The following is a 43,391-nucleotide window of genomic DNA, read 5'->3' on the forward strand; positions in this document are numbered from 1 at the left end:
AGAAGGGGGCCTGGGGGCGGAGCCCCCAGTTCGGGAAGGGGCGGGGTGGGGGACAAGGCCGTCACACGTCGCCGTACACCACCGCCCACGGCCGTGTCCTCCCCTCCTCCCCCGTCCGCAGGACGGACGACGTCAGGTCCCGCGCCAGCACATCCGCCGCGAGGCGGGCAAAACGCTCGGCCCCCGCATGCGCCCCCTGCACGGGCCACGCCCCCGTGAGCCGTTGCGTCACCGGACGCCCGGCCAGGGGACGCCACACCACCCGCGGCTCCTTGCGCGCCGCGGGCCCCCGCTCGAAGGCCACGCCCACCCCCGCCGCGACGAGCCCCAGCAGGAACTCGGAGTTGCGCGCGTGCCGCACGCGGGCGGGCACGAAACCGCCGGAGCGGCAGACGTCGAGCGTGGCGTCGTACCAGCCGGGCGCGGCGTCGCGCGGGCACAGGACCAGGTCGTGCCCGCGGAGGTCGGCGAGGTCGACCTCCGCGAGGCGGGCCAGGGGCGAGGTGCGCGGGAGCACCACGCCGAGGTCGACGGTGACCTCGGGACCGACGGCCAGGCCGGTGGCGTCCACGGGCTGGTGCAGGAGGCCCACGTCGAGACCGCCGGAGGCGAGCAGCCGCAGCTGTTCCTGCGTGGACACCTCCTGGAGGTCCACGCGCAGACCGGGCGCGTGCTCCGCACAGGCGGCGAGCAGCGCGTGCAGCACGGGCGCCGCCGTGTCCTCCGGCACGCCCGCGCGCAGCGTGCCGACGTCGCCGTCCACGGCCCGCCGTACGAGCGAGCGCAGCCGCTCCTCACGGACGAGCAGGTCCCGCGCCTCGTCGTACAGCACGGAACCGGCCGCGGTCAGCCTGACCTGCCGGTTCGAGCGGTCGAAGAGTTCGGCGCCGAGCTCCTTCTCCAGGCGGCGGACCGCCTGGCTGAGCGGCGGCTGCGCCATGCCGAGCACCTCCGCGGCCCGGCTGAAGTGCAGCTCTTCGGCCGTGACGACGAAAATACGCAGGTGCCGCAGGAGATCCACGCGGCGAGCGTAGGCGATACGGGAGTGAGGGGCGGGATGAGGGTCGAGGAGCGCATCCGGGAGGTCTTCGCGCGGGCGGGCGCGGAGGGGGCGGTGCACGCGGTGCGGATCGGGGGCGAGGGCGGGCCTCCTTCCGGGGGCGTCCGGGACGCCCCGGACGGTCCTGAGGTCGGCCTCGCCGCCGACGAGCCCGTCGCCATCTCCTCTGTCTTCAAGCTGCTCCTCGTCCTGGAGTTCGCGCGTCAGGTCGACGCCGGGCAGCTCGACCCGCGGGAGCGGGTCCTGGTGACGGACGACCACCGGCTCGGCGGCTGGGGCACCGCGGGCTGTGTCGACGACGTCGAGATCTCGCTGCGCGACCTCGCGTACTTCGCGCTGACCGTGAGCGACAACTCCGCCGCCGACATCCTGCTCGGCCGGGTCGGCCTGGACACGGTGCAGCTGCTCGCCCGGGAGCTCGGCCTCGCGGACACCCGGATCGTGGGCGGGCCCCGGGAGGCGCTCGCGTCGATGCTCACCGACGTCGGCGCGCGCGGCCCGGAGGAGTTCGCGGCGCTCTACCGGGCCCTGCCGGACGAGCGGAAGCGGCGCCTGAGCGTCCTCGACCCGCGGCGCGCGAACGCCAGCACGCCGCGCGACGTCACCCGGCTGCTCGGCCTCATCTGGCGGGACGCCGCCGGACCGGACCGCGCGTGCGCGTACGTGCGGGAGTTGATGGGGCGCCAGGTGTTCCGGCACCGGCTCACCTCGGGGTTCCCCGACGACGTACGCATTGCCGCGAAGACCGGGACGCTGCCGGGGCTGCACATCGAGGTGGGCGTCGTGCGCTTCCCCGAAGGGGACGAGTACGCCGTCGCGGTGTTCGCGCGGAGCCGCGCGCTGGTCCCCGACCTCACCCGGGTCGACGCCGCGATCGGTACGGCGGCCCGGCTCGCCGTGACGTATCTCCGCTCTGACCTGCACCGCTCTGACCTGCACCGCTCTGACCTGCGGTGATATGCGAACGCATATCGAGCATGCGCGGTTCTGATCTTGGACGTGGCCCCGTTGAGCCTGCTGTCCTTCCGCCATGAACCTCCCTGACGCACACCCCCGTACCGCCCGCCGCACCCTCCTGCGCGGCGCCGCCCTGGGCGCGGCCGCCCCGCTGCTGCCCGCCGCCGCGTCGGCCGACGCCCGCCCGGCCGGTGCCCCCGCGCGCCCCGTCTCGTACCGCTGGCTCGGCACGTCGGGCTGGCGGATCGACATACAGCGGCAGACCCGGACAACAACTGTCCTGGTCGACCCCTACGTCACCCGCTTCGACACCGGCCTGTTCACCGGCTCCTTCGACCTCGCGACCCGGCTGCGCACCGACAAGCCCCTGGTCCGCAAGCACGCGGGCACGCCCGAGGTCATCTGCGTCACGCACACCCACTGGGACCACCTCAACGACGTGCCCTACCTGGCCCGTTCGACGGGTGCCCGGGTCATCGGCACCGAGACGACGTACCACGTGCTGCGGTCCTTCGGGGTGGACGCGGGGCAGCTCTCCGTCGTCAAGGGCGGGGAGGTGCTCGACTTCGACGGGTTCGTGGTGGAGGTGGCGAGCTCGCGGCACAGCCGGAACGGCTCGTACTCCTACTTCGCGCCCGGCACCCTGCACGCCCCGCCCAGGACCGCGCCCCGGACGGTCTCCGATCTGCCCGAGGGCGACACTCTCGCGTTCAAGGTGACGCCGGACGGCGCGCCCTCGGCGCTGTTCATGGGGGCGAGCGACTTCGACGAGCGGTCCTTCGCCGGCCTTGAGCCGGACATCGCCATGGTCGCGTGCGCGTCGAGCCCGGCCACGCACCGCTATGTGCCGCGGCTGCTCGACGCGCTCGGCCACCCCGACGTGCTGGTGCCGGTGCACTGGGACGACTTCGAGAAGCCGCTGAGCCGGCCGCCCCGCAAGGACGGCACGGGCCTGGACGACTTCCTCGCCCAGGCCCGTGCGGCCGCCCCCGGCGCCCGGATCGTGGTGCCGGACTACACGACGGTGTACGGGGCGGACCTGCGGCCCGCCGCCGGCTAGCGCGGCGCCTTGCGCGCGGCCCGCAGCCACTCCTTGTTCATCGCCGCGATCGACGGCAGCGGGATGCCCTTCGGGCAGGCGGTGGCGCACTCGCCGGTGAGGGTGCAGCCGCCGAAGCCCTCCGCGTCCATCTGCGCGACCATGTCGAGGACGCGGGTCTCGCGCTCGGGCGCGCCCTGCGGCAGGACGTTCAGATGGTTGACCTTGGCCGAGGTGAACAGCATCGCCGAGCCGTTGGGGCAGGCGGCCACGCAGGCGCCGCAGCCGATGCACTCGGCGTGCTCGAAGGCAGAGTCGGCGTCCGGCTTCGGCACGGGAGTGGCGTGTGCCTCCGGTGCCGCGCCCGTCGGGGCGCTGATGTAGCCGCCGGCCTGGATGATGCGGTCGAAGGCGGAGCGGTCGACGACCAGGTCCTTGACGACCGGGAAGGCCGCCGCGCGCCACGGCTCGACGTCGATGGTGTCGCCGTCCTTGAAGGACCGCATGTGCAGCTGGCAGGAGGTGGTGCGCTCGGGCCCGTGCGCGTCGCCGTTGATGACGAGCGAGCAGGCGCCGCAGATGCCCTCGCGGCAGTCGTGGTCGAAGGCGACCGGGTCCTCGCCCTTGAGGATGAGCTCCTCGTTGAGGGTGTCGAGCATCTCCAGGAAGGACATGTCGGAGGAGATGTTGTCCACCTCGTACGTGGACATGGCGCCTTCGGCGTCGGTGGTGCGCTGGCGCCAGACGCGCAGGGTGAGCTTCATGCGTAGCTCCGCTGAGTGGGGTGGACGTACTCGAAGACCAGGTCTTCCTGGTGCAGGACGGGGGCGGTGCCGGTGCCGGTGAACTCCCAGGCGGCCGCGTACGAGAACTCCTCGTCCTTGCGGGCGGCCTCGCCGTCGGGCGTCTGGGACTCCTCGCGGAAGTGGCCGCCGCAGGACTCGGAGCGGTGCAGGGCGTCGAGGCACATGAGCTCGGCGAGCTCCAGGTAGTCGACGATCCGGTTGGCCTTCTCCAGGGACTGGTTGAACTCCTCGCCGGTGCCGGGCACCTTGATGCGGCGCCAGAACTCCTCGCGGATCTGCGGGATGCGTTCGAGGGCCTTGCGCAGTCCGGTGTCCGTGCGGGCCATGCCGCAGAACTCCCACATCAGCTCGCCGAGCTCGCGGTGGAAGGAGTCCGGGGTGCGGTCGCCGTCGACGGCGAGGAGCCGGGTCAGGCGGTCCTCGGTCTCGGCGACCACCTCGCGGACGGCGGGGTGGTCGGCGGTGACCTCGGCGTGGTGCGGGTTGCGGGCGAGGTAGTCGTTGATGGTCGAGGGCAGGACGAAGTAGCCGTCCGCGAGGCCCTGCATCAGGGCGGAGGCGCCGAGGCGGTTCGCGCCGTGGTCGGAGAAGTTGGCCTCGCCGATCGCGAACAGGCCGGGGACGGTGGTCTGGAGGTCGTAGTCGACCCACAGGCCGCCCATCGTGTAGTGCACGGCGGGGTAGATCCGCATCGGCACCTCGTACGGGTTCTCCGCGGTGATCCGCTCGTACATGTCGAAGAGGTTGCCGTACTTCGCCTCGACCGCCTTGCGGCCCATGCGCCGGATGGCGTCGGCGAAGTCGAGGTAGACGCCCTGGCCGCCGGGGCCGACGCCGCGGCCCTCGTCGCAGACGTTCTTGGCGGCGCGGGACGCGATGTCGCGCGGCACGAGGTTGCCGAAGGACGGGTAGATGCGCTCCAGGTAGTAGTCGCGCTCGTCCTCGGGGATCTCGTTCGCGGGCCGCGTGTCGCCCTTGGCCTTCGGCACCCAGATGCGGCCGTCGTTGCGCAGCGACTCGCTCATCAGGGTCAGCTTGGACTGGTGGTCGCCGGTGCGCGGGATGCAGGTGGGGTGGATCTGGGTGAAGCAGGGGTTGGCGAAGTACGCGCCGCGCCGGTGCGCCCGCCACACGGCGGTGGCGTTGGAGTTCATGGCGTTCGTCGACAGGTAGAAGACGTTGCCGTAGCCGCCGCTCGCCAGGACGACGGCGTCCGCGAAGTGGCTGGAGATCTCGCCGGTGATCAGGTCGCGGGCGACGATGCCGCGGGCCCGTCCGTCCACGACGATCAGGTCCAGCATCTCGGTGCGCGGGTGCAGCTCGACGTTCCCGGCGGCGATCTCCTTCGACAGCGCCTGGTACGCGCCGAGCAGCAGCTGCTGGCCCGTCTGGCCGCGGGCGTAGAAGGTGCGGGAGACCTGGACGCCGCCGAAAGACCGGGTGTCGAGCAGGCCGCCGTACTCGCGGGCGAACGGCACGCCCTGGGCCACGCACTGGTCGATGATCTCGACGGAGATCTGCGCGAGCCGGTGCACGTTGGACTCCCGGGCGCGGAAGTCGCCGCCCTTGACGGTGTCGTAGAAGAGCCGGTGGATGGAGTCGCCGTCGTTGCGGTAGTTCTTCGCGGCGTTGATGCCGCCCTGCGCGGCGATCGAGTGGGCGCGGCGCGGCGAGTCCTGGTAGCAGAACTGCACGACGTGGTAGCCCTGTTCGGCGAGCGTGGCGCCCGCGGAGCCGCCGGCGAGGCCGGTGCCGACGACGATGACGGTGTGCTTGCGGCGGTTGGCGGGGTTGACCAGCTTCGCCTCGAAGCGGCGGGTGTCCCAGCGCTCGGCGATCGGGCCCCCGGGGGCCTTGCTGTCGACGACCGGGTCCCCGGTCGCGTACTCGGCGTATTCACGGGAAGTCATCGGTCAGCTCACCACTCCGGTCATGACGCCCACGGGCACGGACACGAATCCGGCCGTGAGCAGCAGTGCGAGGCCATTGGCCGTGGCCTTGAGGACGCGGTCGCGGGTCGCGCTGCCCACGCCGAGGGTCTGTGCGGCGCTCCAGAAGCCGTGCCGGACGTGGAAGCCGACGGCGACCACGGCGACGATGTAGATCACGTTGCCGTACCAGGTGGAGAAGGTGTCGATGACGTTCTGGTACGGGTGCAGGTGCTCGTACTCGCCCGGGTGCACGGTGCCGGTCGTCAGGTCCAGGATGTGCCAGACGATGAACAGGGCGAGGATGATGCCGCCCCAGCGCATGGTGCGCGTCGCGTAGCTGGCGCGCGGCTTCTTGTGCACGTACTTGCTCGGGCGCGCCTTGATGTCGCGCCTGCTGAGCTGGTACGCGGACACGGCGTGCGCGAAGACCGCGGCGACGAGCACGACGCGGACGACCCACAGGGTCCACTCCCAGCGCATGACGGGCTCGCCGAGGGTGCGCAGCCAGTGCGCGTAGTGGTTGAAGTCGCCGGGCCCGAAGAAGATCTTGAGGTTCCCGATCATGTGGGCGACCAGGTAGAGCAGCATGATCAGGCCGCTCACCGCCATCACGGTCTTCTTGCCGACGGTGGAGTCCCACACCGTCCGGGGAAGTGACGGCCGTCGGTCCGTCCGCGTTGCCAGAGCCATGTCAGGCACGCTACGGCCGAAGGCCCCGATCAGTCCAAGAGATGGTTTGGCTCATCTCGATAGCCAGAGCCTATGTACGGGGTAGCGTGGGGGCATGCAGTTCCAGCAGCTGGTGTACTTCGTCGCCGTCGCCGAGACCCGGCACTTCACGCGCGCCGCCGAGCGCGTCCACGTCTCGCAGCCGTCCCTGTCGCAGCAGGTGCGCGCCCTGGAGAGCGAGCTGGGCGCCGAGCTGTTCAGCCGGGCCCGGGGCAACATCGCGCTCACCGACGCGGGCGAGGCGCTGCTCCCGCTGGCCCGCCGCATCCTCGCCGACGCCGACACGGCCCGCATCGAGGTGCAGGAGCTGGCCCAGCTGCGCCGCGGCCGGGTGCGCCTCGGCGCCACGCCCAGCGTCTGCACGGGACTGCTCCCGCAGGTCCTGCGCGCCTTCCACGACCAGCACCCCGGCATCCAGCTGCTCATCGAGGAGGGCGGCAGCCACGACCTCGTGCGCCATCTCGCGCGCGGCGCGCTCGACCTGGCGCTCGTGGTCCTTCCGCTGCCGAGCCCGTCGCCCGCCCTGACGACCGTGGAGCTGCTGCGCGAGGACCTGGTCGTGGTGGCGTCCCCGGACGCGCCGGACGCGCCGGACTTCGGTGCGACGGCGCGGATCGCCGATCTGCAGGGCGAGCGCCTCGTGATGTTCCGGCACGGGTACGACCTGCGGGAGCTCACGGTCGCCGCCTGCCGCGCGGAGGGCTTCGAGCCGGAATTCGCGGTCGAGGGCGGCGAGATGGACGCGGTCCTCGGCTTCGTCCGCGCCGGGCTCGGCGTGGCCGTGGTGCCCCGTATGGTCGCGGAGCGCTCCGGCGGCGACCTGCGCATGACGCCGCTCGCCCGGCCGCGCCTGCGCCGCACGATCGCGCTCGCGCACCGCAGCGACGTGGCACCGCCGCGCGCGGCGCGGGAGTTGCAGCGGATGCTGCTGGAGCAGTGACGCACCCCACGGTCGACACCGCGGGTACGGAGACGATTCAAGCCACTCCGGTGCGGGAGTGGGATCGCAGAAGGAGGCTGTTTCAGCCGCCCCGACTCAGCCGACTCGCCCCGTCGCCCGGCATGTCCCGTTCCGAATCACTTGCCAACAGCCGATTCAAGGTTCCGTCAAGGTCTGCGTCAAGCCCAGTTCGGGACGCTGCAGCGACGGAACCAGGCGGTGCTCGGCGATCGGGGAGGCACAGTGGAACTAGGGCGGCGTTCGGGGCTCGATTCCGGCCACAACTCATATGTGGCTGACTACAAGCGACTCCGTGACGAACTGGCTCCGCGGCATGGATGGCGACACGACGTCGGTGACATGTGGTGCTACGTCACCCCGCCGGGATCTCACCTGCGGACGCAGGGGTGGAAGATACATCTCTCCGCCACTCCACGATCTGCCGTGGACGTCCTGACCGCCGCCACCCGGGTCCTCTTCCAGCAGGCCGCGGCATTCAAATTCGCCCACGGAACCCGCCAATTGCGCTCGCTGCTCTCGATCCGGATGGACCGGGGGTCGGGCGGCAAGTTCATCACCGTGTACCCCGACAGCGACGAGCAGTTCGTCGAGCTGCTGGGACTCCTGGACGAGGCCACACGGGGCCTCGACGGGCCCGCGATCCTTTCGGACCGGCGGTACCGCGACGGCGGCCTCGTCCACTATCGGTACGGCGGCTTCAGCGGCAGCCAGCAGGTCCTCGACGTGGACGGATCGTATGTGCCCATGCTGGTGGCTCCGGACGGCGGCTGGGAACGCGACCAGCGCAACGGCTGGTTCTCACCGCCCTCCTGGGCACTCCTGCCCGCCGGTGTCCCGAGCCCCGCAGCCGACCGGGCCGCGGAGTCCGGCGACCGGTCGAAGGTGCTCCTCAACGACCGCTTCATGGTGTACGAGGCGATACGACACTCCAACCGGGGCGGCGTCTACCGAGCACTCGACTGCGGCGACGGTGACCGCAAGGTCGTGATCAAGGAGGCTCGTCCCTTCATCGGCGCCGAGCACGACGGGACGGACGCACGCGACTACCTGCGCAACGAGCACGCCACCCTCTCCGCCCTAGCACCCCTGGGTGTGGCGCCACGGCCCGTGGACCTCTTCGACTACCAGGGGCACCTCTTCCTCGCGGAGGAGGAAGTGCCGGGCACCACCCTGCGGACGTGGGTGGAGCAGCACGTCGTCGACGAGCCCACCCGCGCTCTGCCGCTGAGCACGGTGCTGCCGCTGGCCCGGCGCGTCCTGGACATCGTGCGCACCGTGCACGACAAGGGATTCGTCCTGCGTGACCTCACACCGAGCAACGTAATGGTCACTCCCGACAGTGAACTCATGCTGATCGACACCGAGTTCGCCGCGGTTCCCGGCGAGCTCGTCACCCGGGTGCAGACGCCGTCCTATGCCGCGCCCGAAGAGCTCACCGGCCCCACGCGCTATCCCGCGCCGACCGCGTCGGCCGACCTCTACGGCGTGGGAGCCACCCTGTTCTACCTCTGCACCGGCGCGCACCCGGTGATCGCCGCGGACGGTCTTGGCGAGGAGAACACGCCACAGCGTCCGTATGACGAGCGCGTACGGTGGCTCGTGCACGCGGTCGCGGTGAACAATCCGGCGCTTGCGGCGCTCTCGCCCCTCGTACGGGGGCTGATGCGGCGGGAGCCGGGCCGGCGGATCACGCTGGTCGAAGCCGGCGACCTGCTCGACGGGGTGAGGAACACCGCTGCGACAGCGCCGGACGCCCTCTCGTTGCGCACCGATGACCCTGAACGGTTGCTCACCGACGGCTGGCGTCAGCTGGTACGTGGCATGACCCCGGACGACAACCGCTCTCTGTGGCCCGCCCCGCCGATGGAAGGGCGCCTGTTCGACACGCTCGCGGTTCAAGCCGGGGCCGGCGGGACCCTTGAGGTCATGCGCCGGGGCTCGGGGACCCATGCGGGAGCGGCCGAACTCGGCGCGGCCCTGCGCACCGCCCTGAACTGGCTCGACCTGCGAGCCGACCGCGAACGTCGGCAGTTGCCGGGGCTGTACTTCGGCCGCGCGGGCACCTACTGGGCGATGTATGAGGCAGCCGACACTCTGGGAGACCACGAGGTGCGGCACCGCAGCGTCGAACGGGCGAAACACCTGCCGGTGGTCTGGGCCAACCCCGACATCACCCATGGGGTGGCAGGCAACGGCCTGGCTCAACTCCACTTGTGGCGCCGTACCGGCGACGCCGAGTTCCGTGAGCGGGCGGAGCTGTGCGTACGAGCCGTGCTCGCCAAGCGCACGCCGGACGGGCTGAAGTGGCCGGTCCCCGCGCAGATGAGCGGCGCCGACGCCGGGCTCGCGCACTACGGGTTCGCTCATGGTGTCGCCGGGATCAGCACCTTCCTGCTGGCGGCAGCGCGTGAGCTCAACCGGCCGGACCTCCTGGAATCCGCCGTCGCCAGTGGCGACTTCCTCCTGTCCGCCGCCGCGCGGGAGGGCGCCGGCCTCGCCTGGCCGGCCGCGCACCGGACCACGGACTCGGCCCCCTCATCACGGGTGTGCTGGTGGTGCAGCGGGGCCCCGGGGATCGGAGCGTTCCTCATCCGCCTGTGGCGGGCCACCGGCGAGGACCGCTTCCGCGAGGCGGCACACCGGGCCGCGATCGGCACCCGCAGCAACCGCTGGCTCCAGTCCGCCTCGCACTGCCACGGGCTCGCGGGCAACGGGGAGTTCCTGCTCGACATGGCCGCCGCGACCGGCGACGTCGTGTACCGCGCCTGGGCTGACGAACACGTGGCGTCGCTGTACCGTCTGGCCGCCCTGTACGAGGGCCGCCTGGTGATCCTGGACGAGACCAACGCCGGGATGACCTACAGCTACAACCTGGGCATGGCGGGCCCGATCGGCTTCCTGCACCGGTCCCTGCACGGCGGCGAACGCTGGTGGATGGTGGACGACTTCGCTCTGGCTCCCCGGGGAGGCGAGCGGTGAGCGTCGCCGGAACGCTGCCCGACGCGTTCACCCGCACCTGGTCCACGCTGACGACTCTGCGCTCCCGGATGAGCTTCCGGTTCTCTGCGGCCGGCCGTAGCGCCGCCGCTCTGGTCTCGGACGGACGCGGCTTCCTCTTCTGCGAGTACTGGGATCTGGTCGGCGGTACGAGCAAGAGTGGCACCCCTGGATGCCGTCCCGTTCCCGAATTCCGGATCAACGCGCTCCAGGACGGCGAACGCACAGCACCGCCCTACGACGCCGTACCCTTCGACGACAGCTCCGTCCTGGTTGTCGGGCCCGAGTCCGTCGTACAGGTGGCACCGACGGGAGTCGTCTCCCCCGCCGGAAGGCTCCCCTTCCGGCCGTCGGTCATCGCACCGGCCCCCGACGGCTCGCGGTCGGTCCTGTTCTTGGGCCGCGAGGACGGTGCCGCCTGGTCCGCGTGGCGGTGGGGCGAAGGAGCGGGACTCGTCGGCCCGCTGTACGTGCTGCCCGCACTGCACCCCCGCGGCGGCGGCTGGCTGGACCCGGGAGCACGCCGGTACGCACTGAACGTACGGTCGGCGGAGGGGCAGACCACATCCCCGGCAGTCCTCGACGTCGAGACGGGCGCCCTGTCGAGGCTGCCGCTCGTCGCCCCCAGTGACCACGACCTGGTGTGGCACACGGCACCCCGTGCCGGTGAGGTGCTCCTGGTGACGAACCGGGAAGGACGGCGCGAACTGTGCCTGCACGGACCCCACGGCTCCCGGGCCTTGAGGTCCCCGCACCAGATGGAGGGCACGGTGGTTCCGCTCGCGCTGCACCCGTGCGGCGACCTGGTCCTGCTCAACGAGAGCGACGGCCTGCGCCAGCGGCTGGCTGTTCTGGACACCCGTCAGGACACCGTGCTCCGGCTGCCGGACCCACCCGAGTGTGCCATCGGTGCGGCGGCCTGGGCGGAACAGTCCCCGGAATCCACCGCCGTATGGGCCCTGGCCGTCGGCCCTGGACTGCCACCACGGATGCTCGGCGCGACCGTCGCTCCTAGCGGGAGGGCCTCCGGATGGAGGGAACTCAGGGACGGCACCGAAGCGGGCGAGCACACCGGCTGGGCACCTGGCCGGTTGGAGAGGCTGCCGGGCAGCGACGGCGACATCGAGGTCGTGGTGTGCGGGCACGAGGACTGGCGCAGTGCTCCGCAGGTCGCCATCGCCCTGCACGGGGGCCCCGCGGACCAGTGGTCGTTGAAGTTCTCGCAGCTCTTCCAGCTCTTCGCCGCACACGGCATCACCGTGATCGCCCCCAACCCTCGCGGCAGCACGGGATACGGCGATCGGTTCCAGCGAGCGATCGTCGGCGCCTGGGGAGGCCCGGACCTGGCTGACGTCGTTGCTCTCTCCCGCCACGTACATGCCCAACGTGGCGCGGAGCGGCCGCTGCTGCTGTATGGGGCGAGCTACGGCGCCTTCCTGGCCCTGCTCGCGACCGCGGCGGTCCCCGCTCTGTGGGCCCGGACGTTGGCCGTGTCCCCCATGCTCAGCGCGGACCGGCTCTACCTGGAAGCCAAGGATTCGGTGCGCGCCATGATCGACCGGCTCGGCGGGCGTACCGTCCTGGCCGACGCCCACGGCCCACGCGACATGCTGAGCCGAGCATCACGCCTCACCACTCCACTCGCTCTGATCCACGGACAGAACGACACCGTGATCCCGCCGAGTCACTCCCGGCGGCTCGTCGCGGAACTCGAACGTCTCGGCCGTACGCGCGGCGTCGACTTCCACCACTTGGAGGTCGCAGGCGCCGGGCACAGTCCGCTCGACGGTTCGGCCGAGCTGCACCGAACCGCGGCCCAGTACCTGGCCTTCGGCATCTGGCCCGCGTGATCCGCCACCCATGGAACGGAAGGAGGTGAACACATGTCGATCTCGATCGAGGACCTCCAGGAGCTGGAGGCGACCGAGGAGGGTCTTGGCTGCCCGATCCTGGGTTCCTGCTGCAGCGGCGGCATTCCGACGATCTTCACGTGCTTCGGTTGCACATTCACTTGGTGACGGCACATCAGCCGCACTCATCCGCACACACCACTGAGGGGTACCCCTTGTCCCTATCCGTTCAGGACCTTCAGGAACTGCCCGCCACTGAAGAGACTGCGCTCGCGGGCGACTGCTGCTGGAACAGCGTGTTCGACGGCTGCCAGTTCTTCTCGCTCACCGTCTCCAGCTGCCACAGCTGCACCAACACCGGCAGCTGATCCACCAGAACTCACCTCGACTTCGAAGGAGAAGCAATGAGTACGGACGTCGCGGCCCTGCAGCGTATGCAGAGCACCGAGAACGAGCTGACGCCTCCGGGGTGCTGCGCCCTCGCGTCCCTCTTCACCTGCCCCTACCGCACCTTCGACTAGGGCGGTGAGACGGTGGCCGCCCCGGGCTCTTCCGAGGCGGCCACCCGTCCGCCACCACTACCACGGAAGGAATCAGCCCACGTGCCGTCCCACGAGCGCCTGCTGACCGACACTCTGCGAGCGACGCGCGGCTGGATCGCGTTGTACGCGGCCTCCTCAGTCGCTTCCGCAGCGACCGCCCTGCTGATTCCGGTCACCCTCGCCACCGCGGCCGACGCGGTCCTCACCCGGTCCTCGGGGGCCATGCCCCTGGTCCTCATGGCCGCTCTGACCGCCGCAGCGGCCCTGGCCACGGCCACGGGCGAGATCGCCGAGGTCAAGGCGTCGAGCGGGGCGACGGCCCACCTGCGACATCGGCTGCTGCGGCACGTACTCGCGTGGGATCTGCGCGGACAGCGCCTCTTCCCGACCGGGGACCTCCTCAGCAGGCTCCTCCAGAGCACCGCGGAAAGCGCCCGGCTCGTGCCCGCTGTCGGCGGCGGTCTCGTGTCCGCCCTGACCTCGCTGGGCGGGGTCGTGGCGCTCTTCCTGATCGATCCCGCCACCGGGCTGACCTTCCTGTGCGGCGCCCCGGCGATCTGGCTGATCGCCAAGGCCTTCTTCCGGCGCAGCACCGCGCTCACCGAGGACTACCAGCGCGTGCACGGGGAACTCGCCACACGCTTCCAAGGCGCAATCCGCGGCCACCTCACCATCCGTGCGGCGGCTTCGGCCGACCGAGAGGCGGCCCGGATCCTCGCGCCGATGCCCCGCCTCCGGGCGTGCGGCCTCGCGTTCTTCCACGCGCAGCGATCCGCCGGGTGGCAGGTGTCCCTGATCGCCCCGGTCCTCCAGGTCGGAGTGCTGGCCACCGCTGGATACGGAGTGTCGGCCGGTCGCGTGTCGCCTGGAGGACTCGTGGCTGTTTCGGGGTACCTCACCCTGGCCTACGGCCTCTTCCAGCAGATCAGCGTCCTCGCGAGCCTCGGACAGGTGCACGGATCCGCTCGCAGGCTGCACGAGGTGTTCGCGGTCCCTGCCGCTGCCCGCGCCAACGCCGGCGTCCCGCCCGGGCCGGCGGCTCTGCGCCTGAGCGGTGTCCATGTCAGCGACGGCGGACAGCCCGCACTCGACGGCGTCGACCTCGACGTTCCCGCCGGCGGCTGTGTGGCGGTGGTGGGGGCTTCCGGCGCCGGGAAGAGCACGCTGGCCGCTGTCGCCGGAGGCCTGTTGCGCCCCGATGCGGGGACCGTCGCCCTCAACGGCGTCGATATGGCCGAGGTCGCACCCGACGTCCTGGGCAGCGAGGTCGCGTACGCCTTCGAACATCCCGAACTCCTCGGCACCACCGTGCGTGACGCCATCGGCTACGGCGGTCGCCCGGTCGGTGAAGCGAGCATCGCCGCCGCGCTTCAGCACAGTGCCGCCGCCGATTTCGTGGCCAGGCTCCCGTTGCGCCTGGACACGCCGCTCGCCGGGCTGAGGCTTTCCGGTGGTGAGTTCCAACGGCTCGGTCTCGCACGCGCGTTCAGCCGGGACGCCCGGTTGCTCATCCTGGACGACGCCACCTCCAGCGTCGATACGATGACCGAACAGCTCATCGCCAAGGCCTTGCACACCCAGCGTGTGACGCGACTGGTCGTGACCCATCGGGAGGCTACGGCGGCACGCGCCGACCTCGTCCTCTGGCTTGAGCACGGCACTGTCGCGGGGTTCGGGCCCCATAGGGAGCTGCTGAAGCTGCCCGGCTACGCGGCGCTCTACGCACGCGAGGCCAACCGTTGCCAGACCGAGGCGGCGACTTCATGACGTCCACGCAACAGCTGACGGCGTGGAAACTCGTCCGTCCGGCCCTCACCGCCGAACGCGGGGCCCTGGCCCGCATCGTCGGCTGGTCGCTCCTGGAAGCCGTCCCCGTGCTGCTGTCCGGACACCTCATCGCCCAGGCGGTGGACCGCGGGTTCCTCGCCGACGCACCGGGGACCGGACTCCTGATCCTGTGCTGTTACGCGTTCGCCCTGATCTTGGGATCCCTCGGGACACGCCAGCTCATGCCGTCGCTGGCACGGGTCACCGAGTCCATCCGCGACCGCCTGGTCACCCATGTGGTGACAACGGCCATGCTCCAGTCGCAACACGGCATCGCGCCGGACTCCAGCGAGGTCGCCCGCACCACCCGCCAGACCGAGTCGGCGCGTCAGATCACGGCAGGCCTGCTGATGAGCGCCCGCACCGTGGTGTTCTCGTCGGCGGCTGTGGCCCTGGGACTGAGCACCATCGCTCCGCTGATCGCCGTCGTCTGCCTCGTCTGTCTGCTGCTCGCCGGGGCACTCCTCGTCAACGTCTCTCGCCGACTGCGAAGGCGGTACGGTCACTTCCTGGCCTGCGAGGAAGAGCTCGCCGAGCACAGTGGCCGGGTGCTTGAAGCACTGCGCGACATCGCCGCGTGCGGTGCCTCCGTCAGGGCCGCGCGGGACGTCGGCCGCGTCGTGGACAAGCAGGCCGCCGCCTCCGTGGCCACCGCCTGGGCGGGATCCGGACGTATCGCCGTCATCATCGTCGGCGCACGACTTCCGCTGCTGGTGACCCTGCTCCTGGCCCCCCGGCTCGTGGCATCGGGAAGTGCCACGCCGGGCACGATTCTGGGGGCGCTCACCTACCTGGTCACCGGCCTTGAACCAGCGCTGCGCTCGATCATCCTCACGGTGGGCAACATGGGCGTCCAACTGCACGTTCTCCTCCTCTCGTTGGCCAAGCGCGCGGTTCCTCCCCCACCACCGCCCGGCCGCTCCCACACCGTGGGTGCGACCAGCCTCAGCCTGCACCACGTCACGTTCTCTTACGGCCCACACGCCGCACCCGTGGTGGTGGACCTCAGCCTGCGCATCGAGGCCGGAGAGCATGTCGCGATCGCCGGTCCGAGCGGCGCCGGGAAGTCCACCCTCGCCCGCCTCCTGGCCGGTTTGGAGACACCTGACTCCGGTGAGGTCCGACTGGGCGAGCGCGGTCTGCCACAGTTCGCCCCGTCCGTTCTCCGGTCAACAATGGCTCTCATTCCGCAGGAGTCGTACGTGTTCGCCGGAACCGTGCGAGAGAACCTCTGCTACCTGCGACCGAGCTCCCAACCGGCCACCCCCGCCGAATTGGAGCACGCCATCACGCTGTTCGACCTGGAGGAAACCGTCACCCGTGCCGGAGGAGTCGACGGTGTCATCGAACAGCCCCTGTCCCTCCCTCAAGGGCAGCGGCAGCTGATCGTCCTCGCCCGGGCGTACCTCTCGGGGGCACGCGTGCTCATCCTCGACGAGGCGACCTGTCACCTGGACGCGTCCCACGAGGCCCGCGCCGAGGAGGCGCTGATGAACCGCCCGAACACCACGTTGATCGTGATAGCCCACAGAACCAGCTCCGTCGGACGAGCCCGGAAAGTCGTCGTGGTCGGTGCAGAAGACAGGCGGGCGGCACGGTGAGTGAGCGGGTGGGCGGCGGCCGAGGGAAAAGCCCGACCGGCGCGTGAGGACGAGGCCACAGGCCGATCACCCGCCCAGGACCCAGGACGCCCGCGTCAGGAAACGTCTGCGAGTGCCAGCTCGTGCAGCTGGTCCGGCGGCCCGGGCCGCGCGTAATACCAGCCCTGAGCGGTATCGCAGCCGAGCTCCCGCAACTGGTCGGCCTGCGTCCCGGTCTCCACGCCCTCCACCGTCACGGCCAGGTCCAGGCTGTGCGCGAGGGACACGATGCCCTCGACGATCTTCAGGTCGACCGGGTCGACGGGGTAGTGCTGCATGCCCTGCGTGAAGGCACGGTCGAGCTTCAGGACGCTGACGGGAAGGCGCCGCAGGTTCGCCAGGTTCGAGTACCCCGTGCCGAAGTCGTCGAGTGCGATGTCCACACCCATCTCGGCGAGCCGTCTCAGCGGCTTGAGCAGATCCTCGTCGGCACCGATCAGCGCGGACTCGGTGACTTCCAGGCACAGCGCGCCCGGCGCGAGGCCCGCGTTCTCCAGGATCTCGACGGTGTCGGCGACCAGGCGGGGGTGGGTGAGCTGGCACGGGGACAGGTTCACGTTCACGCGCAGCGGGCCCGCGTCGGCGTGCCGCGCCTCCCAGGTGCGGGCCTGGCGCACGGACTCCTCGAGGACCCAGCGCCCGAGCGGCACGATCAGACCGGTGTGCTCGGCGAGCGGAATGAAACGGTCCGGGCTGATCACGCCGTGCTGCGGGTGCAGCCAGCGCACCAGGGCCTCCGCGCCGCGCACGCTGCCGTCGCCGAGGTGCACGAGCGGCTGGTACTCGATGAAGAACTCGCCGCGCTCCAGGGCGAGGGGCAGCGCCGTGGTCAGGCCGTGCCGGGTGATCGCGCGGGCGTCGGCCTCCGGATCGGCCAGCTCGTAGCGGTTGCCGCCCGCGTGCTTGGCGCGGTACATCGTGATGTCGGCGCTGCGCAGCACCTCCGCTGCGCCGCGCTCGGCGGCCGGGCCCTCGACGATGCCGATGGAGCCGCGCACGGTCAGCTCGCGCCCTTCGACGCGGATCGGGGTGGCGAGCGCGTTCATGATGCGCCCGGCGAGCTCGTCGACCTCCCGCTCCGTGTCCGGTCCCGTGGTCAGGGCCACGAACTCGTCGCCGCCGAGCCGCGCGACCATCTCGCCGGGCGCCGTCGCGCACGCCTGGAGACGGTCGGCGACCTCCACGAGCAGCCGGTCGCCCGCCGCGTGCCCGAGGCTGTCGTTGACGGTCTTGAAGCCGTCGAGGTCCAGATAGCAGAGCCCGAACCGGGCGTTCGCGCCCGCCGAGAGGGCCTTCTCCAGGCGCTCGAAGAACAGCGTCCTGTTGGGCAGTCCGGTGAGCGCGTCGTGCGTCGCCTCGTAGCGCAGGCGCAGGTTCAGGAGTCTGCGCTCGGTGGTGTCCTCGATCAGGGCCAGCTGGTACTGCGGCACTCCGTCGGCGTCGCGCAGCAGGGACACCGTCAGATTGGTCCACAGCACGGTGCCGTCGGGGCGGTAGAAGGCCTTCTCCACGCGGTAGTGCTCGCGCTCGCCGCGCACCAGCTCCTCGTAGAGCTTCCACATGTGCGGCGAGTCGTCGGGGTGCGTCCAGTCCACCACGTTGTGCCCGCGCAGCTGCCGTTCGAGGCCGCCGAACATCCGCACCAGGGCGTCGTTGACCTCCAGGACGGTGCCTTCGAGGTCGGCGATGCCGATGCCGATCGCGGCGCCGTGGAACACCGCGCGGAAGCGTGCCTCGCTCGCGTGCAGGGCCTCGGCGACGGTGCCGCGCGCGTCGAGGGCCGCCCGCGATATGGCCTCCTGCTCGGCGAGGGTCCGCTCGCGCAGGGCCCGCGCGAAGCCCGCGGCGACCGCGTGCTGGATGCGGGCGCTGCGGGCCCGCAGCTCCTCGCGCTCCCCGGTCCCGCTGTCCGCCCCGCAGTACAGGACGAGGTAGGCGTCGACGACGTCGAGCGTGCGGCTGAGCGCCTCCGGCTCCGTGCAGTGCGTCTCGACCAGGGCGGCGCCGACCGCCTCACTGTCGGCCGCGCGGAAGGCCCGCTCCTCCAGGGCGTCCCGCAACCGCCGGGCGAGCGGCTCAAGTTGGCGCTCGAACTCGGGCCGGGTCAGCGACGTGGCGGTCACCGGGAACACCGCGCGGCTCCAGATCGTGGCGAACCTGCGCAGTCTGTCCTCCGGCCCGTCCGGTTCCGCGCTCAACGCTTGCGTCCCACGCCGGCCAACCCGGAGAAGGACCACGGGTCCTCCTCCAGGAGCTCCGTGTCGGCCCGCCACTGCGGCATCGGCACGAGGCCGGGTTCCACCATGTCGTATCCCTCGAAGAACCGCGCGATCTCTGCACGCGATCGCATGATCAATGGATTGCGGATGTCCTTGTACACGCCGACGGCCCCTTCGGCCTGCTCCTCGGGGACCGGTATCCCTTCGTACGAGACATGAGTCAGGGCGATCACGCTGCCGGGGGCACATGCGTCCCGCAGCACACCGACCGCCGCGTACGGATCGTACGCGTCCTCGACGAAGTGGAGTATGGCCACCAGCAAAAGCGCCACCGGCCGCTCGGTGTCGAACAGGCCCTTCGCCTCGGAACTGCCCAGGATGTCCCTTGGTTTGCGCAGGTCGGCGTAGACGACGGCGGCCCGCTCGTCGCCGTCGACGACCGTACGGGTGTGAGCCACGGCGACCGGGTCGTGGTCCACGTACAGCACGCGCGCCTCGGCGTACGCGCCCCGGGCCGTCTCGTGCACCGTCCCGAAAGAGGGCATTCCGCAACCGATGTCAAGGAACTGGGTGATGCCCTCGTCGGCGGCGAAACGCACAGCTCGGCGCATGAAGGCACGATTCGCCTGAGCGATCTTGGGCAGCCCCGGCAGGAATTCCATCGCCCTGCGGGCCGCGGCCCGGTCCGCCTCGAAGTTGTGCGCGCCCCCCAGGTAGCGGTCATTGATCCGGGCCACGCTCGGCATCGTGATGTCGATGCCGGGCGGGGCCCAGGCGGAACGCTCCATCAACACTCCAAGGCTTGGGGGGCGGACACAGGCCAGCCGGTGTTCGAAGGTGAGGCTACTGATCGTCAGCCAGAGGAGCGAGTCAAACCGGAAATTGGCCGTCCGTTCTCGGTCACTGCCCTTGGCAAGTGCCGTGCTCAGCACAGAGAACCGGTCCATTCCCTCCGTTTGGTACGGAAAGAACGGACCGGTCGGCCGTGCGCGCGCCGGATGCCCTATTTCGCGGCACCCGCCGGCTTGCCGTTCGGGGCGGCGGCGAACCACGTGCCGCCCACGCCCTGCCCGTTGGTGTCGCCGGGCTTCTTGTCACCGGCGAAGGTGTACAGGGGCCAGCAGTCGATCGTCTGCTGCTTGAGCCCGTCGGGCCGGTTGAAGGTGACGAACCCCTTCTTCAGGATGCCCTTGGTGTCGTTCTTGGCGACGGGCTTCACGACCGGCCACTTCTCCAGGCAGGCGCCGGTGCAGGCGGACTTCATCGGCCAGGCGGAGTCCTTGGTGAAGCGGTAGACCGTCATGCCGTTCCCGTCGACGACGATCTCGCCCAGCTCGGGGTCGTTGCGGGTGGAGAGCCCGGCCAGGTCGGCGGGGCGCGCCGCGCCGCCGGTGTCCGCGCCCGCCCCGGCGCCGCCGGGCGTGGCCTTCTTGCCGTCGGGCGCCGCGGCGTACCAGGTGCCGCCCACGCCCTGCCCCTTGGCGTCGCCGGGCCGCGCGTCCTTGGCGTACCGGTACATCGGCCAGCCGTCGATGGTCAGCTGCTTGGTGCCGTCGGAGCGGGTGACCTCGCCGAGCAGCGACTTGTCGACGCCGGGCGCGGCCTTGGCGCCGTCGGCGGCCACCACCGGCCAGGCGGTCTCGCAGGCGCCGTCGCAGTTCGACTTGGGCGGCTGCGCGGTGTCCTTGTCGAACCGGTAGAGCGTGAAGCCCGCGCTGTCCGTGACGACCTTGCCGAGCTTCTTGCTGTCCCAGACGGCCAGCTGCCCGGCGGACTTCGCCTTGCCCGCGCTGCCCTCGGCGTCCCCGGAGTCGGAGCCGTACCCGTTGCCCGAGCCGTATCCGTCACCGGCGCCGTCCTTGGCGGGGGCCTCATTGCCGACGTTCTGCCCCTTCGGGGACTGCTCGCCCTTGTCCTGGCCGCACGCCGTCGTCAGCGCCAGCATGGCCGCAGCTGTCGCTACGAGCGAGGCGCTCCGCCAGGCCCGGGGGGAACCGCCTGTTACGTGCCGCATCTCTAACTCCCGCTGTCTGCTCGGCTGTTGCGACGTCCACTTGCGTCACACATGGCCCTAGGTACGGGTGCGACGGGCCGGTGCGTTCAACGCGACGGCAAGATTCTTTACGGCGCGCCGTCGGGCGGGCCCGCCGGGCGGGGCGCCGGACGGGACGCCGGGCGAGCGTGCAGGACGGGACGCCGGGCGGGCGGGCGTGCAGGACGGGACGCCGGGCGGGCGTGCAGAATGAGCGTGCCGTACGGCCCGGGTGGCGCGGACCGTCCGGGCGCGCCCGGACGAGCGGCGCTCGCGCCCGCCGGGTCGCGCGAACCCGCGTGCGTCCGCTCCCACCTTCGGACGATTGCGCTCCCGATCTCTCGCGCGCGGGTGGCGTACGCCTCCATGATCTGCGTCGTGCCCGCATCCTCCAGGGGTTGGTACGCCCCTGTCACACGCGCTTTCGCGCTCATCACACTGGCTCTGCTCGCGGCCGCCCCGACGGACTCGACCGCGGTCCCGGCCGACGCCTGCGCGTCCTTCTCCGCCGGGCGCGCGACGGCGACCGCGGACGGCGGCGACTGCTCGCCGTCCCCGACACCGCCCAAGCCGACACCGACGAAGCCGCCCGAGCCGACCGTGCCGCCGAAGCCCACCTGCACGCCGACACCCACACCCACACCCACACCCACGCCGACCCCCTCACCGACACCCACGCCGACCCCCACCCCCTCACCCACCATCACACCGCCCCCGGAACCGACCCCGCCCCCCAGGCCCACACCCACACCTCCACCCCCGCCCCCACCAGCACCGAAGCCCCCACCACCCCGGCCCACCCCGCCACCACGGGTCGCCCCCGTACCCCCTCCCCCGCCGTCCCTCACCCCGCCACCGCCCCCGCGCCCCGCGCCCGCCCCCACGCCGAAGCCCAAGCCCAAGCCCAAGCGGCCGACCGCGTCGGCCGCGCCCGTGGCCTACCCCGCGTACGACACGCCGCCGCGCAAGCGGCCGCCCCGCGGCGGGCCGTCCCTGGTCTCGCTCACCCTGCTCATCACCGCACCCGCGGTGTTCGCCGTCGCCGCGCTGCGACCGCGCTGACCGCCGGAGGAACCCTTGTCGGAATGGCTTGTTCTCGCCCTCGCGATGGCCGCCGCGTGCGGCGTCGTCCTGCTGATCACCGTGCTGTGGCACTGGCGAACCCCCGCAGACTATGACTCATCGGAAACTCCGGACGTCATGGAGTACATGACGATGATGATCGGCGTGGTGTACGCGATCGTCCTCGGGCTCGCCATCGCCGGGGTGTGGGAGGCCCGCAGCGCGGCCCAGGACCACGTGCGTGCCGAGGCCCAGGCCCTGCACGAGGTGTACGAACGGGTCCGGGTCTACCCCGACGACACGCGTAACCGCATCCGCGACGACGTAAGGGCGTATGTCGGCCATGTCGTGACCACCGAGTGGGACCACATGTCGGACAACGGCGAACTCACCGCCAAGGGCAACGCGTTGCTCGCCACCCTGCGCCACGACGTCACCGACTACGAACCGAAGACCGACTTCCAGGCCCAGCAGTACCAGCCCCTCGTCGACCAGGTCGCCCTCGCCGACGACGCGCGCGGCGCCCGCGGCGACAGCGCGGAGGCCACCATGCCCGGCGTCGTCTGGTTCGGCCTCATCACCGGCGGCCTGGTCACCGTCGGCCTCATCTTCGCCCTCCAGATCCGCCGCACCTGCCGCGAACTCATCCTGGCGGGCCTCTTCTCCGCACTGATCGCCTTCCTCCTCTTCCTCATCTGGGACTTCGACGCCCCCTACAGCCGGGGCATCGCGGCGACGGCGGAGCCGTTCAACGCGCTGTTCCCGGGGATCGGCGGCTAGCCGAGGACCCGGCGGGGCGCGCAGCGCCGTGGGTGGCGGGTCGTCAGGACGGGGGTGGCCAGGGCGCGGCCCGCGCCCGACAGTTCGTAGTAGCGCCGGGGCGGGCGGCCGGGGTGCGGGCCGGTCTCCGTGCGGCTCGTCAGCCAGCCCTGCGCGGCCAGCCGGTCGAGGATCGGGTAGACCGTGCCGGAGCCGAGCCCGGCCTCCTCGCAGATCCTCAGTCCCCAGGCGGGGTCGTCCGGCCGGGACTCCAGGAGCACCTTGAGGACCTTGAGCGTGGGGCGGGTCAATCGGATCCGTGCCATGCCGCAAGGGAAGCGGGCGCGTCGGACGCGTGTCGACCGCGACGCGTCAGCGTCACGAGCGCCAGCGAGCTCTCGAACGCCCGACCACGGCGCCCGGCCCGCCGACGGGTGACCCACGTCGAGTGATCTACGTCGAGTGATCTACGACGGGTGATCTACGGCGGATCTACGACGGCCGTACGGCCACCGCGTCCACCTCGAACAGCATCCCGGGCAGGGCGAGGGAGGCGACGCCGCTCAGCGTCTGGGCCGGGAGGCGGTCGCCGAAGCGGGCGGCCACCTCCTTGCCGACGGCCTCCAGCTTGGCGAGGTCGTGGTCGACGATGAAGGTGCCGAGCCGGACCACGTGCTCGTACCCGAGGCCGACGCCCTCCAGGGCCGACCGCAGCCGGTCGAAGGCCAGCTCCACCTGGGCGGCGAAGTCACCGGGCACGGGGGCGCCGGTGTCGTCGGACGCGTACTGGCCCGCGATGAAGACGAGTTCGCCGGGCGCCGACACGCTGTGGCTGTAGCCGAACGGCGTGGGGTCGTGCAGGGCCGGCGGGTTGGTGATGGTGCGCTGATCGTTCGTCATGCCTGGTCGAACCGCGCGTGCGGGCCGGTTCATTCCGTCGACGCACACGCATCTTCCACCGACGCGGGCCGATGTTCCGTCACCGCGGGCACGGTGGGGCCCGCCCCCGCCGCCTCCACCAGCGTCTGCCCCGCCCGCGTACGCGCGTACAGGACGTGGCGGCCCGCGCGGTGGGCGCTCGCCAGGCCCGCCGTGCGCAGGGCGGTGAGGTGCTGGGAGACGCCGCCGGGGGTGAGGCCGGTGCGGCGGGCGAGGTCGGTGGTCGAGGTGGGGACGGCCAGTTCGGCGAGGAGTCTCGCGCGTGAGCGGCCGACGACTCCGGCCAGCGCTTCGGGGACCGTCACCGGGCGGGACTGCCAGAGCGTGCCGACGCCGCGCGGCGGATAGCGCAGGGAGGGCTGCCAGGGCTCGTTGAGGATCGAGAACACCCGCGGCCACACGAAGGCGGACGGCACGAGCAGCAGACCCCGGCCGTCGAGCCGCCGGGAGCCGCGGGCGATGCGGTGCTCCAGGTGCAAGGTGCCCGCCGCCCAGGTGACCTGCGGGTCGAGGTCCGCGAACAGGTGCTGGGTGCCGCCCTCGACCAGTCGGCTCGCCCGGTAGCGGATGTCGCTCTCCAGGAGGGCGAGGACGCGCGACCAGTACGGGGCGAGGGCCAGCTCCCAGTACGCCTCGATCAGCTCCGCAAGGCGCCCGAGCTCCGTCGCCGGGTCGGCGCGCAGGGCCGCCATGCGCGCGGGCGGCACCTCGGCCGTGGTCCACAGCTGCGCCAGAGGCGTGGCCCGCAGGGTCGCGAGCTCCACGGCGAGCGAGGGCAGCGGCGTCGTGGGCGGCGGACACATGAACCCCGGGACCCAGCCCGCCCACGGCGACCGCGTCGGCAGGGGGACGAGGTCGAAGAGCGGCGCCAGGTCGACGTCCGCGGCGGCGAGGCGCGGGCGCACCTGGTCCACCCACGCGCGGTGCAGGCCCTGTTCGTCCGCGCCGCGCAGCACGCGCACGCTGGCCACGACCTCCCACAGCGGGGACAGGGCGAAGCGCGTACGGGCCACGTCCTCCGTGGTGAACTCGATCTCGATCATTCAGCTCAGGCTAAATCAGTAGGCCGGGCCCGTGCCGTCGCGCACCGTACCGCGCATGACCTCAAGACCCGGCTCCTCCCCTTGGCGGCTGCGCGACTTCCGGGCGCTCTTCGCGGCCGGCGCGCTCAGCCATCTCGGCTCCAACATCGGGTACGTGGCGATCCCGCTGCTCGCCGTCACCGTGCTCGACGCGAGCCCCGGCCAGGCGGGCGCCCTCGCCGCGCTGTCCACCGCGGCCTTCCTCCTGATCTCCCTGCCCGCGGGCGCCTGGGTGGACCGGCTGCCCGCGCGCCGGGTCCTCGTGGCCGCCGACGCCGCCCGCGCCGTGCTGTTCGCCTCGGTCCCGGTGGCGTGGTGGCTGGACGCGCTGTCGCTGCCGCAGTTGTACGCGGTGGTCCTCCTGAACGGCTGCGCCACCGTGTTCTTCGACGTCGGCTCGCAGAGCGCCCTGCCGGACCTGGTGGGCCGGGACCGCCTGATCCCGGCGAACACCGCGATCGTGAGCCTGATGGCGGGCGCCAACATCGCCGGGCGCGGCGCGGGTGGCTTCCTGGTCCAACTGGCCACCGCTCCCCTGGCGATCGCGGGCGGCGCGGTCGCCTACCTCGCCTCCGCGCTCGGCCTCACCGGCGTCGGCCGACGGCGGGCGCCCGCCGCGGCACCGGCTGCCCGCGGACGCCTGCGGGCGGAGGTCGCGGAGGGGTTGCGGCATGTCTTCGGCAGCCGTGAGCTGCGCGCGCTCGCGCTCACCGCCACGTTCGCCAACCTGGGCGCGCAGCTGGTGAACTCGATGCTGCCGGTGCTCTTCGCCCGCGAACTCGGCCTGTCCGCCGGGGTGCTCGGCCTGTACTGGGCGGCGGGCGGCCTCGGCCTGCTGCTCGGCGCGGCCTGCGCGCGGCGCCTCGCGGCCCGCGTCGGCCACGGCCGTGCCCTGGCGCACGCCGGCCTGTGGTGCGCCCCGGCCGGGCTCGCCGTGGCCCTGGTCGGGGACGGGCCGTGGCTGTGGGTGGCGGGCGCGGGCTGGCTCGTCGCCATGGCCAAGACGGGGATCGACAACGTCCTGGGCGTCACCCTGCGCCAGCAGTTGACGCCCGATCCGCTCCTCGGCCGCATGAACGCCACTTTCCGGTTCCTGTTGAGCGGCGCGCTCACCATCGGCTCGGTGCTCGGCGGCGTCATCGGCGAGACGGCGGGCGTCCGCGCGGCGGTGTGGACGGGCGCGGTGTGCCTGGCGTGCGCGTTCGTGCCGGTCTTCTGCTCTCCTGTGCGGGCGCTGCGGGACCTTCCGGCCGCCGCCGCGACGGCCCGGTCGGCGGCGGCAACGCCCCGCTCACACACATGAGTTCAGGCGACCGTCGCCTTCCCCACGACGCCCTCGACCGCGCGCGGCGTCCGCCACGTACCCTGCTTTTGCTGAGCCCAGCGGACGGCGAGGGGCGCCGCCAGGCCCGTCAGGGCGAACAGCGCTCCCACGACGTACCAGCCGGGGCGGCCCCAGGTGACGCAGAGCGAGATCAGCAGGCCGGGGCCGACGGCTTCGGCCAGGCCCGCGCCGAGGCCGAACACGCCCAGGTACTGGCCGGTGGCGTGGTCGGGGGCGAGGGCGAAGGACACCTCGAAGCCCGCGGCGGAGTGCCACAGTTCACCGACCGTGTGGATGACCACCGCGCCCATGAGGAGCGTCACCGCCGCCCAGGCCGGCAGGCCCGCCGACAGCGAGATCAGCGCGCAGGAGAGCAGGAAGGCCACGCCGGAGCGGCGGTAGGCGCGGCCGCCCGCCGCGGGGGAATCGACGCTGCGGCTGGCGCGTACCTGGAGCGCGATGACGAGGACCGTGTTGACGACGAGGGTGCCCGAGACGAGCCAGCGCGGCGCGGTGGTGGCCGCCACCAGCCAGAGCGGGATGGCCAGGGTGAGGACCTTGAACTGGATGGCCATGATGCCGTCGAGGGCGGTGAGCAGGAGGTAGGGCCGGTCACGCAGGGCGAGCCAGCGCGGGCCCCGGGCGGCGGGCGCGGGGGCGACCGGTGGCAGCAGGACCAGGATCGCCGCGGCCGCCGCGAAGGCGAACGCGTTGCCGACGACGAGGAGTTGGTACGCGGTGAGCGTGTCGACCTGGACGGCCCACCCGGCGAGCAGGGCGCCGAGGGAGATGCCGACGTTGGTCACGGCACGGAGGTAGGCGCGGAACCGCTGGGGCCGGTCTCCTCCGTAGTGCCGGATGAGCGGGCTGCGCGCGGCGAGGCCCGCCGCCTTGGCGCCGGTGGCCGTGCCGACGGCGAGGACGAACGGCCAGAAGCTGTCCGCCAGGACGAACGCGGCCGTGGCCAGGGCCTGGACGACGAGCGTGGCCGCGTACACCCCGCGTGCTCCGCGTCTGTCCGCGAGGTGGCCGACGGCGATGCCGACGGCCAGCGAGACGACACCGGCGATGCCGAGTCCGAGTCCCACCTGGCTCGCGGGAAGGTGCACCGCCTGGGTGAAGTACAGGACCCCGGCGGTGAGGTAGAGGCCGCTGCCCACGGTGTAGACGAAGTTCGACGCGGCGATGACGCGCTGCGGTCCGGGGTCCGGCAGCAGGTGAGGCATGGCGTGGCTCCGTATCTGGGGCGGTTCGGCGAGGCGGGGGTCAGGGAGTCCGGGCAGCCGGAGTTCCAGCGGTACGGGGCGGGCGCTCCGTGCGCACCGAGACCGCGAGGGCGACCGTGGTCAGCGCGGCCAGAAGCGCCCAGGCCGGGGTGAAGCTGTCGGTGAACCCGAGCCAGACGAACAGGCAGCAGGCCGCCACCGGGGAGCGCCCCGCGGGCGTGATCAGCGCCACCGTCCCCGCGATCACGGCGACCATGCAGGTCATGACGGTGGCGTAGCGCCCGCAGCCGCGGTCGCTCCAGGCCGCGAGGCAGATACGGCCAACGACTCCGGCCCCTTGCGCCCCGACGAGGACGAGGGCGGCGGTTCGCGGAGCATGCGGAGCCGGGCGCCGGGCTGTGACGTGAGCGGTACGCGTGAAGGGCCGGGCGACGGACCTGCGGACGGCACGCCGTCCCGGGAAGCGGTGGGCGGCCGCCGGTAGCCGCCCATGAAGACGACGGCTCCGAGCAGCGCGACGAGTCCCCCGGCCACCGGGGTCGACCGCCAGCCGAACGCCCCGGCGAGGACGGGCAGTACGGCCGAGGCGAGCGCGGCCCCGAGGGGCAGGCCCGCCTGGCGGATGCCCATCGCGAGGCCCCGCTGGGACGCGCCGAACCAGGACGCCACCGACTTGCTCCCGCCGGGCTGCACGGTGCCGTAGCCCGCGCCGACGACGAGCAGGACGAGGAGCAGGGACCCGTATCCCGGCGCGGCGCAGCCCAGGAGCAGGGCGAGGGCGACGACGCAGGCGCCGGTCCCGACGACCCACCGCTCGCCGTAGCGGTCGAGCAGTTCCCCGGCCACGAGCAGCCCGGCCAGCGGCACCAGCTGGGCCGCCGAGAGCAGCAGCCCCAACTGGGCGGCGCTCACCGGCCGCCCGTCCATGGCCCGAAGTCACGGTGCTTCATGCCGACCAACCTGCTGTAATAGGCTTATGCAGCTCAACCCTTACGGCATGGACGCGGTGAATCTGGCCGCCGACCTGGCCAACCGGCCCCCGGCGAGCGCCGATGAGCTCGCGGACCGCTGCCGCGCCGCGGGGCTCACCCTGGAAGGCCCGGTCACACCGGAGGACCTGGACCGCGCGCGGGCCGCCGTCCAGGCGTGGGAGAAGGTCGTCGACGCCACCGACGAGCACGAACGCGCCGGTCTGCTCAACGGCATGCTGGCGGCGAGCTCCGCCTACCCCCGCCTCACCGACCACGCGGGGGACGGCTGGCATCTGCACTTCCGCGACGACCGGCAGCCGCTCGGCTCCCTGCTGTTCGCGCTCATCTCCGTCGGCACCGCGCTCCATCTGGTGGGGCGCGGCATGCACCGGCTCAGGCGCTGCGCCGTGACCGAGTGCACCGCGATCTTCGCCGACACGTCCCGCACGGGGCGGCAGCGCTACTGCTGCCACCGCTGCGCCAACCGCGACGCGGTACGCCGCCACCGCGCGCGGACCGCGTCGTGAGGCGGGCGCCCCGCGCGTGACGTATGACTACCTGGCGTACCGCGCGAAGTCGTCCCGCTCGAAGAAGCCCGCGGCACGGGCGGCGCTGACGTACGTGTAGCGGCGCTCGCCGGCCTGGGCCGACGCGGCGGTGGGCGGCCCGCCTGCGGCGGCGTCGGTCGTGAGGGGCCAGTGGTAGCGGGCCGCCAGGGCCTTGAGGGTCGTCACGGCCCGCGGCAGGTGCTGCGCGGTGGCGACGGCGAGGACGTGGTGCAGGTCGTGGCTCTGGAACGCGGCGACCATGCCCATCGCGTTGCCCACGGTGTCGCGGGCCCGGTCGTCCGTGATGATCCGCCCGGCGGCCACGCCCTGCCGGACCAGCCAGTCGCGCATCACGTCGGCTTCGGCATGCTCGGTGCGCACGGCGGCGCCGCTCACCACGAGCCACGCGTCGGGGAAGCGGTCCGCCATCTCCTTGGCCTTCGTCAGGCGCGCGAGGAGGCCGGGGGTCGGCGTGCCGTCGGGGTGCGGGGACTCGCCGAACACCGCGATCGCGTCGGGGCGGGCGGTGGACGCCGGGGCCGCGCCGTAGGCCGCGTACTGGCTCGCGTCGGTGGTGCGGATGAAGCGGCGCAGGTCGCGGGCCGCGGCCGCCGACTGCTTGGTGAGCGCGGCCATGCGGCACTGGGCGTCGTCGCGGTTGCCGAGCGACCAGCGGATCAGGGTCGTGACCGCGAGGGCGTGGAGGTCGCCGGGCCGGCGGCGCAGGACCTGGTCGAGCTGGCCGAGGGCCTCGCCGTACGCGCTGTTCACGAGGTAGGCGTCGGCCTGGAGGCGGTACACGTCGAGGTCGTCGGGGGTTGCCCTGCGCTGGGCGTCGAGGGACGTGTACAGCTGGGTCCACTGCCAGCGGCGGTACGCGACCACGTCGTCGGCGAGGTTGGTGTGCCGCGCGTAGGAGCGGGCGTAGTGCGGGCGCATGTCGTCCATGGCCGCGCCGCGGCCGTCGGGCCTCGGGGCGGGCACGGGGAGCGGCGGGGACAGCGCGATCCCGCACTCGGCCGCACTCCGGAGCGGGGGTGCGGTGGCGTGCGGGGCTGCGGCGGGCGCGGCCGCGTGCCCCGTGGGGGCCGTGCCGGTGAGCAGGGAGACGGCCGCGAGGCCGGACGCGGCGACCGTACGGAAGCGGGCGCGCGGGAGCGGGGTCGGGGGCATGCGCAGTCCTTCGCGGGGCGGCGGGCGGATCCGGGCGCCGATCGGGCGGATCGGCTGCGGATCGGCGGCGATCGGGCGGATCGGACGCTGATGGTGCGAACCGCGTCCGCCCGCGTCCCGTCACGGCCGCCGCCGCAAGAGCCTCCGGATAGCGGTGCCCCGTGCGGCCCCCGCCGGGCAGGAGCGGCCCGGCCGAACGGGAGCCGTCCCGCCGAACGGAGGGCGATCCCGGCGAGAGGGGTAGGCCGGGCCGGGATCGCCCGTTCGGGAGGCATGGACGAAGATCCCGCCCGGCCGCGCGCGGGCCACCGGCGCAGGGGAAGTACCGGTGGCCCCGCCGCACGGATGCCCCCGCCGTCCCCCGTCCCACTCATCCGTACGGCATATGCGTCATGAAACCCTCATCGGCCACCGTCTGGGGAGTGTGTGCGCCGGGTCAGTCTGTGCGCTGCGAGCACACGGTGTGTGACCCGGACGGCCCCGCCCCGCGCGCCCCGGCCCCGCCCCGCGCTGCGGCCCGCTCCCGACCAGCGCAGTCTGGTCCTGACCGCGGTCACGGACCGCGGACACCGGCAGAACACCGGCACCCCGGCAGGGCACCGGGAGAACCGCCAGGACCGACAGAACCGGGAGAACCGGGAGACCGGGAGAAGAAGGAGGACGCGCGTGGAGCGGGTGGCGACGGCCGCGGGGCCGCTGGACTGGTCGCTGGTCGACGGGGCGGTGCCGGTGACGCTGCGGGTGCTCGGCGCGCTCGGTCTCGCGCTGCTGCTCCTCTCCCGCGACCGCCGCTGGTGGACGCTGCTCCTGCCGTGCGCGCTCGTCCTCTCCGGGCTGCTCGCGTTCCTGGTCCCGGTGGTCGTCGACGACTGGTGGCAGCCGTTCCCCGACAAGCTGCCGACGGACGTCGTGGTGTGGCTCGGCGTCGCGATCCTCGGCGTCTGCCTCGCCCTGTTCCGCCTGCCCACGCTGCGCTGGCGCGGCCGGGCGGGGGCGCTGGTCGCGGGCGCGCTCGTCGCGGTGCTCGGCCTGAACGAGGTCAACATCCACTACGACAACTATCCGACCCTGCGCACCATGCTCGGCCCCGAGGACACGGTCGGCCTCAAGGAGGCGGCCGGAAGGAAGGAGCCGCTGCTCCGGGTGGAGCGGGGCCAGGCGGTGTCCGAGGTGTGGAAGGCGCCGGCGGACCTGCCCGCCGAGGGCACCGTGTCCAAGGCGTCCATCCCGGGCACGAAGTCGCACTTCGACGCCCGGGACGCGTACGTCTATCTGCCGCCCGCCTACCAGGCCTCGCCCCGGCCGCCGCTGCCCGTCCTCGTCCTGATGGCCGGTCAGCCCGGCTCCCCCGCGGACTGGATCACCTCCGGGCAGCTGCCGGACCTGCTCGACGCCTTCGCCGCCGAGCACGCGGGGCTCGCGCCCGTCGTCCTGGTCGTGGACCCGCTGGGCGGCTCCTTCGACAACCCGCTGTGCATGGACTCCAGGCTCGGCAACGTCCAGACGTACCTCGCCGAGGACGTCCCGGACTGGGCCGCGGCCCACCTCCAGACCGCCACCGGCCGAGCGCACTGGGCGATCTCCGGCCTGTCCAACGGCGGCACCTGCTCCCTTCAGATGGCGGTGAACGCCCCCGACCGGTACGGCTCCTTCGTCGACATCTCCGGGCAGGACGAGCCGACGCTCGGCAGCCGCAAGAAGACCGTCGACGCGGCCTTCGGCGGGAACGAGGCGGCCTTCGCGAAGGTCAACCCGCTGGACGTGATGGCCCGCGAGTCGTTCCCCGACACCGCGGGGGTCTTCGTCGCCGGGACCGACGACTCGACGTACCGGCCGCAGGCGCTCACGGCGTACGCCGCGGCGAAGAAGGCCCGGATGAAGGCCGAGCTGATGCAGCTCCCCGGCGGCCACAGCTGGCAGGTGTGGCGCCCCGGCCTGCAGAAGAACCTCCCGTGGCTGGCCTCCCACACCGGCCTCACCCCCTGACGCGGCAGCGTCCCGGCCCGCCGTCGAGGCCCGCACCTGCCGCCTGACGCCCTGCCACATCCCCCCGCCCGCACCGCCGCACCACACCGCCGCGTTCCCCTGTCCGGCCCACAGGAATGCCCCGTTCGCTCGACAGGGATCGCGGTGCCCCCGCCCCGTACCTAGCGTTCACGGCATCGAGGTGCATATCAGGCGATAGCGGAAGAAGGTCCGCAGCTGCTCCTCGGGGACCCGGAGGAATCATCATGCGCGCGATACGCGTCGCCTCGGCCGCTCTGCTCACCGCCACCGCCCTGACCCTCACGGCCCCCACGGCGTCCGCCGCGGTGACGGGCGACGAGAACATCACGTCGTTCGGCTTCCGGGTCACCCCGTCCACGATCGCCGCGGGCGGGCAGGTCACGCTGAGCGTCGACGGCTGCGACAACACCACCAAGGTGACGTCCGGCGTCTTCGACGACGTGACCATCCCCAAGGGCCAGTCGTCGGCCACGGCCCACGTCTTCTGGGACGCCAAGCCGGGCGCGATGTACGAGGTGACGTTCACCTGCGGCCAGGAGTCGGGCACGACGGACCTCACCATCGCCGGCGGGGGCTCCAGCACCCACCCCACCCCGCACCACACCAGGGGTGTGAAGGCGGGCGTCGGCGGCAGTGCCGGCGGGTTCGACGCCCATCAGATCGCGGTGGGCGGAGCCCTCATCGCGGGTGTGCTCGGCACGGCGTACTACTGGACCCGGCGCCGCACCGGCGAGGGCGGGTCCTGACGCCTGACGCCTGACGCCTGACATCTGACGTCGGATGTCAGATGTCAGATGTCTGACAACGCAAGGCCGGCCCGGCGCGGAAGGGGACGCGCCGGGCCGGTCGGCCAGAGGGTGACCCGCGTGCGTCAGGCCTTGTTCTCCGCCCTGCGGCGCATCCAGAACACGCCGCCGCCGACCACGGCGGCCGCCACGAGCGCCCCGCCGATCGCCATGTCGGTGCTGGTCGCGCCGGACGTGGAGCTGCCGCCGAGGCCGCCGCGGACGCCGCCGTGGATGACCGTGAACGCGGACGGCCGGGTGAGCGGCTTGCCGTTGCAGGTGGCGGTGATGTCGTAGGCGCCCGGGTGGGCGCTGTGGTGGACGGTGACCGTCGCGCTGGACGTGCTGCCGCCGGGGATGGGGTTGAGGTTCGTCTTCGGGAAGGCGGGCGACTCCACGGTGCCGGGGGCCTCGCAGCTGTCGACGGTGACCGTCAGCTGGCCGCCCCGCGCGATCACGCTGGGCATGGCGACGATGTTGCTGGGACCCGCCCAGGCGGCGGCCGTCGGCGCGGCGAGCCCGACGACGGCGCCTGCGGCGACGAGGGCCGCGAGTGCACGGGAATTTCGCATGGTTCTCCTCCGCGGGAGACACCCCGAGGACTCTCATTCCCCGGTCGATCGGCGAGAGCGCCTCCCAGAAAGACCCTCAGATGCCGTGTGGGAAGGCGCATTTCGGGGATCGTCCGTCCTGGTGAGCCAACACGCCGACGCGTGTCCGCGCGGGCGGATATCACCGCAGGTCACGGACCGTCAGAAATTTCCTGTGGGCAGCGACTCGGATGGCGCAGGCCCCGTGGTGCCGCCACCCGTTCGCGCCCGCCCTTTCGCACGCCGCGCGCGCTGCACTTAGCGTTTTGCTACGCGCCACGGACGCGGCCGGAATGCCGCCTTGAAAGGGGACAGGGAATGTCGTCGCCCCAGCCGTTCGAGCAGCCTTCCGGAGAATGCGGGGAATTCGACGCGTTCGACGCGTTCGATGAGGAGCGGCCGCGCAAGCGCGCGCCCTGGGGCGTGATGGCCCTGGTGCTGCTCACCGGGCTCGCGCTGATCCGCAACGGCTCCGGGGAGTTCGACGTGGGCCCGCCGCAGCCCGCGTCGGCGGCCGCCGCGGACCGCGCGCCCGCCGCCGCACAGCGCGCCCCGACCCCCCTGACGTTCTCGCCCGCCGACCGCGTCCGCATCAAGGGGATCCGCGTGGACGCCCCCGTGATGGCGGTCGGCCTCGACCCGGAGGGCTGGGTGGACGCGCCGCCGCCGGACGACCCGAATCTGGCGGGCTGGTTCACGGGCGCCGTGTCGCCGGGCGAGAAGGGCACGGCCGTCGTCGTCGGCCACGTGGACAACCAGCGGGGGCCCGCCGTCTTCTACGGCCTGGGCTCGCTGAAGAAGGGCGACCGCGTGGAGGTCCTGCGCCAGGACCGGCGCACCGCCGTCTTCGAGATCTACGGCATCGAGGTCTTCGCGAAGAACGACTTCCCCGGCCAGCGCGTGTACGGCAACAGCGGCGTCCCCGAGCTGCGGGTCATCACGTGCGGCGGCGGCTTCTCCAAGCAGCGCGGGTACGACGGCAACGTGGTGGTGTTCGCCCGCCTGGTCGACGTGCGCTGACGCGGCGGCTCACACCCGGTAGCGGCTCGGCACCGTGAAGCGGTACCCGGCGTCCAGGAGCTCCGGCAGATAGCCGCTCAGGGCGTGCACGCTCTGGGTGCGGTCGCCGCCCGCGTCGTGCGAGAGGACGACCACGCCGGGGCCCGCGCCGTCCAGGACGCGCCGCACGATGGTGTCGGTGCCGGGCTCGCGCCAGTCCAGGGTGTCGACGGTCCAGGCGAGCGGCTCCATGCCGAGGTGGGCGCCCAGCTCGAAGGCGGCCCGGTTCCAGGCGCCGTAGGGCGCGCGGAACCACAGGGGCGGGGTGCCGACGGTGTCCTCGACGACCTCGCAGGTGCGCTCCATCTGGTCGCGGATCGCGGACCGCGTGAGGGCGGGAAGCAGCGGATGGCTCCAGGTGTGGTTGCCGATGACGTGCCCGTCGTCGGCCATCTCGCGCAGCAGGTCCCGGTTGTCCGCGGCCATCTCGCCGCACACGAAGAACATCGCGCGGGTGTCGTACCGCCGCAGGGTGCGCAGGATGGCCGGGGTGTAGCGCGGGTCGGGCCCGTCGTCGAAGGTGAGGACCATGGAGCGGGTGCGGCCCGGCAGGCGCAGGATCGGCGCGCGGCGGACCGCGGGGCGGGCGGGCGCGGCGCGCGGGGGCCCGTATCCGGCCATGGGCTGGAGCCGGTACGCGGAGGGCTTGCGGGCGCGGGCGGCGGCCGGGGGGCCGCCGGCGGGCGCTCCGGTGGCGGCGGGGCGGACCGGGGCGCCGGCGCGCTCGGTGCCCACGCAGCCGGTGACCGCGGCGAGACCGACGACGGCGGCACCGCGCAGCAGAGCACGCCGCACCAAAGGCAGGTGATCGTCTTTCATGACTAATGCCTCGCATGGCCGAAGGCCCGCGTGGCTCAGCAACACTGGCGCGCCGCCCGAATGCACCCGATCAGCCCTCTGGGGGCGTCAACGGCGACGGACCAGGGGGAACGGCAGCGTCTCGCGGATGGTGAGGCCGGTGAGGAACATGACGAGGCGGTCGACGCCGATGCCGAGGCCGCCGGTGGGCGGCATCGCGTACTCCAGGGCGTCGAGGAAGTCCTCGTCGAGCTCCATCGCCTCGGGGTCGCCCCCCGCGGCCAGCAGGGACTGGGCGGTGAGGCGGCGGCGCTGCTCGACGGGGTCGGTCAACTCGCTGTAGGCGGTGCCGAGTTCGGTGCCGAAGGCGACGAGGTCCCAGCGTTCGGCGAGGCGTGGGTCGGCGCGGTGCTGGCGGGTGAGCGGGGAGACGTCGGTCGGGAAGTCCTTGTAGAAGGTGGGCAGCTGGGTCTTCTCCTCGACGAGCCGCTCGTACATCTCGAGGACGATGTCGCCGCGGCCGTCGTCGGCGGTGTACGGGACGTGCGCGCGGTCGCACAGCAGGTGCAGGCGCGCCAGCGGCGTGTCGGCGTCGACCTCGACGTCGAGGGCCTCGGAGATCGCCCCGTACACCGTCTTGACCGACCAGGGCCCGGAGATGTCGTGCTCGATGCCGTCCTTGCGGGCGACGGGCGCCCCGAACGCGGCGGTGGCGGCGCCCTGGATCAGCTCGCGGGTGAGGTCGAGCATGACGTCGTAGTCGGCGAAGGCCTGGTAGGCCTCCAGCATCGTGAACTCGGGGTTGTGCTTGTAGGAGACGCCTTCGTTGCGGAAGGTGCGGCCCATTTCGAAGACCTTCTCCAGGCCGCCGACGCACAGCCGCTTGAGGTACAGCTCGGGCGCGATGCGCAGATACAGGTCGAGGTCGTAGGCGTTGATGTGGGTGGTGAAGGGCCGGGCGTTGGCGCCGCCGTGGATCTGCTGGAGCATCGGGGTCTCGACCTCCAGGTAGCCGCGGTCGAGCAGGCCCTGGCGCAGGGCCTGGACGGCGGCGGAGCGGGCGCGGACGACGTCGCGGGCGTCGGGGCTCGCGACCAGGTCGAGATAGCGGCGGCGGACCTTGGCCTCGGGGTCGGCGAGGCCGCGGCGCTTGTCGGGCAGCGGGCGCAGGCACTTGCCGGTGAGCTGCCAGGCGGTGCCGAAGACGGTGAGCTGACCCTTGTCGGTGCGGCCGACCTCGCCGGTGGCGGTGACGTGGTCGCCGATGTCGGTGCCGGAGGTGAAGGCGCCCGGGACGTCGGCGCCCGAGCGGTCGCGGGTGAGGGTGAGCTGGAGGTCGCCGGACCAGTCGCGCAGGACGGCGAAGACGACGCCGCCGAAGTCGCGTACGAGCATGACGCGGCCCGCGACCGTGACCTGAGTGCCCGTCATGTCGGGCTTGACGTCGGCCAGTTGGTGGGTGCGTCGGGGGATGCCGACCGGGTAGGGGTCGATGCCGTCGGCGCGCAGGCGGTCCAGTTTGCGGTGGCGGATGCGGATCTGCTCGGGCAGCGCGTCGAGCGGGTCGCGGGCGGTGGTGTCCGCGTCGCCGAGGCCGAGCGCGGCGATGGAGGGCAGGCCTTCGGTGGTGGCGGGCTTGGTGACGTCCCGCGGCTTGTGGCCCTTGCCCCACAGCTTGCGCAGCGACGGCACGGAGACGAAGCCCTCGGCGATGCCGGACGCGAGGCTGATGCGGGCGAGGGAGCCGGTGTCGGCGTAGCAGATGAACCGCGGGTACCACTCGGGGTGGTACTTGGCGTTGGAGCGGTAGAGCGCCTCCAGCTGCCACCACTTGGAGAAGAAGAGCAGCAGCTTGCGCCAGAGCCGCAGGACCGGGCCCGCGCCGATGCGGGCGCCCTCCTCGAAGACGGACCGGAAGACGGCGAAGTTCAGCGAGACGCGGCGCACCCCGGACTTCGGGGCGACGGCGCACAGCTCGGCGACCATGAACTCCATGACGCCGTTGGGCGCGCTGCGGTCGCGGCGCATCAGGTCCAGGGAGATGCCGTCCCTGCCCCAGGGCACGAACGACAGGAGGGCGAGGAGCCGGCCGTCGGTGTCCAGGGCCTCGACGAGCAGGCAGTCGCCGTCCTCCGGATCGCCGAGCCGGTCCAGGGCCATGGAGAAGCCGCGCTCGGTCTCGGTGTCCCGCCAGGCGTCCGCCTTGTCGATGATCTCCTCCATCTCCTCGTCGGTGAGGGTGGAGTGGCGGCGGACCCGGGCGGTGGCGCCGGTGCGGCGGACCCGGTTCACGGCCTGGCGCGTGACGCGCATGTCCCGGCCGTCCAGGTCGAAGTCCGGCACGTGCAGGATGGCCTCGTCGCCGAGCTGGAGCGCGCCGAGCCCGGCGCGGGCGAACGCCGTCGCGCCGTCCTCGGACGCGCCCATGACGGCGGGCGCCCAGGCGTAGCGCCGGGCCACGTCGAGCCAGGCCGCGATGGCGTGCGGCCAGGCCTCGCGGTCGCCGACCGGGTCGCCGCTCGCCAGGCAGACGCCCGCCTCGACGCGGTAGGTCACGGCCGCCTTGCCGCTGGGCGAGAAGACGACGGCCTTGTCGCGCCGGGTGGCGAAGTAGCCGAGCGAGTCCTGGTCTCCGTAAGCCCCGAGGAGGGCGCGGATGCGGGGCTCCTCGTCGCCGTGCAGGGCCGCTTCCATGCGCTGGGAGCGGAACAGGGTCGCGGCGGCGTTCAGCAGGGCGAGGGCGCCGAACAGGCCGAGGAAGAAGTACAGCGGGCGCGGCGGTGAGCCGTCGAAGTAGTCGTGGCCGTGGATGAGCCCGCCGCACACCCGGTTGGCCGCCCACAGCAGGCGTTCGCCGCGCGGCAGCGTGCCGGGGAACAGCTCGACGAGCCCCCAGCCGAGCAGGATCGCGAGGGCGAGGCCCGCCGCGAGCACGGCGACGGCCCGCCACAGGGCGCCGCGGCGCGAGTCGGCGGAGAACTCGCCGCGGGCCAGGACCAGCAGGAGCAGGGCCACGCCGCAGACGACGAAGGACGGCAGGGACTCGCCCCAGTAGCCGAGGGCGAGGCCGAGCACGTCGAAGGCGAGGAGCAGGCCCAGGTAGACGACGACGAGCCACCAGGCGACCTTCTTGCGGGCCGCGGTGGCCGCGGCGAGCAGGAACAGGAAGACGGCGTAGGCGAGGTTCGGGCTGACCGGCACGGTCAGCTGGTCGAGGAAGCGGATCACGGGCCGCAGCAGGCGCCGCAGCGGTGCGATCACGGCGAGGACCGCGCAGAAGAGCCCGAGGGTGCCGAAGAACGCGGCGAACACCTCGGGGATCCGGCCGAGGCCGGTCACGCGGAGGCCGCCCCGGCGTGCGCGGTCCGCCGCGCCCGGGTCCTGCACGCTGGCACTCATGGTCACGACTGTAAGAACAGGCGGGGCGCGCCGCCCGTCGAGCGGCGGCGCGCGGGGCCCGGTACGGCCCAGTACGGCTGGCCCTGTACGGCTCTGTACGGCTCTGTACGGCCCCTGCGAGGCCGCCGGGCCGTGGAACCAGGTCCTCCGATAGCCTCGGAACCGTGACCGAAGAGCCCGCTCAGCAGCCGTCCCAGCAGTTCGAACGGGGCACCGACGGCCCCAAGGTGATCGTCGTCGGAGTCGACGGCTCGGATTCCTCGCTCCGCGCTGCGGCATATGCCGCCGGCCTGGCCCGGCGGCAGCGGGCGCTGCTCGCCCTCGTCTACGTCCAGCCGGTCCTCGCGGCGGGTGCCGCGCTCGGGGCGCCGGTCGCGGAGACCACCGACGAGATCGCCGAGGGCCTGATCGCCGAGATCCGGGACGCGACGGAGCGGGTGAAGGACATCTTCGACGTGCGCTGGGAGTTCCACACCTTCCGCGGCGACCCCTACAACGGCCTGGTCACCGCCGCCGACGAGCTCACGGCGGACGCCGTGGTGGTGGGCGCGTCCGAGCAGGCGGGCCACCGCATCATCGGCTCCGTGGCGGTGCGTCTGGTCAAGGCGGGCCGCTGGCCCGTCACGGTCGTGCCGTAACACAGGTGGCGCGTGGCTCCTTCCGCGCCCCCGCCGCCTGGGCCATCATGATCCGCCAGCAGCCGACCGCCGCCAGCGAAGGGTGAGGCCCATGGCCGGACTACGGATGGGGCAGGGCGTCCTGCGCCGCAAGCCCATCGAGCACATCGAGGAGACCGAGGCGGGCGGCGAGGGCACCCGGCTCACCCGCTCACTCGGCCTCTGGCAGCTCACCGCGATCGGCGTCGGCGGGATCATCGGCGCCGGGATCTTCACGCTCGCGGGCACCGTCGCCAACGAGAAGGCGGGACCCGCCGTCCTGATCTCGTTCCTGATCGCGGGCGTCGCGAGCGCCGCGGCGGCGTTCTCGTACGCCGAGTTCGCGGGCCTGATCCCGAAGGCGGGCTCGGCCTACACCTACGGCTACGCGGTGCTCGGGGAGCTCGCGGGCTGGTTCATCGGCTGGGACCTGCTCCTGGAGTACACGGCGATCGTGGCGGTGGTCGCGATCGGCATCTCCGGCTACTTCAACTTCCTCCTCAACGAGATGGGCGCGGAGCTGCCCACCTGGATGCTGGGCGCGCCGGGCACCGGCGACGGCCACAAGGTCGACCTGTTCGCCGCGGTCCTGTGCCTGTTCATCGCGTACATGCTGACCCTCGGCATCAAGAACGCGGCGCGCTTCGAGATGGTCGTCGTCGTCCTGAAGGTCCTCGTCGTCCTCCTCGTCATCGGCGTCGGCTTCTTCCACGTCGAGACGGGCAACTACGAGCCGTTCTTCCCGTTCGGGGTCAGCGGCGCCTTCACGGGCGCGGCCACGGTGTTCTTCGCGGTGTTCGGGTACGACGCCATGTCCACCGCGGCCGAGGAGTCCAAGGACGCCCAGCGCCACATGCCGAAGGCGATCCTGTACTCGCTGGCCATCTCGATGGTCCTGTACGTGCTCGCCTGCCTGGTCCTGACGGGCATGCAGGACTACAAGGACATCGACCCGGAGAGCGGCTTCTCCTCGGCGTTCAAGGCGGTGGGGCTCAGCGGGCTCGCGGACGTCATCGCGGTCGGCGCGATCATCGGCATCCTCACGGTGATGTTCACGTTCATGCTGGGCTGCACGCGCGTGTGGTTCTCGATGAGCCGCGACGGCCTGCTGCCGAAGTGGTTCGCGAAGACGCATCCGACGCGGCACGTGCCGACGCGCGTGACCTGGATCGTCGGTGTCGCGTCGGCCGCGATCGCCGGGTTCCTGCCGATCGGCGAGGCGGCCGAGCTCACCAACATCGGCATCCTGCTCGCCTTCGTCGTGGTGTGCGTCGCGGTGATCGTGCTCCGCTACAAGCGCCCCGACCTGCCGCGCACGTTCCGCTGCCCCGGCATGCCGGTGGTGCCCGCGCTCGGCGTCGTCTTCTCGATCTGGCTCATCACGTTCCTGGAGTGGCAGACCTGGGTCCGCTTCGCCGTGTGGTTCGTGGTGGGCCTCGGCGTGTACTTCGCGTACTCGTACCGGAAGTCGGAGCTGGCGAAGGTGCCGGGGCCCGAGTAGGACGACGGCTACTCCCCCATCACCAGGCCGTCCTTCGCGGCGCCCCGGCTGAGGACGACGCGGCGGATGCGGTCGCGTACGTCCCGTACGTCGGCGCCGCGGCCGAGTGCCGCGTTGAGGTTGACGACGCGGCCCGCGTCCGTGTCGAACCAGTGCGGGACGAACTCGGCCTTCGTCACCTCCCAGCGGCCGCCGGGCTTTTCCGGCGACGTGAAGGTGAAGCGGCCGACGGTGCCCTGGTTGCCGCGCGGGTCGTGGGCGCCGGAGTGATTGATCATGTCACCGGCGATCTGGTCGCCCATGCCGTAGATGATCCAGGTGCCGTTGACCTTCTCGTACGCCTGCGGGACGTGGGCGTGAGTGCCGAGGATGAGGTCGACGTCGGGGCGCCCGTTGGTGCGCGATGCGGTCAACTGGCGCCCCAGGGTGCGCTGTTGGCGGTCCGGGGCGTCCTGCCACTCGGTGCCCCAGTGCAGCGAGACCACCACCACGTCGGCGCCCGCCTTCCGGGCGGCCCGCGCGTCGGCGAGGATGCGCCCGCGGTCGATGAGGTTCACCGACCAGGGCTTGCCCTTCGGCAGCGGGATGTCGTTGGTGCCGTACGTGTACGCGAGCTGGGCGACCTTCGCGCCGTTCGCGCGCAGCCACGCGGGCGAGCGGCCCTCGACGGCGGTGCGCCCCGAACCGGCGTGCCGGACACCGGCCTTGTCGAGCGCGGCGAGGGTGCGGGAGATCCCGTCCGCGCCGTCGTCGAGGGTGTGGTTGGAGGCCGTCGAGCAGGCGTCGTAGCCGGTCGCCCTGAGCGCGCGGGCCACGTGCGGGGGCGACTTGAACGTGGGGTAGCCGGTGTAGTCGCCGTTCGCGCCGTACACGGTCTCCATGTGACAGATCGCCAGGTCCGCCTTGGCGACCACGGGCCGGGCGCCCGCCAGCATCGGGCCGAAGTCGTAGCCGTCGCCGCCCGCGTCCGCCTGGGCCTTGCGGATGATCGAGGCGTGCGGCAGGACGTCGCCGGACGCGGCGAGCGTGAAGGTGCGGGCGGCGCCCTTGCTGCCGCCGGCGGCGGACAGGGCGGGCGCCGGATGCCTGGACGCCTGGCCCCGCTCCGGCTTCTTCTCCTCCCTCTGGACCTCCCGTCCGGGGGGCTGCTGCGCGGCGCAGGCCGTGGTGGCCCCGGCGAGGGCGGCCGCGAGGAGGATCAGGGCCTGCCGCGTACGGCGGGTGGGCCTCGTGGGACGGGTGGGCCGGGTGCGCTGAGTCATCGTCCAGACTTTCCCTATAGGGAGAAAATACGTAAATCGATCCACATATGGACGGAAGGGCGAGTCAAGCAGCAATGCCGTACACGTCGCCCGAACAGACCAAAACTCAGCGTGATGTGACCCGAAAAACACAGGCCCGCCGACCTGCGCCGAAACCGGCACGCGGGTCAAGGCTCGGTAAAGCGCCTTGCTCAGCACCCCCGTTGGGTAATCGGCTGTCCTCATCCGTGTTCCGGGTGGGGGGCCAGAATCCGGTGACGGGTCCACGGAGCAGAGGAAGGCGGAGCGTGATGCTGTACGAGAGCACGGACGGCACCGGTGGCCCCGGAGGCGACGAACTGACGGTGCCGATGGCGTGGTTGTACGCCGAGTACATCGCGGACGAGTTGCTGCGCACCGGCGATCTGATGCCGCCCACGTCCTTCGAGTACCGGGCGGGGCGCGACGCGCTCGCGCTGACGATCTTCCTGTCGGACACGCGCGGCGAGCTGTCGGGCATCCGCGTGGTGTCCCAGCTGGAGACGTGGCTGTCCCTGACGGCCCATGACAGGGCGTGGCAGGACTGGGTCCACGAGCGCATGGACGGCCGCACCGCGGACGCGATGGCCGCGCGCGGCCCCGCGCCCGACCTGGTCCTCGCCGAGGCGGCCTGGCGCTGGCTCCAGGAGACCGAGCTCCTGGCGCCGGACCTCGACGCGGTGCCCGGCGGGGGGCCGGGGCCCGGCGAGGACGACGTGCCGAAGGTGTGGACACCGGCGTGGCAACTGGGGCTTCCGCTGGGGCACCTGGCCATCCAGCTGTTCTGAGGTCCCGTTTGGCGGCGCGGGGACGCGGCCGTGGCCGCCCTGCCGGGTGGCCGATTGAGTGATTCGGTGGCCGATTGCGTACGGGAGGGCACGGAGCACCCCCACCGACAAGGAACGCCATGAGGTCCCTGGAGCGGCATCGTGACGCCGGAGCCTACGCGCTCGGCGTCCTCGACGACGCGGACGCCTTCCGCTTCGAGGACCACCTCATGGACTGCGCTCGGTGCCGGGCCCGCCTCGACGAACTCGACCTGCCCGTACGCCTTCTCCGGTCGTACGGGCCCGCGCCGGCCCCCCTCACGGCGCCGGACCCCCGGCTGCTCGACCGCCTCGTCGACGTGGCCGGGCGGGCGCGACGGGTCCGGCGCAGGCGGTGGGTCGGCGCCGTCGTGGCGGGGGTCGTTCTCGCCGTCGCCGGGCCGACGGCGGCCGTCCTGACCTCGGGCGGGCCCGAGCGGGTCGCTGCGAGCGGCGTGCGCGGTGAGGTGTCGGCCGTCCTCACCGCGCGGGGGCGGTCCTGGGGCACCGAGGTCGGCCTGCGCGTGCGGGATCTGGCGGGGCCCCGCACGTGCCGGCTCGTCGCTGTCGGGGTCGACGGCTCCGAGGAGACCGTGACGACGTGGCGGGCGGTGGGGCGGGTGGTGAACACGGTCGGCAGCACGGGGCTCCGTCCGGAGGGGGTGGCGCGCTACGAAATCCGCACCCTCGACGGCGCCCGCCTCCTCACCCTCCCCCCACCCCACCGACCGGGGTAACCCCGGCACAGGGGACCGGGGTTGCCCCTCCCCCTGCGCACAGCCCCCGCCGCTACCGCGGCGGCGACTTCCCGCCCGCCCACCCAGTACCTACCGCCC

At 72.5% G+C, this 43,391-nt stretch carries 39 protein-coding genes; 19 read left to right on the forward strand and 20 right to left on the reverse strand.

Features of this window, described 5'->3' with window-relative positions:
- Nucleotides 1-61: 61 nt before the first annotated feature.
- Nucleotides 62-1,012: a LysR family transcriptional regulator gene (locus ACFWZ5_RS26005; RefSeq protein WP_384794511.1), complete on the reverse strand. Its 951-nt coding sequence runs from the start codon at nt 1,010-1,012 to the stop codon at nt 62-64.
- Between the two features lie 45 nt (nt 1,013-1,057).
- On the opposite strand from ACFWZ5_RS26005, the gene ACFWZ5_RS26010 reads away from it, so the two are divergent.
- A complete protein-coding gene (locus ACFWZ5_RS26010; protein WP_384794459.1) occupies nt 1,058-2,017 on the forward strand; it encodes a serine hydrolase in 960 nt (319 codons plus the stop codon).
- 73 nt (nt 2,018-2,090) lie between these two features.
- Entirely contained in the window at nt 2,091-3,077 is a 987-nt protein-coding gene (locus ACFWZ5_RS26015) for an MBL fold metallo-hydrolase (protein ID WP_384794461.1), read from the forward strand.
- Here the strand turns inward: ACFWZ5_RS26015 and ACFWZ5_RS26020 are convergent.
- From ACFWZ5_RS26020 to ACFWZ5_RS26030, 3 genes are read right to left on the reverse strand one after another with little or no spacing between them, the layout of a single operon-like run.
- Nucleotides 3,074-3,820 carry a succinate dehydrogenase/fumarate reductase iron-sulfur subunit gene (locus tag ACFWZ5_RS26020; RefSeq protein ID WP_384794463.1) on the reverse strand — a complete coding sequence of 249 codons (747 nt, stop codon included), beginning with the start codon at nt 3,818-3,820 and terminating at the stop codon, nt 3,074-3,076. The two genes, ACFWZ5_RS26015 and ACFWZ5_RS26020, sit on opposite strands and share 4 nt — an antisense overlap.
- Nucleotides 3,817-5,772, reverse strand: coding sequence for a fumarate reductase/succinate dehydrogenase flavoprotein subunit (locus ACFWZ5_RS26025; RefSeq protein WP_384794465.1), 1,956 nt, complete (start codon nt 5,770-5,772; stop codon nt 3,817-3,819). The genes ACFWZ5_RS26020 and ACFWZ5_RS26025 overlap by 4 nt, the downstream gene beginning before the upstream one ends.
- 3 nt (nt 5,773-5,775) lie before the next feature.
- Nucleotides 5,776-6,483 (reverse strand): succinate dehydrogenase, encoded by a 708-nt coding sequence (locus ACFWZ5_RS26030; RefSeq protein WP_384794467.1) that lies wholly within the window; start codon nt 6,481-6,483, stop codon nt 5,776-5,778.
- Nucleotides 6,484-6,577: 94 nt separating this feature from the next.
- On the opposite strand from ACFWZ5_RS26030, the gene ACFWZ5_RS26035 reads away from it, so the two are divergent.
- From ACFWZ5_RS26035 to ACFWZ5_RS26050, 4 genes are all read left to right on the forward strand, one after another.
- Nucleotides 6,578-7,462: a LysR family transcriptional regulator gene (locus ACFWZ5_RS26035; protein ID WP_384794469.1), complete on the forward strand. Its 885-nt coding sequence runs from the start codon at nt 6,578-6,580 to the stop codon at nt 7,460-7,462.
- 291 nt (nt 7,463-7,753) lie between these two features.
- The gene (lanL, locus tag ACFWZ5_RS26040; protein ID WP_384794471.1) at nt 7,754-10,462 is read left to right on the forward strand and encodes a class IV lanthionine synthetase LanL; all 2,709 of its coding nucleotides are present in this window, start codon (nt 7,754-7,756) and stop codon (nt 10,460-10,462) included.
- Nucleotides 10,459-12,330 carry an alpha/beta hydrolase family protein gene (locus ACFWZ5_RS26045; protein WP_384794473.1) on the forward strand — a complete coding sequence of 624 codons (1,872 nt, stop codon included), beginning with the start codon at nt 10,459-10,461 and terminating at the stop codon, nt 12,328-12,330. The genes lanL and ACFWZ5_RS26045 overlap by 4 nt, the downstream gene beginning before the upstream one ends.
- A 33-nt stretch (nt 12,331-12,363) precedes the next feature.
- Nucleotides 12,364-12,498, forward strand: a complete 135-nt coding sequence (locus ACFWZ5_RS26050) for a hypothetical protein (RefSeq protein ID WP_384794475.1) — start codon at nt 12,364-12,366, stop codon at nt 12,496-12,498.
- Between the two features lie 70 nt (nt 12,499-12,568).
- Here ACFWZ5_RS26050 and ACFWZ5_RS26055 read toward each other — a convergent pair whose 3' ends face one another.
- Nucleotides 12,569-12,703: a hypothetical protein gene (locus ACFWZ5_RS26055; protein WP_384891313.1), complete on the reverse strand. Its 135-nt coding sequence runs from the start codon at nt 12,701-12,703 to the stop codon at nt 12,569-12,571.
- A 229-nt stretch (nt 12,704-12,932) separates the two neighbouring features.
- Between ACFWZ5_RS26055 and ACFWZ5_RS26060 the strand changes: the two genes are divergently transcribed.
- Complete coding sequence (locus tag ACFWZ5_RS26060; protein WP_384794479.1) at nt 12,933-14,639, forward strand: ABC transporter ATP-binding protein; 1,707 nt, start codon at nt 12,933-12,935, stop codon at nt 14,637-14,639.
- Nucleotides 14,636-16,300: an ATP-binding cassette domain-containing protein gene (locus tag ACFWZ5_RS26065; RefSeq protein ID WP_384794481.1), complete on the forward strand. Its 1,665-nt coding sequence runs from the start codon at nt 14,636-14,638 to the stop codon at nt 16,298-16,300. The genes ACFWZ5_RS26060 and ACFWZ5_RS26065 overlap by 4 nt, the downstream gene beginning before the upstream one ends.
- A 95-nt stretch (nt 16,301-16,395) precedes the next feature.
- On the opposite strand, the gene ACFWZ5_RS26070 is transcribed toward ACFWZ5_RS26065, so the two are convergent.
- The 4 genes from ACFWZ5_RS26070 to ACFWZ5_RS26085 form a co-directional block, all read right to left on the reverse strand.
- Nucleotides 16,396-18,537 carry a putative bifunctional diguanylate cyclase/phosphodiesterase gene (locus tag ACFWZ5_RS26070; protein ID WP_384794483.1) on the reverse strand — a complete coding sequence of 714 codons (2,142 nt, stop codon included), beginning with the start codon at nt 18,535-18,537 and terminating at the stop codon, nt 16,396-16,398.
- Nucleotides 18,534-19,346 carry an SAM-dependent methyltransferase gene (locus ACFWZ5_RS26075; RefSeq protein WP_384794513.1) on the reverse strand — a complete coding sequence of 271 codons (813 nt, stop codon included), beginning with the start codon at nt 19,344-19,346 and terminating at the stop codon, nt 18,534-18,536. The genes ACFWZ5_RS26070 and ACFWZ5_RS26075 overlap by 4 nt, the downstream gene beginning before the upstream one ends.
- A gap of 215 nt (nt 19,347-19,561) precedes the next feature.
- Entirely contained in the window at nt 19,562-20,572 is a 1,011-nt protein-coding gene (locus ACFWZ5_RS26080) for an SCO0930 family lipoprotein (protein ID WP_384794485.1), read from the reverse strand.
- 107 nt (nt 20,573-20,679) lie between these two features.
- Nucleotides 20,680-21,243 (reverse strand): hypothetical protein, encoded by a 564-nt coding sequence (locus ACFWZ5_RS26085; protein WP_384891316.1) that lies wholly within the window; start codon nt 21,241-21,243, stop codon nt 20,680-20,682.
- A 280-nt stretch (nt 21,244-21,523) separates the two neighbouring features.
- Here ACFWZ5_RS26085 and ACFWZ5_RS26090 point away from each other — a divergent pair, with 280 nt between their 5' ends.
- Complete coding sequence (locus ACFWZ5_RS26090; protein ID WP_384794487.1) at nt 21,524-21,652, forward strand: hypothetical protein; 129 nt, start codon at nt 21,524-21,526, stop codon at nt 21,650-21,652.
- 15 nt (nt 21,653-21,667) lie between these two features.
- Nucleotides 21,668-22,432, forward strand: coding sequence for a hypothetical protein (locus ACFWZ5_RS26095; protein ID WP_384794488.1), 765 nt, complete (start codon nt 21,668-21,670; stop codon nt 22,430-22,432).
- Here ACFWZ5_RS26095 and ACFWZ5_RS26100 read toward each other — a convergent pair.
- The 3 genes from ACFWZ5_RS26100 to ACFWZ5_RS26110 all read right to left on the reverse strand — a co-directional run bounded on the left by ACFWZ5_RS26100 (nt 22,429) and on the right by ACFWZ5_RS26110 (nt 24,393).
- A complete protein-coding gene (locus ACFWZ5_RS26100; protein WP_384794490.1) occupies nt 22,429-22,737 on the reverse strand; it encodes a PadR family transcriptional regulator in 309 nt (102 codons plus the stop codon). The genes ACFWZ5_RS26095 and ACFWZ5_RS26100 overlap by 4 nt on opposite strands.
- A gap of 166 nt (nt 22,738-22,903) precedes the next feature.
- Nucleotides 22,904-23,311: a RidA family protein gene (locus tag ACFWZ5_RS26105; protein ID WP_384794492.1), complete on the reverse strand. Its 408-nt coding sequence runs from the start codon at nt 23,309-23,311 to the stop codon at nt 22,904-22,906.
- A 29-nt stretch (nt 23,312-23,340) separates the two neighbouring features.
- Nucleotides 23,341-24,393: a DUF5937 family protein gene (locus ACFWZ5_RS26110; RefSeq protein WP_384794494.1), complete on the reverse strand. Its 1,053-nt coding sequence runs from the start codon at nt 24,391-24,393 to the stop codon at nt 23,341-23,343.
- Between the two features lie 55 nt (nt 24,394-24,448).
- Here ACFWZ5_RS26110 and ACFWZ5_RS26115 point away from each other — a divergent pair, with 55 nt between their 5' ends.
- A complete protein-coding gene (locus ACFWZ5_RS26115; protein ID WP_384794496.1) occupies nt 24,449-25,735 on the forward strand; it encodes an MFS transporter in 1,287 nt (428 codons plus the stop codon).
- Nucleotides 25,736-25,737: 2 nt separating this feature from the next.
- Here ACFWZ5_RS26115 and ACFWZ5_RS26120 read toward each other — a convergent pair whose 3' ends face one another.
- Genes ACFWZ5_RS26120 through ACFWZ5_RS26130 form a run of 3 tightly spaced genes read right to left on the reverse strand, consistent with a single transcriptional unit; the run spans nt 25,738 to nt 27,909 of the window.
- Nucleotides 25,738-26,982: an MFS transporter gene (locus ACFWZ5_RS26120; RefSeq protein ID WP_384794498.1), complete on the reverse strand. Its 1,245-nt coding sequence runs from the start codon at nt 26,980-26,982 to the stop codon at nt 25,738-25,740.
- A gap of 40 nt (nt 26,983-27,022) precedes the next feature.
- Nucleotides 27,023-27,247: a hypothetical protein gene (locus ACFWZ5_RS26125; RefSeq protein WP_384794500.1), complete on the reverse strand. Its 225-nt coding sequence runs from the start codon at nt 27,245-27,247 to the stop codon at nt 27,023-27,025.
- Entirely contained in the window at nt 27,244-27,909 is a 666-nt protein-coding gene (locus ACFWZ5_RS26130; protein WP_384794502.1) for an MFS transporter, read from the reverse strand. Before ACFWZ5_RS26130 ends, ACFWZ5_RS26125 begins: the two co-directional genes overlap by 4 nt.
- A gap of 49 nt (nt 27,910-27,958) precedes the next feature.
- Here ACFWZ5_RS26130 and ACFWZ5_RS26135 point away from each other — a divergent pair, with 49 nt between their 5' ends.
- Nucleotides 27,959-28,480, forward strand: coding sequence for a CGNR zinc finger domain-containing protein (locus tag ACFWZ5_RS26135; protein WP_384794504.1), 522 nt, complete (start codon nt 27,959-27,961; stop codon nt 28,478-28,480).
- A gap of 27 nt (nt 28,481-28,507) precedes the next feature.
- Here the strand turns inward: ACFWZ5_RS26135 and ACFWZ5_RS26140 are convergent, their stop codons facing one another.
- A complete protein-coding gene (locus ACFWZ5_RS26140; RefSeq protein WP_384794506.1) occupies nt 28,508-29,674 on the reverse strand; it encodes a YdcF family protein in 1,167 nt (388 codons plus the stop codon).
- Between the two features lie 465 nt (nt 29,675-30,139).
- On the opposite strand from ACFWZ5_RS26140, the gene ACFWZ5_RS26145 reads away from it, so the two are divergent.
- Both ACFWZ5_RS26145 and ACFWZ5_RS26150 read left to right on the forward strand, forming a co-directional pair.
- Nucleotides 30,140-31,660: an alpha/beta hydrolase gene (locus ACFWZ5_RS26145; protein WP_384891319.1), complete on the forward strand. Its 1,521-nt coding sequence runs from the start codon at nt 30,140-30,142 to the stop codon at nt 31,658-31,660.
- A gap of 245 nt (nt 31,661-31,905) precedes the next feature.
- On the forward strand, nt 31,906-32,427 hold the full coding sequence (locus ACFWZ5_RS26150; protein WP_384794509.1) for a hypothetical protein: 522 nt from the start codon (nt 31,906-31,908) through the stop codon (nt 32,425-32,427).
- Between the two features lie 125 nt (nt 32,428-32,552).
- Here the strand turns inward: ACFWZ5_RS26150 and ACFWZ5_RS26155 are convergent, their stop codons facing one another.
- Entirely contained in the window at nt 32,553-33,038 is a 486-nt protein-coding gene (locus ACFWZ5_RS26155; RefSeq protein ID WP_384803760.1) for a hypothetical protein, read from the reverse strand.
- A gap of 444 nt (nt 33,039-33,482) precedes the next feature.
- On the opposite strand from ACFWZ5_RS26155, the gene ACFWZ5_RS26160 reads away from it, so the two are divergent.
- Nucleotides 33,483-34,076 carry a class F sortase gene (locus tag ACFWZ5_RS26160; protein WP_384803780.1) on the forward strand — a complete coding sequence of 198 codons (594 nt, stop codon included), beginning with the start codon at nt 33,483-33,485 and terminating at the stop codon, nt 34,074-34,076.
- Nucleotides 34,077-34,085: 9 nt separating this feature from the next.
- Here the strand turns inward: ACFWZ5_RS26160 and ACFWZ5_RS26165 are convergent, their stop codons facing one another.
- Complete coding sequence (locus tag ACFWZ5_RS26165; protein ID WP_384803763.1) at nt 34,086-34,934, reverse strand: polysaccharide deacetylase family protein; 849 nt, start codon at nt 34,932-34,934, stop codon at nt 34,086-34,088.
- A gap of 87 nt (nt 34,935-35,021) precedes the next feature.
- Nucleotides 35,022-38,312: a bifunctional lysylphosphatidylglycerol synthetase/lysine--tRNA ligase LysX gene (gene lysX / locus ACFWZ5_RS26170; RefSeq protein ID WP_384803766.1), complete on the reverse strand. Its 3,291-nt coding sequence runs from the start codon at nt 38,310-38,312 to the stop codon at nt 35,022-35,024.
- 164 nt (nt 38,313-38,476) lie between these two features.
- On the opposite strand from lysX, the gene ACFWZ5_RS26175 reads away from it, so the two are divergent.
- Together ACFWZ5_RS26175 and ACFWZ5_RS26180 are read left to right on the forward strand one after the other, a co-directional pair.
- Nucleotides 38,477-38,950, forward strand: a complete 474-nt coding sequence (locus ACFWZ5_RS26175) for a universal stress protein (RefSeq protein ID WP_384803769.1) — start codon at nt 38,477-38,479, stop codon at nt 38,948-38,950.
- Nucleotides 38,951-39,041: 91 nt separating this feature from the next.
- Entirely contained in the window at nt 39,042-40,469 is a 1,428-nt protein-coding gene (locus ACFWZ5_RS26180; protein WP_384803772.1) for an amino acid permease, read from the forward strand.
- 8 nt (nt 40,470-40,477) lie between these two features.
- Here the strand turns inward: ACFWZ5_RS26180 and ACFWZ5_RS26185 are convergent, their stop codons facing one another.
- Nucleotides 40,478-41,731 carry a CapA family protein gene (locus ACFWZ5_RS26185; protein WP_384803775.1) on the reverse strand — a complete coding sequence of 418 codons (1,254 nt, stop codon included), beginning with the start codon at nt 41,729-41,731 and terminating at the stop codon, nt 40,478-40,480.
- 290 nt (nt 41,732-42,021) lie between these two features.
- Here ACFWZ5_RS26185 and ACFWZ5_RS26190 point away from each other — a divergent pair, with 290 nt between their 5' ends.
- Nucleotides 42,022-42,537: a hypothetical protein gene (locus tag ACFWZ5_RS26190; protein ID WP_384803784.1), complete on the forward strand. Its 516-nt coding sequence runs from the start codon at nt 42,022-42,024 to the stop codon at nt 42,535-42,537.
- A gap of 119 nt (nt 42,538-42,656) precedes the next feature.
- Nucleotides 42,657-43,292 carry an anti-sigma factor family protein gene (locus ACFWZ5_RS26195; RefSeq protein WP_384803778.1) on the forward strand — a complete coding sequence of 212 codons (636 nt, stop codon included), beginning with the start codon at nt 42,657-42,659 and terminating at the stop codon, nt 43,290-43,292.
- Nucleotides 43,293-43,391: the final 99 nt, after the last annotated feature.

The sequence above is a fragment of the Streptomyces sp. NPDC059003 genome (genome assembly GCF_042740445.1).
Classification (GTDB): domain Bacteria; phylum Actinomycetota; class Actinomycetes; order Streptomycetales; family Streptomycetaceae; genus Streptomyces.

What these genes read in the sequence shown, in the direction of transcription:
- ACFWZ5_RS26140 (WP_384794506.1), bottom strand. Translation starts at nt 29,674, where the DNA reads ATGCCCCCGACCCCGCTCCCGCGCGCCCGCTTCCGTACGGTCGCCGCG.
- ACFWZ5_RS26115 (WP_384794496.1), top strand. Translation starts at nt 24,449, where the DNA reads ATGACCTCAAGACCCGGCTCCTCCCCTTGGCGGCTGCGCGACTTCCGG.
- ACFWZ5_RS26035 (WP_384794469.1), top strand. Translation starts at nt 6,578, where the DNA reads ATGCAGTTCCAGCAGCTGGTGTACTTCGTCGCCGTCGCCGAGACCCGG.
- ACFWZ5_RS26050 (WP_384794475.1), top strand. Translation starts at nt 12,364, where the DNA reads ATGTCGATCTCGATCGAGGACCTCCAGGAGCTGGAGGCGACCGAGGAG.
- ACFWZ5_RS26180 (WP_384803772.1), top strand. Translation starts at nt 39,042, where the DNA reads ATGGCCGGACTACGGATGGGGCAGGGCGTCCTGCGCCGCAAGCCCATC.
- ACFWZ5_RS26185 (WP_384803775.1), bottom strand. Translation starts at nt 41,731, where the DNA reads ATGACTCAGCGCACCCGGCCCACCCGTCCCACGAGGCCCACCCGCCGT.
- lysX (WP_384803766.1), bottom strand. Translation starts at nt 38,312, where the DNA reads ATGAGTGCCAGCGTGCAGGACCCGGGCGCGGCGGACCGCGCACGCCGG.
- ACFWZ5_RS26160 (WP_384803780.1), top strand. Translation starts at nt 33,483, where the DNA reads ATGGCCCTGGTGCTGCTCACCGGGCTCGCGCTGATCCGCAACGGCTCC.
- ACFWZ5_RS26065 (WP_384794481.1), top strand. Translation starts at nt 14,636, where the DNA reads ATGACGTCCACGCAACAGCTGACGGCGTGGAAACTCGTCCGTCCGGCC.
- ACFWZ5_RS26020 (WP_384794463.1), bottom strand. Translation starts at nt 3,820, where the DNA reads ATGAAGCTCACCCTGCGCGTCTGGCGCCAGCGCACCACCGACGCCGAA.
- ACFWZ5_RS26080 (WP_384794485.1), bottom strand. Translation starts at nt 20,572, where the DNA reads ATGCGGCACGTAACAGGCGGTTCCCCCCGGGCCTGGCGGAGCGCCTCG.
- ACFWZ5_RS26075 (WP_384794513.1), bottom strand. Translation starts at nt 19,346, where the DNA reads ATGGAGCGTTCCGCCTGGGCCCCGCCCGGCATCGACATCACGATGCCG.
- ACFWZ5_RS26135 (WP_384794504.1), top strand. Translation starts at nt 27,959, where the DNA reads ATGCAGCTCAACCCTTACGGCATGGACGCGGTGAATCTGGCCGCCGAC.
- ACFWZ5_RS26025 (WP_384794465.1), bottom strand. Translation starts at nt 5,772, where the DNA reads ATGACTTCCCGTGAATACGCCGAGTACGCGACCGGGGACCCGGTCGTC.
- ACFWZ5_RS26190 (WP_384803784.1), top strand. Translation starts at nt 42,022, where the DNA reads ATGCTGTACGAGAGCACGGACGGCACCGGTGGCCCCGGAGGCGACGAA.
- ACFWZ5_RS26030 (WP_384794467.1), bottom strand. Translation starts at nt 6,483, where the DNA reads ATGGCTCTGGCAACGCGGACGGACCGACGGCCGTCACTTCCCCGGACG.
- ACFWZ5_RS26165 (WP_384803763.1), bottom strand. Translation starts at nt 34,934, where the DNA reads ATGAAAGACGATCACCTGCCTTTGGTGCGGCGTGCTCTGCTGCGCGGT.
- ACFWZ5_RS26110 (WP_384794494.1), bottom strand. Translation starts at nt 24,393, where the DNA reads ATGATCGAGATCGAGTTCACCACGGAGGACGTGGCCCGTACGCGCTTC.
- ACFWZ5_RS26100 (WP_384794490.1), bottom strand. Translation starts at nt 22,737, where the DNA reads ATGGCACGGATCCGATTGACCCGCCCCACGCTCAAGGTCCTCAAGGTG.
- ACFWZ5_RS26015 (WP_384794461.1), top strand. Translation starts at nt 2,091, where the DNA reads ATGAACCTCCCTGACGCACACCCCCGTACCGCCCGCCGCACCCTCCTG.
- ACFWZ5_RS26120 (WP_384794498.1), bottom strand. Translation starts at nt 26,982, where the DNA reads ATGCCTCACCTGCTGCCGGACCCCGGACCGCAGCGCGTCATCGCCGCG.
- ACFWZ5_RS26155 (WP_384803760.1), bottom strand. Translation starts at nt 33,038, where the DNA reads ATGCGAAATTCCCGTGCACTCGCGGCCCTCGTCGCCGCAGGCGCCGTC.
- ACFWZ5_RS26125 (WP_384794500.1), bottom strand. Translation starts at nt 27,247, where the DNA reads ATGACCTGCATGGTCGCCGTGATCGCGGGGACGGTGGCGCTGATCACG.
- ACFWZ5_RS26130 (WP_384794502.1), bottom strand. Translation starts at nt 27,909, where the DNA reads ATGGACGGGCGGCCGGTGAGCGCCGCCCAGTTGGGGCTGCTGCTCTCG.
- ACFWZ5_RS26150 (WP_384794509.1), top strand. Translation starts at nt 31,906, where the DNA reads ATGCGCGCGATACGCGTCGCCTCGGCCGCTCTGCTCACCGCCACCGCC.
- ACFWZ5_RS26105 (WP_384794492.1), bottom strand. Translation starts at nt 23,311, where the DNA reads ATGACGAACGATCAGCGCACCATCACCAACCCGCCGGCCCTGCACGAC.
- ACFWZ5_RS26195 (WP_384803778.1), top strand. Translation starts at nt 42,657, where the DNA reads ATGAGGTCCCTGGAGCGGCATCGTGACGCCGGAGCCTACGCGCTCGGC.
- ACFWZ5_RS26010 (WP_384794459.1), top strand. Translation starts at nt 1,058, where the DNA reads ATGAGGGTCGAGGAGCGCATCCGGGAGGTCTTCGCGCGGGCGGGCGCG.